Annotated in this window: 40 protein-coding genes and 1 pseudogene; 20 read left to right on the top strand and 21 right to left on the bottom strand. The window is 69.7% G+C overall.

The genetic code is table 11. The annotated features are described in order from the left end of the window. Nucleotides 1-602, bottom strand: a 602-nt coding sequence (locus D7Y11_RS12060) for a hypothetical protein (RefSeq protein WP_148139200.1), incomplete at its 3' end; no start/stop codon positions are given. After that, the gene (locus tag D7Y11_RS12065) at nucleotides 589-1,245 is read right to left on the bottom strand and encodes a response regulator transcription factor (RefSeq protein ID WP_121751874.1); all 657 of its coding nucleotides are present in this window, start codon (nucleotides 1,243-1,245) and stop codon (nucleotides 589-591) included. The genes D7Y11_RS12060 and D7Y11_RS12065, both read right to left, overlap by 14 nt. A 145-nt stretch (nucleotides 1,246-1,390) precedes the next feature. Between D7Y11_RS12065 and D7Y11_RS12070 the strand changes: the two genes are divergently transcribed. From D7Y11_RS12070 to D7Y11_RS12080, 3 genes are read left to right on the top strand one after another with little or no spacing between them, the layout of a single operon-like run. Further along, on the top strand, nucleotides 1,391-2,707 hold the full coding sequence (locus tag D7Y11_RS12070; RefSeq protein WP_158624294.1) for a TolC family protein: 1,317 nt from the start codon (nucleotides 1,391-1,393) through the stop codon (nucleotides 2,705-2,707). After that, the gene (locus tag D7Y11_RS12075; protein WP_158641929.1) at nucleotides 2,700-3,875 is read left to right on the top strand and encodes an efflux RND transporter periplasmic adaptor subunit; all 1,176 of its coding nucleotides are present in this window, start codon (nucleotides 2,700-2,702) and stop codon (nucleotides 3,873-3,875) included. Before D7Y11_RS12070 ends, D7Y11_RS12075 begins: the two co-directional genes overlap by 8 nt. Nucleotides 3,876-3,893: 18 nt before the next feature. Then, nucleotides 3,894-6,971 carry an efflux RND transporter permease subunit gene (locus D7Y11_RS12080; RefSeq protein WP_126933764.1) on the top strand — a complete coding sequence of 1,026 codons (3,078 nt, stop codon included), beginning with the start codon at nucleotides 3,894-3,896 and terminating at the stop codon, nucleotides 6,969-6,971. Here the strand turns inward: D7Y11_RS12080 and D7Y11_RS12085 are convergent. Both D7Y11_RS12085 and D7Y11_RS12090 read right to left on the bottom strand, forming a co-directional pair. Beyond that, entirely contained in the window at nucleotides 6,955-9,372 is a 2,418-nt protein-coding gene (locus D7Y11_RS12085; protein WP_126933765.1) for a TonB-dependent receptor, read from the bottom strand. The genes D7Y11_RS12080 and D7Y11_RS12085 overlap by 17 nt on opposite strands. A 118-nt stretch (nucleotides 9,373-9,490) precedes the next feature. Beyond that, the gene (locus D7Y11_RS12090) at nucleotides 9,491-11,002 is read right to left on the bottom strand and encodes a hypothetical protein (protein WP_169821149.1); all 1,512 of its coding nucleotides are present in this window, start codon (nucleotides 11,000-11,002) and stop codon (nucleotides 9,491-9,493) included. Between the two features lie 224 nt (nucleotides 11,003-11,226). On the opposite strand from D7Y11_RS12090, the gene D7Y11_RS12095 reads away from it, so the two are divergent. Beyond that, nucleotides 11,227-12,453, top strand: coding sequence for an imelysin family protein (locus D7Y11_RS12095; RefSeq protein ID WP_126933766.1), 1,227 nt, complete (start codon nucleotides 11,227-11,229; stop codon nucleotides 12,451-12,453). Then, on the top strand, nucleotides 12,446-13,885 hold the full coding sequence (locus D7Y11_RS12100) for an HTTM domain-containing protein (protein ID WP_126933767.1): 1,440 nt from the start codon (nucleotides 12,446-12,448) through the stop codon (nucleotides 13,883-13,885). Before D7Y11_RS12095 ends, D7Y11_RS12100 begins: the two co-directional genes overlap by 8 nt. 9 nt (nucleotides 13,886-13,894) lie before the next feature. On the opposite strand, the gene D7Y11_RS12105 is transcribed toward D7Y11_RS12100, so the two are convergent. Together D7Y11_RS12105 and D7Y11_RS12110 are read right to left on the bottom strand one after the other, a co-directional pair. Continuing rightward, nucleotides 13,895-14,311 (bottom strand): EamA family transporter, encoded by a 417-nt coding sequence (locus D7Y11_RS12105; RefSeq protein WP_120575235.1) that lies wholly within the window; start codon nucleotides 14,309-14,311, stop codon nucleotides 13,895-13,897. 128 nt (nucleotides 14,312-14,439) lie between these two features. Next, the gene (locus D7Y11_RS12110; RefSeq protein WP_120575236.1) at nucleotides 14,440-16,434 is read right to left on the bottom strand and encodes a S8 family serine peptidase; all 1,995 of its coding nucleotides are present in this window, start codon (nucleotides 16,432-16,434) and stop codon (nucleotides 14,440-14,442) included. A gap of 149 nt (nucleotides 16,435-16,583) precedes the next feature. On the opposite strand from D7Y11_RS12110, the gene D7Y11_RS12115 reads away from it, so the two are divergent. The 5 genes from D7Y11_RS12115 to D7Y11_RS12135 all read left to right on the top strand — a co-directional run bounded on the left by D7Y11_RS12115 (nucleotide 16,584) and on the right by D7Y11_RS12135 (nucleotide 20,682). Beyond that, nucleotides 16,584-17,003 carry a MarR family transcriptional regulator gene (locus D7Y11_RS12115; RefSeq protein ID WP_126933768.1) on the top strand — a complete coding sequence of 140 codons (420 nt, stop codon included), beginning with the start codon at nucleotides 16,584-16,586 and terminating at the stop codon, nucleotides 17,001-17,003. A 59-nt stretch (nucleotides 17,004-17,062) separates the two neighbouring features. Next, complete coding sequence (locus tag D7Y11_RS12120; RefSeq protein ID WP_126933769.1) at nucleotides 17,063-17,446, top strand: hypothetical protein; 384 nt, start codon at nucleotides 17,063-17,065, stop codon at nucleotides 17,444-17,446. 68 nt (nucleotides 17,447-17,514) lie between these two features. After that, on the top strand, nucleotides 17,515-18,123 hold the full coding sequence (locus D7Y11_RS12125) for a TetR/AcrR family transcriptional regulator (RefSeq protein ID WP_158641930.1): 609 nt from the start codon (nucleotides 17,515-17,517) through the stop codon (nucleotides 18,121-18,123). Next, nucleotides 18,120-18,965 carry an alpha/beta fold hydrolase gene (locus D7Y11_RS12130; RefSeq protein ID WP_120575240.1) on the top strand — a complete coding sequence of 282 codons (846 nt, stop codon included), beginning with the start codon at nucleotides 18,120-18,122 and terminating at the stop codon, nucleotides 18,963-18,965. The genes D7Y11_RS12125 and D7Y11_RS12130 overlap by 4 nt, the downstream gene beginning before the upstream one ends. Nucleotides 18,966-19,002: 37 nt before the next feature. Further along, nucleotides 19,003-20,682, top strand: a complete 1,680-nt coding sequence (locus D7Y11_RS12135; RefSeq protein WP_121752620.1) for a hypothetical protein — start codon at nucleotides 19,003-19,005, stop codon at nucleotides 20,680-20,682. Nucleotides 20,683-20,712: 30 nt separating this feature from the next. On the opposite strand, the gene D7Y11_RS12140 is transcribed toward D7Y11_RS12135, so the two are convergent. From D7Y11_RS12140 to D7Y11_RS45330, 4 genes and pseudogenes are all read right to left on the bottom strand, one after another. Continuing rightward, complete coding sequence (locus tag D7Y11_RS12140) at nucleotides 20,713-21,108, bottom strand: SRPBCC family protein (RefSeq protein WP_120575242.1); 396 nt, start codon at nucleotides 21,106-21,108, stop codon at nucleotides 20,713-20,715. Between the two features lie 63 nt (nucleotides 21,109-21,171). After that, nucleotides 21,172-21,531 carry a VOC family protein gene (locus D7Y11_RS12145; RefSeq protein ID WP_120575243.1) on the bottom strand — a complete coding sequence of 120 codons (360 nt, stop codon included), beginning with the start codon at nucleotides 21,529-21,531 and terminating at the stop codon, nucleotides 21,172-21,174. A 27-nt stretch (nucleotides 21,532-21,558) separates the two neighbouring features. Continuing rightward, entirely contained in the window at nucleotides 21,559-22,401 is an 843-nt protein-coding gene (locus D7Y11_RS12150; protein ID WP_121752618.1) for a helix-turn-helix domain-containing protein, read from the bottom strand. A gap of 248 nt (nucleotides 22,402-22,649) precedes the next feature. Then, a pseudogene (locus D7Y11_RS45330) lies at nucleotides 22,650-23,105 on the bottom strand (DUF2917 domain-containing protein); the annotation flags it as partial. Here D7Y11_RS45330 and D7Y11_RS12160 point away from each other — a divergent pair. Next, nucleotides 23,088-24,539 carry a PLP-dependent aminotransferase family protein gene (locus D7Y11_RS12160; RefSeq protein WP_120575245.1) on the top strand — a complete coding sequence of 484 codons (1,452 nt, stop codon included), beginning with the start codon at nucleotides 23,088-23,090 and terminating at the stop codon, nucleotides 24,537-24,539. The pseudogene D7Y11_RS45330 and the gene D7Y11_RS12160 overlap by 18 nt on opposite strands. Here the strand turns inward: D7Y11_RS12160 and tam are convergent. After that, nucleotides 24,520-25,290, bottom strand: a complete 771-nt coding sequence (gene tam, locus D7Y11_RS12165; protein WP_121752628.1) for a trans-aconitate 2-methyltransferase — start codon at nucleotides 25,288-25,290, stop codon at nucleotides 24,520-24,522. The genes D7Y11_RS12160 and tam overlap by 20 nt on opposite strands. 247 nt (nucleotides 25,291-25,537) lie before the next feature. Between tam and D7Y11_RS12170 the strand changes: the two genes are divergently transcribed. Next, nucleotides 25,538-29,068, top strand: coding sequence for a VIT domain-containing protein (locus tag D7Y11_RS12170; RefSeq protein ID WP_233604904.1), 3,531 nt, complete (start codon nucleotides 25,538-25,540; stop codon nucleotides 29,066-29,068). On the opposite strand, the gene D7Y11_RS12175 is transcribed toward D7Y11_RS12170, so the two are convergent. The 4 genes from D7Y11_RS12175 to D7Y11_RS12190 form a co-directional block, all read right to left on the bottom strand. Next, nucleotides 29,060-30,139, bottom strand: a complete 1,080-nt coding sequence (locus D7Y11_RS12175; protein ID WP_121752615.1) for an alpha/beta fold hydrolase — start codon at nucleotides 30,137-30,139, stop codon at nucleotides 29,060-29,062. The two genes, D7Y11_RS12170 and D7Y11_RS12175, sit on opposite strands and share 9 nt — an antisense overlap. Before the next feature lie 101 nt (nucleotides 30,140-30,240). Beyond that, nucleotides 30,241-30,462 carry a hypothetical protein gene (locus D7Y11_RS12180; protein ID WP_121752614.1) on the bottom strand — a complete coding sequence of 74 codons (222 nt, stop codon included), beginning with the start codon at nucleotides 30,460-30,462 and terminating at the stop codon, nucleotides 30,241-30,243. Between the two features lie 57 nt (nucleotides 30,463-30,519). Next, nucleotides 30,520-30,726: a hypothetical protein gene (locus D7Y11_RS12185; protein ID WP_126933772.1), complete on the bottom strand. Its 207-nt coding sequence runs from the start codon at nucleotides 30,724-30,726 to the stop codon at nucleotides 30,520-30,522. A 151-nt stretch (nucleotides 30,727-30,877) separates the two neighbouring features. Further along, a complete protein-coding gene (locus tag D7Y11_RS12190; protein WP_126933773.1) occupies nucleotides 30,878-32,023 on the bottom strand; it encodes a NosD domain-containing protein in 1,146 nt (381 codons plus the stop codon). A gap of 180 nt (nucleotides 32,024-32,203) precedes the next feature. Here D7Y11_RS12190 and aac(3) point away from each other — a divergent pair, with 180 nt between their 5' ends. Then, nucleotides 32,204-33,001 carry an aminoglycoside 3-N-acetyltransferase gene (gene aac(3), locus D7Y11_RS12195; RefSeq protein ID WP_120575251.1) on the top strand — a complete coding sequence of 266 codons (798 nt, stop codon included), beginning with the start codon at nucleotides 32,204-32,206 and terminating at the stop codon, nucleotides 32,999-33,001. Nucleotides 33,002-33,014: 13 nt separating this feature from the next. Here the strand turns inward: aac(3) and D7Y11_RS12200 are convergent, their stop codons facing one another. Both D7Y11_RS12200 and D7Y11_RS12205 read right to left on the bottom strand, forming a co-directional pair. Then, nucleotides 33,015-33,893: a hypothetical protein gene (locus D7Y11_RS12200; RefSeq protein ID WP_120575252.1), complete on the bottom strand. Its 879-nt coding sequence runs from the start codon at nucleotides 33,891-33,893 to the stop codon at nucleotides 33,015-33,017. Between the two features lie 103 nt (nucleotides 33,894-33,996). Next, nucleotides 33,997-34,440: a putative immunity protein gene (locus D7Y11_RS12205; RefSeq protein WP_121752613.1), complete on the bottom strand. Its 444-nt coding sequence runs from the start codon at nucleotides 34,438-34,440 to the stop codon at nucleotides 33,997-33,999. Between the two features lie 101 nt (nucleotides 34,441-34,541). On the opposite strand from D7Y11_RS12205, the gene D7Y11_RS12210 reads away from it, so the two are divergent. Then, nucleotides 34,542-35,552, top strand: coding sequence for a hypothetical protein (locus tag D7Y11_RS12210; protein ID WP_121752612.1), 1,011 nt, complete (start codon nucleotides 34,542-34,544; stop codon nucleotides 35,550-35,552). A 4-nt stretch (nucleotides 35,553-35,556) separates the two neighbouring features. Here D7Y11_RS12210 and D7Y11_RS12215 read toward each other — a convergent pair whose 3' ends face one another. The 3 genes from D7Y11_RS12215 to D7Y11_RS12225 form a co-directional block, all read right to left on the bottom strand. Continuing rightward, a complete protein-coding gene (locus D7Y11_RS12215; RefSeq protein ID WP_121752611.1) occupies nucleotides 35,557-36,921 on the bottom strand; it encodes a sigma-54 dependent transcriptional regulator in 1,365 nt (454 codons plus the stop codon). Continuing rightward, the gene (locus tag D7Y11_RS12220; protein WP_126933774.1) at nucleotides 36,918-38,267 is read right to left on the bottom strand and encodes a PAS domain-containing sensor histidine kinase; all 1,350 of its coding nucleotides are present in this window, start codon (nucleotides 38,265-38,267) and stop codon (nucleotides 36,918-36,920) included. The genes D7Y11_RS12215 and D7Y11_RS12220 overlap by 4 nt, the downstream gene beginning before the upstream one ends. 158 nt (nucleotides 38,268-38,425) lie before the next feature. Then, nucleotides 38,426-40,015, bottom strand: coding sequence for a hypothetical protein (locus tag D7Y11_RS12225; protein ID WP_233596711.1), 1,590 nt, complete (start codon nucleotides 40,013-40,015; stop codon nucleotides 38,426-38,428). Nucleotides 40,016-40,378: 363 nt separating this feature from the next. Between D7Y11_RS12225 and D7Y11_RS12230 the strand changes: the two genes are divergently transcribed. The 6 genes from D7Y11_RS12230 to D7Y11_RS12255 all read left to right on the top strand — a co-directional run bounded on the left by D7Y11_RS12230 (nucleotide 40,379) and on the right by D7Y11_RS12255 (nucleotide 47,346). After that, on the top strand, nucleotides 40,379-41,377 hold the full coding sequence (locus D7Y11_RS12230; RefSeq protein ID WP_126933775.1) for an HlyD family secretion protein: 999 nt from the start codon (nucleotides 40,379-40,381) through the stop codon (nucleotides 41,375-41,377). Beyond that, the gene (locus D7Y11_RS12235; RefSeq protein ID WP_120575259.1) at nucleotides 41,374-42,300 is read left to right on the top strand and encodes an ABC transporter ATP-binding protein; all 927 of its coding nucleotides are present in this window, start codon (nucleotides 41,374-41,376) and stop codon (nucleotides 42,298-42,300) included. The genes D7Y11_RS12230 and D7Y11_RS12235 overlap by 4 nt, the downstream gene beginning before the upstream one ends. Then, nucleotides 42,297-43,433, top strand: coding sequence for an ABC transporter permease (locus tag D7Y11_RS12240; RefSeq protein WP_120575260.1), 1,137 nt, complete (start codon nucleotides 42,297-42,299; stop codon nucleotides 43,431-43,433). The genes D7Y11_RS12235 and D7Y11_RS12240 overlap by 4 nt, the downstream gene beginning before the upstream one ends. A 248-nt stretch (nucleotides 43,434-43,681) precedes the next feature. Continuing rightward, nucleotides 43,682-45,721: a hypothetical protein gene (locus tag D7Y11_RS12245; RefSeq protein WP_126933776.1), complete on the top strand. Its 2,040-nt coding sequence runs from the start codon at nucleotides 43,682-43,684 to the stop codon at nucleotides 45,719-45,721. 138 nt (nucleotides 45,722-45,859) lie between these two features. Further along, a complete protein-coding gene (locus D7Y11_RS12250) occupies nucleotides 45,860-47,011 on the top strand; it encodes a M4 family metallopeptidase (RefSeq protein WP_120575262.1) in 1,152 nt (383 codons plus the stop codon). Between the two features lie 17 nt (nucleotides 47,012-47,028). Beyond that, on the top strand, nucleotides 47,029-47,346 hold the full coding sequence (locus tag D7Y11_RS12255) for a protealysin inhibitor emfourin (RefSeq protein WP_121752606.1): 318 nt from the start codon (nucleotides 47,029-47,031) through the stop codon (nucleotides 47,344-47,346). Here the strand turns inward: D7Y11_RS12255 and D7Y11_RS12260 are convergent. Beyond that, entirely contained in the window at nucleotides 47,343-48,872 is a 1,530-nt protein-coding gene (locus D7Y11_RS12260; protein ID WP_126933777.1) for a M91 family zinc metallopeptidase, read from the bottom strand. The genes D7Y11_RS12255 and D7Y11_RS12260 overlap by 4 nt on opposite strands. Nucleotides 48,873-49,092: the final 220 nt, after the last annotated feature.

Here is a 49,092-nt window from a genome sequence, read left to right on the forward strand (position 1 = left end):
GCATGGAGGGGGGCGGGGAGGGGACCGCCGGGCTCGATGCGTGAGAGCGCCTCGCTCAGCTCCGTGAGGGGCCGGGCCGCCCAGCGCGCCACGCGCCGGCTCACCCCCAGGCTCAGCAGGGCCGCGCAGCCCGCGGCGATCAACGCGGCCAGCGGGAGGGAGAGCCGCAAGAGGGGGATGCTTTCCAGCCGCTCCATGGCCACTGCCAGATGCCCGTGGCCCCTCACACCGCAAAGCCGCACACCCGAGTTGCCCGGGAGTGGGGACCAATCACAGCCGTCATGGATGGGAATGCCGGTTGCGCCGCCCAGCCATTCGTTTTCGGAGAACAGGGCGATGTGGATGCCAAAGGCAGCCAGTTCCTTCTGCTCGTCATGGGCCGCGGCCGCTGCTTCCGCGGCTCCCATCCCGGCGGACTCCTCCACCAGGTCCACCGCTGCGTCCCGCAGGCGCCGGTCCTCGCCCGCGAGCAGCAGACGATAGGCAATCAGCCCGGTGGCTCCAGCCGTGAGCGCGCTGCTGGCCAGGGTGACCACCAGCATGGCGCGCGTCAGCCTGCGCACCATCGAATCCCTGGGGTGACCGGTGTCAGCCGCTTCCAAGGCCATACCCCTCGCCGCGCAGCGTGCGCACCACGTCCTCGCCCAGCTTGCGGCGGATTCGCCCGACCAGGACCTCCAGGCTGCTCGCGGCCCCGCTGGTGACCTCGCCCCAGACGGACTCCAGCAGCGCGTCCCGGCCCACGACGCGGTCTCCGTGTGCGGCCAGCATCTCCAGGATGGCCCACTCCCGCGCGGTGACGGACACGGTGCTGCCAGCGCGGAGCGCCTCCCTCCGGCCGAAGTCGAGCACCACGTCACCCAACTGGACGCGGACGGTGCTGGCCCGCTCCCGTCGCCGTCCCAGTGCGCGCACCCGCGCCCGCAGCTCCGCGATGGCGAAGGGCTTGCCCAGGAAGTCGTCCGCGCCCGCGTCCAGCCCCTCCACCCGCTCGGCCACGCGGTTGTGGGCGGTGAGGATGAGGATGGGTGTCTGGACGCCGTCCTCGCGCAGCTCGCGGCAGAGCGAGAGCCCGGATCCGTCCGGCAGCCCGATGTCGAGCACGATGACGTCCACCGCGTCCATGAGCGCCTGCCGCGCCTGCTCCACGTCGCCGGCCTGCCGGACGACATGGCCGTCGCGCTCCAGCGCCTGGGAGACGAGGGCGCGCAGCTCCTGATGATCATCGACGACGAGGACTCGCATGGCGGGCTTTCGAGTCGGAGCTATACCACTGGCGGGAAGGCTCCGGCCGTGGGCTCCCGGCGCCGTTCAGCCGCCGTTCAACCGGTGCTGGCAGGGTCGCCGCATGCCTTCCCGGTGCAGGCCCCGAAGACCCGACGCTCGCCTGATGCTGCTCGCGTGGCTGCTGTTGGCCACGGCCTGTGCCACCTCGCCCTACGACCGGGCGTGGGTGTCCTCGGAGCTCGCGGCGCGTGCCGCCCCCCTGGGCCCCGGCGCGGACGGGAACCCCTCCCTCCCGCCAGGGCTCACGGACGCGGCGACCCTTGAGGAAGGCACGGCCGTCGCCGTCGCCCTCTGGAACAGCGCCGCGCTCCAGGCGGACATGGCCCAGCTCGGCATCTCGAGGGCCGACCTGGCCGAGGCGGGAGCGCTGCCCAATCCCACGTTCTCCCTGCTGCTGCCCGTGGGCCCCCGGACGATCGAGTCCTCGCTGCTCCTCCCGCTCTTCGCCCTCTGGCAGCGACCGGCCCGTGTCGCCGCCGCGAAGGCGCAGGTGGAGCAGGTCGCTCGCGGGCTCGTGCAGAACGGCCTGGATGTCGCCCGGGATGTCCGTGTCGCGCACGCGGACTGGGTGCTCGCGGAAGGGCGGCGCGGAGCATTGGAGGAGCTCGCGGGCCTGTGGTCGCGGACGCTGGAGCTGGCAGAGGCGCGCCTGGCCGCGGGGGACGCCAGCCGCGTGGAGGTGGATGCTCTGCGCGCGGAGAAGCTGCTGGCGGAGGACGCCTCCCGGCGCGCGCGCACGGAGGTGCTGCTGGTCCGGGAGCGGCTGCGGCTCCTGATGGGCGTGGTGCAGAGCCCGCTGTTCGCGCAGGCCCTTCCGAAGGAATCCCCCCGCGAGTCCCGCACCCTGCGTCCGCTGCCTGAACTCATGGAGCTGGCGCAGGCCGCCCGGCCGGACGTGCTCGCCACGGAGCTGGGCATCCAGATGGCGGGGAGCCGGCTGGGCTGGGAGAAGGCGCGCATCGTCAACCTGCTCGCGCGGCTGGACGTGAAGCCGTCGACGTCCGCGAACGGCTCGCCGCAGGCGCTGTGGGTGCCGGGCGCGCAGCTGGACGTTCCCATCTTCAACTGGAACCCCGGGGGCATTGGACGCGCGGAGGCGGAGCTGATGCGCGCTTCCGCCCGCTATGTGCTCTTGCGGCAGCAGGTCGCGAACGAGGTCCTCGTGGCCCGTGAGCGCGTGCTCCAGGCGTCCAGCTCACTCGCGGCATTCCAGGCGGACATCCTCCCGGCGCTGACGGCCGCGAGCGACGGCGCGCGGAAGTCCTTCGACGCCGGGGATGCGCCGTACGTGTTGGTGCTGGATGCCCTGCGCCGGTTGGCCGACGCGAGGCTCCGCACCCTTGAACTCGAAGCGGACCTGCGCCGCGCGCTCGCTCAGCTGGACCGGGGGCTGGGCAAACAGGGAGTGGCTCATGAATAGGCTTGTCCGGCTGATGGCCGTCGCCGGTTTCGTCGCCCCGTCGTTCGCCTGCCAGGAGAAGAAGCCCGCGGCGCCACCGCCCGCCGCGGTGGTGAACTCCCACGTGACGGAGGCTTCGCTCGCGACGGTGACGCTCCAGCCCCAGGCGGAGGCGCGGCTGGACCTGCACGTCCAGCCGGTGGAGAAGCGCAGCGCGGAGCGGCGGCGGATGCTGGGCGGCGAGGTCGTCGTCCCGTCTGGCAATGCGCTGGTGGTGACCGCGCCCGTGGCGGGCGGCGTCGTGGCGGAGGGCGGCACCGCGCTGCGTCCCGGGGCCACGGTGAAGCGGGGCGACGTGCTGTTGCGGCTGGTGCCGCTCGCCACCGTGGACCGGGACCTGCTTGCCCAGGCGCGCAGGGCGGCGGACGTGGCCCGTGCCCGCGACGAGGTCTCGGCGGAACGGCTCGCCCGCGCGGAGCGGGTGCTCGCGGATGGCGCGGGCACGGCGCGCGCCGTGGAGGAGGCCCGGGCCGAGCGCGCCGTCGCCGGGGCGGAGCTGGCGGCCGCGCGCACGCGGCTGGAGCTGGTGAGCCGCTCACCGCTGGAGTCGGACGTCAGCATGCGCATCCTCGCGCCGCGCGACGGCGTCCTGCGCCAGGTGTCGGTCGCGCCCGGGCAGACCGTTACGGCGGGAGCGCCTCTCTTCGAGGTCGTGGGCGTCACCGCGAACTGGGTGCGCGTGCCCCTCTTCGTCGACGAGGTCCACCGCGTGAAGCCGGACGCGCCCGTGCGCGTGCACGCGCTGCTGTCCGGCCAGGACGAGGGCGTGGAGGCGCTGCCGGTGATGGGGCCGCCCAGCGCGGATCCGGTCTCCGCCACGGTGGACCGCTTCTATGAACTGCCCGCGTCCGCGCGCTTCGCGCCGGGCCAGCGCGTCGGGGTGTCGCTGCGCTTCGACGCGGGAGAAGAGCTCCTCGCCGTGCCCACGTCCGCCGTCGTCTACGACGCGCTGGGCGGAGCCTGGGTCTACGTGAGGGAGGCGGAGCACGTCTACGCCCGCGGCCGCGTGGACGTCGTGCGCCAGGAGGGCACGGACCTGCTGCTCGGACGGGGTCCCCGCGAGGGCACCCCCGTGGTGACGGTGGGCGCGGCGGAACTGTTCGGCACGGAGTTCGGGGCGGGCCACTGAGGAAGACCTGATTCCAACATGCACAAGCTCATCTCCGCCTGCCTCCACTTCCGGATCATCCCCATCGCCGCGGCTGTCCTGCTGCTCATCCTCGGCTACGCGAGCCTTCGCGGCATGCCGCTGGATGTCTTCCCCGAGTTCGCTCCACCGCTGGTGGAAATCCAGACAGAGGTCCCCGGCCTCTCCAGCCTGGAGGTGGAGAAGCTGATCACCACGCCCCTGGAGAACGGCCTCGCGGGCGTCCCCGCGCTGAAGACGCTGCGCTCCAAGTCCGTGCTGGGCCTGTCCTCCGTGGTGCTCATCTTCGAGCGGGGCTCGGACCTGTTCCGGGCGCGGCAGTTGGTGCAGGAGCGGCTGGCTCGCATCGCAACCACGCTGCCCTCGGTGGCGCGCCCGCCGGTGATGCTCTCCCCTGTGTCGGCGACGAGCCGCGTCCTCAAGGTCGGCCTGCGCTCCGACACGTTGGACCGGATGGCGCTGTCGGACGTGGCGCGGTGGACCCTCCGCCCCCGCTTGATGGGCATCCCGGGCGTGGCGAACGTCGCCATCTGGGGACAGCGGGATCGCCAGTTCCAGGTGAAGGTGGATCCGGAACGGCTGCGCGCCGCGAACGTCACCCTGGATGACGTCCTGCGCGTCGCGCGCGATGCGAGCCTTCCGTCCTCGGGAGGTTTCATCGACACGCCCAATCAGCGACTGGCGGTCAGCCTGCCGGGCTCCACCACGCTGGCCGCGCTGGAGGACGTGCCCGTGGCCTTCCGCAACGGAGCCTCCATCCGGCTTGCGGACGTGGCCACGGTGCAGGAGGGACATCCACCGCCCATCGGCGAGGGCATCGTCGACGACACGGCCGGCATCCTCCTCATCATCGAGAAGCAGCCCTGGGGCAACACGCTGGAGGTCACCGAGCAGGTGGAGGCCGCGCTCGAACAGATGCGTCCGGCGCTCCAGGGCGTCACCGTGGTGCCGGGCATCTTCCGTCCGGCGACCTTCATCGAGACCGCGTTGGGCAACCTCCGGCACGCCGTGCTGGTGGGCTGCGTGATGGTCATCATCGTCCTCTTCGCCTTCCTCCAGGACGTGCGCACGGCGGCCATCAGCCTGGTGGCGATTCCGCTGTCCCTGGTGGGCGCCATCGTCGCGCTGCGGCTGGTGGGGGCCACCCTGGACACCATGGTGCTCGCCGGGCTGGTGCTGGCGCTGGGCGAGGTGGTGGACGACGCCATCATCGACGTGGAGAACGTGCAGCGGCGCCTGGCGGAGAACCGGGCGCTGGGCCATCCGCGCTCCGCCTTCCAGGTGGTGCTCGACGCGTCGCTGGAGGTCCGCAGCGCCGTCGTCTACGCGACCATCATCGTCGTCCTCGTCTTCCTGCCGGTGTTCCTGCTGGAGGGCGTGAGCGGCGCCTTCTTCCGTCCGCTCGCGGTGGCGTACGTGCTGGCGGTGGGCGCCTCCATGGCGGTCGCGCTCACGCTGACCCCGGTGCTGTGCCTGCTGTTCCTGACGGGGAAGGGCGAGGAGCACACGCCGCGGCTGGGCGGATGGCTGCGCGAGCGCATCCACCCGCTCGTCGCCTGGATGATGGACCGGCCCCGGGTGGCGGTACGAAGCGTCATCGCCGTGCTGCTGGGAGGCGGCATCCTCGCGGCGATGCTGGGCGAGGGCTTCCTGCCGCACTTCCAGGAGTCCGACTTCCTCATGCACTGGGTGGCCAAGCCGGGGACGTCCGGAGACGCGGTCCTCCGCACGGCGCTGCGGGCCAGCGAGGAGCTGCGGGCCATCCCGGGCGTCCGCCACTTCGGCGCGCACATCGGCCGAGCCGAAGTGGCCGACGAGGTGGTGGGCCCCAACTTCGCGGAGCTGTGGATCAGCCTGGACGCCGTCGACGACTACCCGGCCACCGTGCAGCGCATCCACGACGTGGTGGAGGGCTACCCCGGCCTCTACCGCGACGTGCAGACGTATCTCCAGGAGCGCATCAAGGAGGTGCTCAGCGGCGCCAGCGGCTCCATCGTGGTGCGCGCCTCGGGGCCCGACCTGGACGTGCTGCGCTCGAAGGCGCGCGACATCGAGGCGAAGCTGCGAGGCATCCCCGGCGTGGTGAACCTCAAGGTGGAGCCGCAGGTGCTGGTGCCCCAGGTCCAGCTGCGGTTGGATCCGGAGGCGGGGCGCCGGCTGGGACTCACTCCGGGAGACGTGCAGCGCGCGGTGTCCACGCTGCTGCAAGGCACCAAGGTGGGAGAGGTCTACCGCGACGAGCGCACCCTGGACGTCGTCGTGTGGGGCGAGGACTCCGTGCGCCAGGACGTGGCCGCGGTGCAGGCGCTGCGCCTGCGGGCTCCCTCGGGCATGCCCTACCGGCTGGGCGACGTGGCGCGGGTGGAGCTCGTGTCCGTTCCCAACATCATCCAGCACGAGGGCGCTTCACGCCGGCTGGACATCACCTGCGACGCCCAGGGGCGGGCGCTGGGCGCGGTGGTCACCGACATCCGGGCCGCGCTCTCCGGCCTGGACTGGCCCACTGGCCACCACGCGGAGGTCCTGGGCGAGTACGCGGAGCGCGAGGGTGCGCGCACGCGGCTGTTGGGCTTCTCCATGCTCGCGGTGCTGGGCATCGCCCTGGTGCTCTACCTGGACTTCCAGTCGGGCCGGCTCGTGGCCTTCACCCTGGGGACGCTGCCCTTCGCGCTGGTGGGCGGAGTGGTGGGCGTGCTGCTCACCGGCGGGGTCGTCTCGCTGGGCTCACTCGTGGGGTTCGTCACCGTGCTGGGCGTCGCCGCGCGCAACGGCATCCTCCTGGTGAGCCACTACCGCCACCTGGAGGCCAGCGAGGGCGTCCCGTTCGGCCGCGAGCTCGTCCTGCGCGGGACGCTGGAGCGGCTCCAGCCCATGGCGATGACGACGCTGACGACGGCCCTGGCGCTCGTCCCGCTGGTGGTGGGAGGCCTGAAGCCCGGGCAGGAGATTGAACACCCCATGGCCGTCGTCATCCTCGGAGGGCTGTTCTCCTCCGCCGTGCTCAACGTGCTGCTCGTCCCCTCCCTGTATCTGCGCTTCGGGAGGGGAGCCGCCACCCGCGTTAGAGCTGAACCTTGAAGCCGCCAATGAGCATGCGGGGCGCGTTGGGGCGCGCGCCGTACGGACGACGGCCGACGATGACCGCCTCGTCCAAGAGGTTGCGGCCGCTCACGTAGAGCTGCCCCCAGCGGGTGATGTTCCAGTTGGCGTTCACGTCGAACGTCAGCAGGGCTCCCGTCTTCAGGCCCTCGGGGATTTCGCCCTGGCCCGCCTGCTCGCGCATGCTGCTCAGGAAGGTGGAGCTGATGAAGGCCCCCCAGCGCGCGCCCTCCACGCCAATGGAGGCGAAGAGCTGGTGGTTGGGCACGTACGGCAGCTCGTCTCCCGCCACCACGTTGCCGAACTGCGGATCCGCCGAACGGAAGTCGTTGAGCAGCTTCGTGCGCGTGAACGTGTACGCCACCGTCAGCGGGAAGGTGATGCCGCCGCCCGGACGGAAGGTCTTCTCCGCGTAGGCCTCCAGGCCGTAGATGTTCGCCTCGCCCGCGTCCACCTGGCGGTCCAGGTTGTCGTTGAAGCAGCCGTTGGAGAAGGTGCAGACGTCGGTGAGGTTGGAGTAGTCGTTGAAGAAGCCCACCACCTCGAAGCGCTCACTGCGCCGCGACCAGCGCGCGCCGGCCTCGTAGTTGATGCTCTTCTCCGGGCCCACGGCCTGGGGCTGGCCCGGCGCGGGCGGGGAGAAGCCCCGGTAGGCGCCGGCGAACAGGCCCAGCGCGGGGTTGAGCGCGCCGTACACGCCCACGCCCGGCATCAGCGCCTCCAGTGACCCGTTCTGGGTGGTGACCGCCAGCCTGTCCACGGACTTGGAACGGATGACCTCCAGCCGCACGCCCGGCGTCACCACCAGGGGCCCCCAGGCGATGGCGTCCGTCGCGTGCAGCGCGAGCGCGTGCGTGGAGTCCTTGTTGTCGGCGGTGACCTCCGTGGCGCCGCCCTCGGCGACCAGCTCGCCGGACACCATGCGGAAGCCGTCCTGGGTGTGGCGCCGGTCGATGCTGTCGAAGTGGTAGCGCACGCCGAACTCGACGTTGTGCGACAGCGCGCCCGTCCGCGCCGACCAGCGGGCGACGCTCTGGAGGCCCTGGTTCACGAAGACGCGGTAGTTGGGCCCGATGAGGATGGTCTCTCCCGGCGTGGACGAGTCCTGCTCGCCGGTGAGCACGCTGTAGTAGATGGCGTTGCGCGCGCTGGTGGGGTCCGCGAGCACGTCGGAGATGCTGATGCCGCGGAAGCCGTTCACCTTGCGCCAGCTGCGGTCCAGGTCCTGGCGGTACAGCGACGTCGTCACCGTGATGTCGCGCCCCTCCAGCACGTGGCTGAGCACCGCCTGGGTGCGGTGCCACCGCATGTGGTCGAACTGGCTGGCCTTGTAGCGGCGCAGCGGGTTCGCCGCGAAGTCCGCGTCCGACAGGCCCAGGTACGTCTCGTTGGAGCCCTCGTCGGAGTAGCCCAGCTTGAGCTGGAGCGTCTGGCGCAGGTCGCCGTCCGGCACCAGCCGGTAGCGCGCCTTGGCCATCCACTCGTTGCGGTGGAAGCCGGTGGTGGCGTCGCTGTTGTCCAGGTCCTTGAATCCGCTGCTGCGCAGGTGGATGCCTTCGATGAGGAAGCCCGCGCGCTCGGTGCTGGCGCCGAAGAAGCCGTGCGCCTTGCCGTAGAGGTACTGCCCGCCCGCGACGTCCAGGCCGAACGACTCCTGCGCGGGGATGTCCCGGGTGATGAGGTCCACGGAGCCGCCCACCGTCTGCGGGCCCTGCTGCACGGAGGACGGGCCCTTGAGCACGCGCACCGACTGCATGCGGGTCATCAGGGGGAAGTAGTACGCGGCGGGCGCGGAGTACGGCGCCGGCCCGAAGAGGATGCCGTCCTCCAGCAGGGTGACCTTCTTGCTGCGGTCCGGGTTGACGCCGCGCAGGCCCAGGTTGGGCCGCAGGCCGAAGCCGTCCTCGCCACGGCCGTACACGCCCGGCACGGACTGGAGGATGGCCTGGGGGTCGTCCAGCTCGTAGCGCTGGAGCTTCTCCGGATTGAGGATGTGGATGGAGCCGCTCGTCTTCGCCTCGGACGTGCCCACCACGACGCTCTCGAAGCGGCGATTGTCCACGGGCGGCGTCCCGTCGAGGGGCGCATCGGCCGGAACAGTTCCCGCCACGGCGGGCTCCGGCGGCGCGGGCTCCGACTGCACGGGCTCTGACGGCGCGGGCTCGGTGACGGGGGCGGAGACGGACGGCTCACCGGCGGCGGCCGGAGCGGGCTCTTCGGTGGGCGGCGGGGCAGGGGGCTCGGACGCGGCCGGCGGAGGTGCCAGCGGAGCCTCGGCCGGAGCCCGCGGAGACTCTGGTGGGGGCGGCGGCGTCTGGGCCGGGGCCGACGAGGAGACAACGAAGGAAACGACGGCGACTGCCCAGGTCGGTGCACCCATGAGGACGAAGACTCCCGGAGGAACGTGCGAAGAGGTGCGGCGGTCGATCATGCCAGCGGGGGAGTGGAACCTCCCCGCCGGCCCGGAAGACCGCCGCCGACCGCGACTGCGTGAACGCCTACTCCTGCGCCTCGGCGGCGCCCGCGATGACGATCTTCCCGTCGGCCTGCACGGCGATGGCGCGAGCGGCCTCGTCCAGCTTGCCGGCGATGACGTTCACCGTGACGATGCCACCCGTGCCGAAGGTGGTGTCGCGCGTGCCGTCCAGGTTGAAGCGCGCGACGGCGAAGCGGTTGTCACCGCCCTCGGTGACGAAGCCCGCCGCGTACACCTTGTTGTCCGGGCCGAACGTCACGCCCCAGAAGCGGTCGTTCTCCGTCTCGGAGAAGGGCACCGCGCCCACGAACTCCGTGCCCGTCGTCATGTTGCGGATGAGCAGGATGGCGTCGTCGTCCTGGCTGCCACCGGCGCGGTAGCCCGCGGCGGCCACGTACTCCTCGTCCCCCACGTCCTTCTTCTCCACGTCGAAGAAGGCCTCGTCCGGACGGTCGAAGGAGTAGAGCTTGTAGCCCTCGGTGAAGCCGTCCACTGTCGCCGGCTGGCCGTTCGCCGTCAGCACCACCGCCAGGGCATCGATCTGGCTGGGGCCCCGGGTCGCGCTGCCCACCATGAACACGCGGTCGTCCTTCAGTGCCACCGCGTCACGGCCGCGGTCGTTGTCGCCGGCCAGGTCCAGGATAAACGCGCCGTTCACGCCGAACGTGGTGTCCAGCGCGCCCGTCGCGGTGTAGCGGAACGAGATGAGGTCCACCTTGTCGCCGGACACGCCCGCCGCGCGGCCGTAGCCGGTGGTGATGTAGTCGCCCGTGGACAGCTGCACCGCGGCGTAGGCCTCGGAGATGCCCCACTCCTTGGTCGGGTCGTTCGTGGCGAACGGCGCCGAGTTCAGCACGCCCTTGGAGCCGAAGGTGTTGTCCACCGTGCCCGTGTCGTTCAGGCGCAGCATCACAATGCGATTGGCGGACTGCGCGCCCACGCCCGAGGGCTGCGACAGGTAGCCGGCGGACATGATCTTCCCGTCCGCCTGCACCAGACCGTGGCGGGCGGAGTCACCCAGACCGCCGATGTCCAGCGCGTAGAAGCCCTTCTTCGCGTTCGCGGCCGGGGACGCGTTGAAGGTCTCGTCCAGCGCGCCGTTGGTGGTGATGCGGGCGACCACGCGGTCGGTGTCCGTGCGCGTGCCTTCCGCCTTCTTGGTGGCGAACACCACCAGCCGGTCCTGCGCGTCGCGGCTGACGCTCCACATGGCGTCGCGCACCGTGCCGGCGCCCGTGCCCAGGCTCACGCGCGAGATGCCGTTCGAGGCATAGCTGGTGTCCACCGAGCCATTGGTGTTCAGCCGCACGAACGCCAGGTCCGTGTCCGGCGTGACCGTGCCGGCGTCCGTGCCCGCGTCGGTGTTGGTGCCCGCGTCGGTGTTGGTGCCCGCGTCGGTGTTGGTGCCCGCGTCCGGCGTCGGAGTGGGCTCTTCGTCATCACCACACCCACCCATGTAGGTCGCGGTCAGGCCCAGAACCAGCATGCTGGGCAGCAGCTTCGTGATGCTCCGGTGCTTCCTCTGATTAGTCATTTTCGACCCTCGGGTAGGGGATGAGTGAAATATGAGAGGGATTCTCATTTTGGCTGGCCGTAAATGAGAGGCGTCTCATTTGTGGCGGCGAATCTGAGAACGATTCTCATTTTCATGCGCGTTTCGGGGCGGTGAGTAGACTGCGAGTCCTTCGAAGTCAAGACGACATCCCGGTTTCGATAATAATTGTCATTCGCAACTTTGATTTGATACTCGCGGATCCCATGACTGTCTTCAAAGCCCGTCCTGATGCGCCCTCCCGGCTGGGAGTGAGGGCCCTGGCATTCACCGCGGTGCTGTGTGTGGCGTGCAGCGACAACAAGCCCAAGCCGGTGGAGCCTGGCCCCGGGGACGGCGGCACGGACGTGCGCGCGCAGCTGCTGAGCGCCGCGGGCGAGTGCATCCTGGGGACGGCGCGGGAGTTCCTGCCCAAGGCCACGGCGCTCCAGACCGCGACGGCGGCGTTGCGGGACGCGCCGGACGCGGCGGCGCGGACGGCGGCGCGCACGGCGTTCCACGAGGCGATGGACGTCTGGCAGGTGATGGAGCCCATGCAGGTGGGGCCCGCGGCGCCGCGCAGCAGCCCGGGCGGCGCGGAGATCCGCGACAACATCCACTCGTTCCCGCTCTACAACCGGTGCTCCATCGAGGAGCAGCTCGTGTCCAAGGGCTACGAGTCGGCCAGCTTCTCCTCCAGCCTGGTGACGCGGCGCGGGTTCCTGGCGCTGGAGTACCTGCTCTTCTACGAGGGCGCGGAGACGGCTTGTGGGCCCAACTCCGTCATCGTGGCGCAGGGGACGTGGGCGGCGCTGTCCGCGGACGACCGGGCGGCGCGCAAGCGGGCCTACGCGGCGGTGGTGGCGGCGGACGTGCACAAGCACGCGCAGGCGCTGGTGACCGCGTGGGCGCCGGAGGGCGGCAACTTCCTGAAGACGCTGGCGACGGCGGGCTCCGGCAACGCGGTGTTCCCCTCGACGCAGGTGGCGCTCAACGCGATGAGCGACGCGCTCTTCTACGTGGAGCGCGAGGGCAAGGACCAGAAGCTGGCGCGGCCGCTGGCGCTGCGCGACTGCTCGTCGTCCATCTGCCCGGAGCTGCTGGAGTCGCAGTTCGCGGGCCGCTCGAAGCAGAACCTGCGTCAGAACCTGGTGGGCTTCCGCCGCCTCATGGACGGCTGCGGCCCGGACTTCACGGGCACGGGCTTCGACGACGTGCTGGCGGCGGTGGGCGCGGAAGGCGTGGCCACGCGGATGCGCCAGGAGGTGGTGGAGGCCGACGCGGCGCTGGTCGCGGTGGAAGAAGCAGACCTCGCTCAGGCGCTGGTGCAGGACAAGCCGTCGGTGATGACGGTCTACAACGATTTCAAGGGCATCACGGACACGCTCAAGACGGACTTCATCACCACGCTGGACCTGGAGCCGCCCGCGGGCCTCGAGGGAGACAATGACTGACGTGGCTGGCTGCGGGAGCAGGCCGCTGGCACGGGTGTGGGCGTGGGCGTGGCTGCTGGCGCCCCGGGACATCGCCGCGCTGGCGGCGTTCCGGGTGGCGCTGGGGCTGCTCATCACCGTATCGGCAGTGCGCTTCCTGGCCTACGGCTGGGTGGGCGTGTTGTTCGCGCAGCCCCGCTTCCGCTTCACCTACTGGGGGTTCGGCTGGGTGCCGGTCCTCCCGGGTGACTGGATGCCCGCGCTCTTCATGGTGATGGGCGTGCTGGGCGCGCTGTTGATGGTGGGGTTGTTCTACCGGGTGACGGTGGTGCTGCTGTTCGGGGTGTTCGCCTACGTGCAGTTGCTCGACGTGACGAACTACCTCAACCACTACTACCTGGTGAGCCTGCTGCTGGGGCTGATGTGCTTCGTGCCCGCGCACCGGGCCTTCTCCGTGGACGCGTGGCGCAAGCCGGCGCTGCGGCGGGACTGGCTGCCGGCGTGGTGCACGGTGCTGCTGCGCTTCCAGGTGTCCGTCGTCTACGTGTTCGCGGGGCTGGCGAAGGTCACCACGGACTGGCTGGTGCACGCGCAGCCTCTGAACATCTGGCTGGCCGCCCGCACGGGGCTGCCGTGGGTGGGGCCGCTCCTGGAACAGCGCTGGATGGCGTACGCGGCGGCCTGGGGCGGGATGCTGTTCGACACCACCATCGTGCTGTTCCTCATGTGGCGCCGCACGCGGCCGTTCGCGTACGTCGTGGTGCTGGGCTTCCACGCGGTGACGTTCGTGCTGTTCCCCATCGGGATGTTCCCCTTCATCATGGTGACGGCGGCGCTGGTGTTCTTCGACCCGTCGTGGCCGCGCGTGCTCGCGGCCCGGGTGCGGCGCCTTCCTTTGGCCGTGCGTCCTTCCGGGGTGGGCGAAGGCGCGACCCTGGTGGTGCCGGGTTGGAAGGGCCGCCTGGCGCTGGGAGCGGCGTTGACCTACGCGGTCCTCCAGGTGGCGCTGCCGCTGCGCACGCACGCGTATGGCGGCAACGTGCTCTGGCACGAGCAGGGGATGCGCTTCTCGTGGCGGGTGATGACGCGGGAGAAGAACGGCAGCGCGACGTTCCTGGTGCGTGACAGCGTCACCGGCCGGGAGTGGCACGTTCCGCCCAGCCAGTACCTCACGCGGTTGCAGGAGCGGGAGATGGCGGTGCAGCCGGACCTCATCCTGCAACTGGCCCACAGGATTGCCCGGGACTTCGAGGCGAACACGCACCACCCCATGGAGGTCCGGGCCGACGTGCGGGTGTCCCTGAACGGCCGGATGTCGGAGCCGCTGGTGGATCCGCACGTGGACCTGGCGAAGGAGGAGGACAGCCTGGGACCCAAGGCGTGGATCCTCCCCGCGCCGGAAGGCCCCCCGGTGCACCTGCGCCCCTCGCGGCGAAGCGCCCCCGGTGCCTGAGGCTGGCCGTCAGCCCAGCGTCAACAGCGCGCCGCAGACCATCAGCCCCACGCCCACGACGAGCTTCCACGACATGGGCTCGCCCAGCAGGCCCCACGCCAGGACGAGCGTGAGGGCCAGGCTGAGCTTGTCGATGGGAGCCACCCGCGAGGCGGGAGCGAGCTGGAGCGCCCGGAAGTAGGCCAGCCACGACAGGCCCGTGGCCACGCCGGAGAGCGCGAGGAAGAGGAGCGTGCGGCGGCTGAGGGTGGGAAGGGCGGCGCCTTCTCCCCGGGCCAGCGCGATGGTCCAGGCGAAGACGAGCACCACCACGGTGCGCAGGGCGGTGGCGAGCGTGGAAGGCACGCCCTCCACACCCACCTTCCCAAGAATGGCGGTCAGCGCGGCGAAACCCGCGGAAGCCAGAGCGTAGATCCACCACGTCATGTGCGTGACTCCCAGGGCGGTCGCATGGCCCTGACACCGAGCGTCCGCCGGCACCTGACACCGAAAAGAGAAGCCCAGCAACCCGGTGGGGTTGCTGGGCCTCTGGACATCGACTTCCCGCTGACGGACTACCGGACGACGGTCAGGGCCGTGTCATCGATGAAGAAGCTCGTCTGCAGCGACGAGTCCTCCGTGCCGTTGAAGTAGATGCGGACGGTCTGGCCCTTGTACGCGTCCAGGCTGAACGTCCGCTGAACGTAGGCCGTGCCCTTGTCCAGGTTGCTGTACGTGGCCAGCGTCGCCAGCACCGTGCCCGCGCTGTTGCGGACCTGGACGGCCAGCTTGTCGTAGGCCGTGGTGGTCGTCGTCTCCGCCGTGGTGATGCGCGCCCAGAAGGTGAACGTGGCGCTGCACGCCGTGGCGGGGATGGTGACGTCCTGGTAGGCGAACTCGGTACGCGTGCTGCCGTAGCCGTTCATGTAGGCCTTGTACGTGCCAGTGCGCGGCGCGCTGCCGGACGTGGTGCCGTCGATGACGCCGGACGAGGTGGTCCAGCCCGTGTTGCCGCTCTCGAAGCCCGCGTTGGCGAGGAGTTGCTCGGTGATGGAGCAGCTGCCCGTGCCGTTGTTCACCGTCACGGACACCGTGGCGGACGTGCCCACGTTGTTCGCCGCGTCATACGCCTTCGTGGTCAGCGCGTAGGTGCCGTTGGCCACCGTCGCCGTGTTCCACGAGAAGCTATACGGCGAGGCCGTCGCCGTGCCCAGCAGCGTGGTGCCCGCGAAGAACTCCACGCGAGACACGCCCACGTTGTCGGTGGCGCTGGCGCTCAGGCTCGCGGTGCCGCTCAGCGTGGCGCCGCCCGCGGGCGAGGTGATGGACGTGGTGGGCGGGGTGGTGTCGCTGCCGCCGCCGCCGGTGATGAAGAGCGTGTACAGCAGCTTGTTGGGCGAGCCGGTCCCCGGGCTGGTGACCTTGTTCGGCGTGGAGTTGTTCACCAGCGCGTCGCGCACCTGCGCGGGCGTCGCGGTGGGGTTCGCGCTCAGGTAGAGCGCCGCGGCGCCAGCCACGTGCGGCGACGCCATGGACGTGCCGCTCATGGACGTGCTGGACGAGTTGCCGGAGTTGGACGCCGAGGTGATGCTCGAGCCCGGCGCGAAGATGTCCACGCACGTCCCGTAGTTGGAGAACGACGAGCGGGCGTCCGTGCTGGTGGTGGAGCCCACGGTGATGGCGTTGGGCGTACGGGCCGGCGAGTAGTTGCAGGCGTTGGCGCTGTCGTTGCCGGCGGCGACCACCGTGGTGACGCCCGCGGCGATCAGCCGCTCCGTCGCGTCGTCGATGGCCTGGATGCCCACATCGCCCAGGCTCATGTTGGCGACCGCGGGCTTGACGTGGTTGGCCGCCACCCAGTCGATACCGCCGATGACCTGCGCGTCGTTGCCGTAGCCCGTGCAGTCCAGCACGCGCACGCCGTGGAGGGTGACCTTCTTCGCCACGCCCCAGGTCGTGCCGCCCACCGTGCCCGACACGTGCGTGCCGTGGCCATGGCAGTCGGAGGGGTCGCTGTCGTTGTCGATGAAGTCGTAGCCGTTGCCGATGCGGCCGGTGAACTCGGTGTGGGTCTGCCGGATGCCGGTGTCGATGACGTACGCGTGCACGCCGGTGCCGTCGACGTTGTACGTGTAGGAGCTGTTGCGCGGCAGGTCCCGCTGGTCGATGCGGTCGATGCCCCAGGTCGCGCCGGTCTGCGTCGCGGACACGTGGATGAGGCCGTTCTCCTGCACGTACGCCACGCGCGGGTCGGACAGGAGGCGGCGGGCCTCGGCCTCGCTCATGTTCGCCAGGAAGCCGTGGATGGAGTGCTCATAGGTCCGCAGCACCCGGCCGCTGGTGAGGGACACCATCTCCCGGGCGATGTTCGCCGCTCCCTGCTGCCGGACCTCCTGCGTCGAATCGCGCAGGACCACGATGTACTCGTTCGGGATGGCCCGCTCGCGGCGGATCATCTGCGCCGTCTGACCGATCTGCTCGCTGTCGGACTCCGGGCCCTCCGGCATCGGGCCGCACGCCGCGGCCAGAAGGGAGATGGCGCTCACCGCCTGGGTCAGTTTCAGTTTCATTCGGCCTCTCAGGGAACGTGCGGGCACCGGGACGGAAGCCCTCGCACAAGCAGTGAAATTATATTTTCGTGAATAAACGGTCAATCCCGTGGTGCCCCGCATGGGAGCACAAGCTGACACACTGTCAGCCGGACGGAGGTGGATGAACGGTGGCTGCATCGAAGTCGATGGTGGGATTGACCGCGGGGCTCCTGGTGGGTGGGCACAAGGCGGCCAGGCTGTTGGAGGCCGAGCTGGAAGCCACCGGTCTCAGCGCCGGTGAAGCGGTCCTGTTGTCCGTGCTGGCGTCTGGCGCCATGACGATGACCGGTGTCATGTCCGCGCTGCACATCGGCGCGTCCACGGCGACCAGCCTGGTGTCGCGGTTGGAGAAGCACGGCTACGTGCGGCGCTCCCGCAACCCCGAGGATGGACGCTCCCTGCTGGTCGCGATCACCGACGCAGGAGCTGTTCAGTGCGAGGCGGCGGAGGAGGCCTTCACGAAGGTCGACGCGAAGCTCGTGGAAGCGGGCCGTGACGCTGTCCGGGGACACACCGCGCTGATGAAGCGGCTCTCTGGCCTCCCCTGAATCTTTCGTCTACTACGAAATAGTAGTACGTTTTCGTAGTAGATGGAGGAGGCATGGCCATGGATGACGACGTGTTTCTTGAAGGATTCTCACGGGGGGAGCTGAGCGGGTTCGCCCATCTCGACCATGTGCGGGTGGTCTACCTCTACACGCTCAGGGCGGGGCGTGATGCGGCCGTCGAACTCACCCGCGCGGGTCTGCGGGCGCTGACGGGCCGACTCGGAGTTCCGGAGAAGTACCACGAGACCATGACGGTCGCGTGGGTCCAGCTCGTCAGTGCGCGGGCGGCGGCGGGGCCAGGGCGCGACTTCACGGCGTTCGTCAATGACAACCCACGATTCCAGCGCAAGGACCTCCTCGAGGACTACTACTCCCGAGAGGTCCTCTTCGGCGCCGAGGCGCGGACCCGGTTCGTCGAGCCGGACCTGATGCCCCTGGCGTAGGTGGGCGGGGCGGCGTGCCTGCCTGAAGTTCTTTACATTGAGCGAACGTTCACTCAATGATGCGGGGCATGCCTCGTACGGCTGACGCCAATGCAGTCCTCCGGGAGAAGACGCGGGAGCGCGTGCTCCAGGCCGCGGTGCGGCTCTTCTCCCGTCACGGCTTCGACGGGAGCAGTGTCCGCGCGCTCGCGCAGGAGGCGGACATCGCCGTGGGGCTGCTCTATTCGCACTTCGAGTCGAAGGAGGCGGTGCTCGCGGCGCTGATGCAGTCGTCGATGCTGGACGTCGCGCACACGTTGGAGGCTGCGGACCGCGAACCCTCCGCGCGGGGTTTCGTCACGGTCCTGCTCACGTCCGCAGTGGAGATGATGGACGCGCACCGGGACCTCTGGCGGCTGAGCCATGGCCTGCGCCACCAGCCGGAGGTGTTGGCGCGGCTGAAGCTGCCGCTGGAGCACTTCCTGGGTGCCACGCACCAGCGGCTGTCGCAGGCATTGGCGGCGCGCGGGGTGCCCGAGCCTGGCATTGAAGCGCGGGTGCTCTTCGCCATGGTGGAAGGCATTTCCCAACAGTACTTGCAGCATGAAGGCGGCTACCCCGCCGCCGAGGTGATTCGTGCCGCGGCCCGAAGGTGGCCCGCGACTCCCTCACGCAAGCGAAAGGCAGACAGCACATGAAGCGGCTGAAGGTCCCAGGCGGTGAGATGGCGTGGCATGAGGAAGGGCAGGGCACGCCGGTGGTGCTGGTGCACGGGACGCCGTCGTCCTCGCGTGAGTGGCGGGACGTGGCCCGGCGTCTCTCTCCGTCGTACCGCGTGCTCGCGCCTGAGCACCTGGGTTTCGGTGACAGCGAAAGGCCCGGGGACTGGCGCACGTATTCACTGCCCTGGCATGTGGAGAACCTGCGCGCGTGGTTCGACCAGATGTCCCTGGGGCCGTTCCACCTGGTGGTGCATGACTTCGGGGGGCCCATCGCGCTGCCGCTTGCCATCGCTGCGCCGGAGCGGGTGCTGAGCCTCACCGTGGTGCAGAGCTGGTTGTGGGACCTGAAGGGCCCCAACGTGGACAACGCGCTGATGCGGTGGCTCTACCTGTCCTGGAACTTCTCCGCGCGGACGCTGGTGAAGATGTCCTGGGGGCGCCGCACGAAGCTGACGCGGGAGTTGCACCAGTCCTTCCTGTCGCAGTTCCCGGACCGGGCGTCCCGGATGGGCACCTGGGGCTTCGCGCGCTCCATCTCCCATGAAGGCCCGTGGATGGACGAACAGGGGCCGGGCCTGGGCCGGCTCGCGGACATTCCGGCGCTGGTCGTCTGGGGCAAGGCGGACAAGCTCGTGAAGCCCGAGCACCTGTCGCGGTGGAAGCAGGCGCTGCCCCGGGCACGGGTGCTGGAGCTGGAGGACGTGGGCCACTTCCCGCAACTCGAAGCGCCTGACGCGGTGGGTGCCGCGCTCATGGAGCAACTGGCCCGTGTGGGTCAGCCCCGCTCCATTGACTCTATGTCGCCAGCGCCCGTTTGATTCTCGACGTTCGCTGCTGCTCCCCAGGAGTCACCCCGTGCCTCATCCCAATGCCCAGACGGCCCTGGACATGCTGGAGTACTGCCGCTTCGCCTACAAGGCGTACGCCCAGGGCTGTGTCTACCCGATGGATCCGTTCTACGAGTCCCACGGGGCCGGGATGTGGCAGGGCGCGAGAGACCGGGTCCTGGCGCAGGTGCACAGGCTGCTCGGCAGCGAAGCGGACAGCCACAAGTTCGACCCCATCGAATACGACCTGAGGACTCCGCCGAACCCCCATAACGGGGTCGTGTACCGGGGCGGCACGGGAGACGCTCCGTACATCCTGTTCCAACCCCGGGACCTGGACCGCTCCATCTCCTTCTCGAAGGGCGTGGACCTGGAAGGGGAGGACATCACCATCAAGGTCCCGGACCTCTTCGGGCAGAGGACGCTGCTGGGCCTGGAGCACTCCGGTGCGACCGGTACGAAGCGGTGCTGCTACTTCCAGGGCAAGACGGGGATGACGCAGACGCACCCGAAGGCCGGCTGGGCCAGCTGGATGGGCGCCGCCATCTACGACCCCGACCTCGAGCGGCTGACGGTGGTCTTTCGCGGCAGCCGGAGCGGGAGCGGCGGACGCGCGCTGGGGCAGGCGCTGGTCAGCAGCGCGGGGAGCCCGGACTGGGTCACCGACATGAATCACCTGAAGGAGGTGAAGGTCGGCCGGTTCAGCAACGCGAAGCTGTCCGCCGGCTTCTGGTACGCCTACGAGAGCTGTCAGGAGTCCCTGGCGGCGGCCTGCCTGGAGGCGATGCACGGCCGTGTTCCCCGGGAGATCATCTTCACCGGCCACAGCCTGGGCGGCGCGCTCGCGCAGTGCGCGTATCTGGACCTGGCGGGCGGCGAGCTCCTGGAGAAGGTCTACGCGAAGATAAAGAGCCGGGTGAGCGTCTGCTGCTACGCCATCTCCGCGCCGCCCGTCGTGCTGGGGGAGTCGTCGAAGGAGAAGCTGGAGCTGCACATCGGCGGGCCCGCGCAGGTGTTCCACCACTTCTCGCCGTACGACGCCGTGCACAACAGCAAGAAGGTGAAGACCTCCGGGGTGACGGCCCTGAACTCGGTCGTGGGCGTGTTCACGCATCCGCTCACGTCACCGGTCCACCTGGGCGAGGAGATTCCCCTGAAGGATTGCACACTGTCCTTCCCGGACGCGCATGAGCCCGAGGAGGTGCGCAAGGGGCTCGTCGGGCTCATCCGGAAGGAGAGCAGGATGGGGCTGCCCGCGGATCTGGGCTTCTGGCCCACGTTCTCCTTCAACCCCACCGGCACCTGGGGAGCGTCGGTGCGGCCGGGTGGAGATTGGGCCGCGGATGCGCTCGCGGAGCATCTGAAGGTCGCGCTCGTCACCAGTGTCTCGGAGTCGCGGGCGCGGGTGCGCGCGCAGCTCTGGGCGGACGTGGTGAAGGGCAGCGGGAAGAAGAAAGGCGACTACGAGGTCGTGGACGACACGGATGGGGCCTCGTTCGACGCCTTCGCCGATGCGTGTGGCCTGGTGGCGGAGTTGAGCAATCCCTTCACGGACAACCGCTCACAGAACAAGACGCAGCTGCGGGCCCTGCGCAACGAGATGATCAAGTACTACCAGGGGGCCTCGGGCCACAAGGCCTCCTCCAGTGTCTACTTCGTCATGCTTCAGTACCTGACCGCCGCGCAGTACGGGCTCGACATCGTCTGACTCGGGAGCCGGACCTGCCGGGCGGCTGTTCTACGCGCCTCCGTCCAGTGCCTTCTTCATCGCGACCAGGCCTTCGTCGATCATCGGTCCGACGATGGCGCTCGCCTCGTGAGGAAGGAAATCGGCGGTCCAGACGACCCGGCTCCCCGTGCCCTCCGCGTGGACCTGGACCGCTCCGTTGTAGTGGGTCATCGGTCCGCCTTCCGCGCCCCAGACGAGACGCCGTCCCTCGTCATCGACCGTCACGATGGGCTCCCTGACCACCATCCCGTTGCCGAAGGTGACCACGCGGCCTCCTGGCTCAAGACGTGTGTCGACAACGAAGCCAGGAACCAGTCGCGTGTGAAGCGCGCCAATGTCGCGGATTGCATCCCATACCCACTCGGGCGTGGCGCTCGTCGTGATGTCCTTGCGAATTGAAGCCATGGTGTGTGTGCTCGTGTTGTGTTGGCGCCAGGGTTGAATGCGTGTGCATGCGGCTGGAGGCTTCTACGTGAGGCAAACGGCCTCGACGTTGTTCCCATCCGGGTCGATGAGGAACGCGGCGTAGTAGTTGTCCGCGTAGTCCGCGCGAATGCCCGGCGCGCCATGGTCGCTCCCGCCCGCCGTGATGCCCGCTGCGTGGAACCGGTCCACGGCGGCGCGCTCGCTGGCCCGGAAGGCGACATGTCCGGTGCTCCGGGCGTCGCTCGCGGGATAGAGCCACAGCGCTGGCTGACCCTTGGGGCCGAAGCCCGCGCTCGTCGCGTCCTGGTGGCAGAGCACGTAGCCCAGGGGGGCGAGCACCGACTGGTAGAACTGGATGCCGCGGGGGAGATCCTTCACACGTAGACCGATGTGGTCGAACACGAATGCCTCCTGAAGTGAGACTCACTTCTAGGAGTTGGCCGCCATCTTCTCTTGGAGAATCTTGCGGTCCCCGCGCGATGCCTTCCGGAACGCGCGTGGTGAAACGCCCGCCGCGCGGCCGAACGTGCGCACGAAGTTCGACAGGTCCCCGAAGCCCACGTCGTACGCGATGCGAGCGATGGGGGCATCCGTCGCGAGCAGGCGCGCCGCCTGACGAAGGCGCATGCGCACCAGGTATTGGTGCGGCGTGACGCCCAGCACTCCGCGGAAGACGCGGAGGAAGTGGAACGGGCTCAAGCCGACCTTCGCCGCGAGCTCCTCGAGCGTCAGCGGCTCCTCCGCCTGTGCATCGAGGAGGAGCGCGGCCTCGACGGCCCTCCGACGATCCCGCGCATGCATCCTCAAGGGTGTCTCGCGTTTCCCGGAGACGGTGCCCACGAAGCGCGCCGCGAACGCGAGCGCCACCTCATCCAGGCCCAGGTTCGTCCTTCCCTCGGCCGTCTGCTGCGCGAGCTCACCGAGCATCACCAGGGAGGGGACCGGGGGCAGGGCGCCGACGCGCCACACGTCCAGGGAGGCTCCGAGCGAATCCACGAGCGCGTCGGAGAGCTGGAACGACAGGCACTCATCGCCCGCGAGATGGTGCTCGTGGGTGCAGTGGAAGGCGTCTCCCGCGTACCCGACGAGCGTTGCTCCGGCCACGAGCTCATGCTCCGCGCCGCGGGAGTGGTAGCCAAAGCTCCCCCACCGGACGTACGACACCGAGAAGGCCCCATGCCGCTCCTCGAACTGGCGTTCGCCCGGCTTCGCGTCGCACCGGCAGTCCACGACGGAGAGGGAGCGCGAACGGTGCAGGACGGTGGTGCGCATCCGCGCTGGCTAGCAGGAGGGGGACAAGAAGACTTGGAGAATCTTGCTCAGCGCACTCCGCATCTCAGAATGCGGGGATGACCGCGCCGCTGTAGGTGGCGTCGATGTAGCGGCGCACCTCGTCGGATTGGAGCGCCTTCGCGAGTGCTGTCAACCCAGGGCTTGGGCGACGGCGTTCCCGCTTCCCGCGCCGAACCTGCCCGGCAGTCGGACAAGTTGAAGCGTGACGCGCGCAGGGCCTGCACCACCACGTGCCCCGCGTGTACCTCCAACGTGTCGCCCGCGCCGAGCACATGGTCGTGCGGGTCGCCTTCGAACGTGAGCCACACCTGTCCCTCTTCGCAGACGAGCTTGCGGGACGGGCCGCGCAGGCGCCTGCTCCACAGGCTGCCTTCCGGCAGGCTCACCCGCTCCTGGCAGGAGTCGGATGCCGGGCCTCCTCGCAGACGCAGGGCCAGCGAGCGCAGCCAGGGGGGATTCAGCAACGTGAAAGGGTCCACCATCTCGGTCCTCCGTGATGGACCCACCATGCGTCCGGAGGCTCGACCAGAACAGATGCAGGAAATGTGAATTGTGACCGGTACAGTTCCAGGACGGAGAACTGTGCTGGTCACGGCGCCGCGAAGCTGTATCTGGGCAGTGGGAGCGCCGGGCGCTATCCGTTGAGGACCGAAGGAGGACCCTGCATGGGCGCACGTGCGCATTCACTGAAGCTCTACGAGCGCGTGGCGGAGCGGCTGAAGGACGCCATCGCCGCGGGCACGCTCCGCCCTGGTGAGCGGCTGCCCTCCGTGCGGCAACTGAGCGCCCGTGAGCGGGTGAGCGTCTCCACCGTGCTCCAGGCCTACCTGCATCTGGAGTCCCAGGGGCTCATCGAGACGCGGCCCCAGTCCGGCCACTACGTGCGCGAACGGGAGCGGCTGCGCCTCGCCGAGCCTCCGGTGTCCCGGCCGCCCGCTTCCGCGACGCCTGTCACCGTCAGCGACCTGGTGTCGCATCTGTACCGGTCGTCACGCGAACCGCGCGTCGTGCAACTGGGCACCGCGTGGCCGGCGCCGGAGCTGCTTCCGACCCGGCGCCTGTCCCGGGAGCTGGGATTGCTCGCGCGGGAGCGGCAGGCAGAGGGCGTGATGTACGACGTGCCTCCCGGTTCGAAGCTGCTGCGACAGCAGTTGGCGAAACGCTCGCTGGAGTGGGGCTGCGCGCTGGGCGCCGATGACTTCGTCACCACCAGCGGTGCCTCCGAAGCGGTGCACCTGTGTCTCGTCGCGGCCGCGCGCAAGGGCGACACCATCGCCATCGAGTCCCCCGCCTACTACGGCACGCTGCTCGCCATCGAGTCGCTGGGCCTCAAGGCCCTGGAGATTTCCTGCCACCCACGCCATGGCATGGAGCTGGACGCACTGGAGTCCGCGCTGGAGCGGCGGCGCGTGGCCGCGGTGCTGGTGGTCCCCAGCTTCAGCAACCCGGTGGGCAGCTGCATGCCGGAAGCACACCGGCGCCGGCTGGTGGACCTGGTGACCGCGCACGACGTGCCGCTCATCGAAGACGACATCTACGGCGACCTGCACTTCGGTCCGGAGCGTCCCCGTCCCTGCAAGGCCTTCGATACGCGCGGGCAGGTGCTGCTGTGCGGTTCGTTCTCCAAGACGATCGCCCCGGGCTTCCGCGTGGGCTACGTGGCCCCGGGCCGGTTCCGGGAGCGCGTGGAACTGCTCAAGTTCGCGCACACCGTGGCGTCGCCACTGCTGACCCAGGAGGCGGTCGCGCGCTTCCTGGAGAACGGCGGCTATGACAGACACCTGCGCGCCCTGCGCCGCAACCTGGCGTCGCAGGTGGAGCACGTGGCCCGCGCCGTCGCCGAGCATTTTCCCCCAGGCACGCGCGTGGCCCTGCCCTCGGGAGGGCTGCTGCTCTGGGTGCAGTTGCCTCCTTCGGTGGATGCCCACGTGCTCAACGCGCGAGCCCTGGAGACGGGCATCAGCATCGCGCCCGGCTCCATCTTCTCCGCGCGGCCGGACTCCTACCGGAACTTCATCCGGCTGAGCTGTGGCCAACCCTGGACGCCGCGCATCGAAGCCGCTGTCGCCACGCTGGGGAGCATCGCCTGCGGACTTGCTAGCGCGTCGCGACGATGAACAGCCGGGGGAAGGGCAGCAGGACCGTCCCGTCGGGCAGGGTCGGGTAGGCCCGTTCAATCCCTTCCTGATATCGGCCAAGGAAGTCGGTCTTCTCCTCCGCGTCGAGCGGGTCGAGGAAGGGCCGGAGTCCTGAGCCCTTGAACCACTCCACCACCGCGCCAGCGCCTCCGGTCAGCGGGTGGAAGTAGGTCGTGCGCCAGACGTCCACCGTGGCTCCGGCGTCGCGCAGCGTGCGGAAGTACCAGTCGGCATCGTGGCGCTCCGTCCGGGCGCTCGAGGCTCCCTTCAGCGTGTCCGCCCAGGGACCCGCGCTGGCGGTCTCCCGCATCAACCGGTGGGACGGCTCGTCCAGGTTGTCCGGCATCTGCACGGCGAGGCTTCCACCCGGCGCCAGCTTATGGAGGAGCGCCGGCATCAGGGTGGCGTGGTCCGGCACCCACTGCAGCACCGCATTCGCCAGGATGACGTCGTAGGGGCCCGGGTCGCTCCAGGTCGCGACGTCTCCCAGGTCGAACCGCACGTCCGGCAGGCGTTTGCGCGCCGCGGCGAGCATGTCCGGGGAGCTGTCCATTCCGGTGACGGCGGCCTTGGAGAAGCGGGTGCGCAGCAGCTCCGTGGAGTTGCCGGGGCCGCAGCCGATGTCCGCCGCGCGCTTCACGTCGGCCGTGGGAACCCGCGCGAGCAGGTCTTGGATGGGGCGGTTCCGTTCGTCCTCGAATCGCGTGTACTGCGCCGCTGACCAATCCATGGGCATCCCCTTTTTTGGGGAACCTACCGCGTCATGGCGGTGTCATGGGCTGGCCATGTCTTGGCGGGCATGAGCTCGCCACTCGCGGATGGGTTAGCGTTCAATCATGCGCATTTATCGTGTTTCCGCTGTCGTGTTGCTGATGGGGGTCCTCGCCTCGGGATGCAAACGGGACGCGGACGTTCCTTCTCCTCCCAAGGCCGCCGCCCCGGCTGAAACGCCAGCGCCCTTCCTCCAGGCGGGACTGGTGGCTCCCGCCACCGTCGCGGGACAACCGGACACGGGCGAGGTGGACCTCGCGGCGCTGCGCGACTCCGTGGCGGATCCGAAGGTGCTCTCCGAAGAGGAGGTCGCGGCGCTCTCGCCAACCGCCGCCCGTTCACCGAGGGACCTTGCTCGCGCGCGCGCCGCTGCTCCGCCGAGCTCGCACGCCCTCGAGGCCCCCGGGCTGGGGGAGGCGGAGGTGTTGGATGTCGCGACGAGCGGGGACGCGGAACGTCGCGAGATGAGGCCACGCGCGGAGCCTCCACGGCCCGCCGCCGCGCCCTCAGCGCGGGCTCCCGCCGAGCCGGAAGAGGATGGAGTCGAGGGCGGTGTGGCCGGGGGTGTCATCGGAGGTGTCGTGGGTGATCGGTTCGCGGCGCCAGCGCCCTCGGGCGCGCCCCCTCCTTCGGAGCAGCGCCGCCGTGAGATCATCCAGATCATCAAGGGCAGCGGTGGCGGTGGCGGTGGCAGATCCGCTAGCGGCTTCGGCTCCGGCTCTGGCGCGATGCCCGCGAAGAAGCTGGCCGCCAAGGAGGAGGCTCCGAAGCCCGTGCTGCCTCGTGTGGAGGCCGCGCCTCGCGCCGCCAAGGTGCTGGTGATGGGCGATGACGGCCGCTATCAGCCCCTCAAGACCCGCTCCGTTCGCGTCGTCACGTACATCCAGGGCTCCCGCGCGCGGACCGTGGTCGATCACCTCTTCGAAAACGACTCCGGCCGCAGCCTCGAAGGCACGTTCTATTACCCGCTGCCCGGCGGCGCGACGGTGGCGGGCTTCGCGCTGTACTCGGGGGCGGTGGCGGTGGACTCGCCCTCGCTGTTCCAGTCGTCGGACCTGCTGCCTCCCCTGGGCGATGACTCGACGGAGTCGGAGCGGCTCGTGGCCTCCGCGCCGCCCTCGGCCCGTGGCGCGAAGCGCTCCTGGGGCGACATCCAGGAGGCCCGCGTCGTGGAGCAGAAGCGCGCGCGGGAGGTGTATGAGGACGTCGTGCGCCGCAACGTGGACCCCGCGCTGCTCGAATGGTCGGGCGCGTCCACCTTCAGCGCCCGCGTCTTCCCCCTGCCTCCGAAGTCCCTCAAGCGCGTCGTCATCGCGTATGAGCAGACGCTCCTCTTCGACGGAACCCGCCTGCGCTACACGTGGCCGCTGCCTCCGGACGCGGGCAAGGAGTTGCGCGTCACCGCTCGCGTCCACGTGGATCCCCGTCAGGCGTCGGAGATCACCGTGCAGCCGGAGCCGGGCGCGAAGGGCCGCAAGGTAGAGGCCTGGCAGGTCTACGACTTCCCCAAGCTCGCCGGGGACGGCGCGCTGGGCGTGGCACTGACGCCTCGCGGAGAGGACGCGGACGTGCTGGTGGGCGCGGACGACGCGGGACTTCCGGGCCGTGCCTTCCACGCGCGGGTGCGGCTGCCGGAGCGGCTCACCTCCGGCGCGGAGGGGCCTCCCACGGGCCGCGCGGTGCTGGTGGTGGACACCTCGCTGTCCGCCGAGGACGGCAACGCCTGGGCCATCCAGGCGGCCACGCTGCGCGCCCTCCTGGAGAAGGACGCGACGTTGAAGGAGTACGCGGTGCTCCTCTTCGACGTGCGCCCGCGCTGGCTGCACGGGCCGGGCTTCCGCCCGAATGACGCGGCGAACCGCCAGGCCAGCTTCGCGGAGCTGGAGCGCGTCTTCCTGGAGGGCGCATCCCACGTGGACGGCGCGTTGGAGGAACTGGACCGGGCCGGGCGTGAGTGGCTCAAGCCCGTCGTCGCCGGAGAGCGCGTGACGGCCTTCCTGCTGTCCGACGGCAACATCACGTGGGGGCAGAGCCGCGTGGACGCGCTCCTCTCCCGGCACCCGTGCGTGGAGTCCCTGCGCTGGGTGACGTACCGCTTCGGCGAGGCTGCGGTGAACACGGAGCTCTTCGACGCGCTGGCTCGCTCCAGCGGCGGACGTGTCGTGACCGTCCTGTCCGCGGCGGAGGTGGATGCCGCCGCGAAGGCGCACCGCGCGGCGTCCGTGGTGCTGTCCCGCGTGTCGGTGGTGGGCGCGGACGTGAAGGACCTGGTGGTGGCGGGCCGGCCCCGGCTCGTCTTCCCCGGGCAGGAGTTGCAGGTGGCGGGGCGGCTGCCGGGCAAGGGCGAAGCGGCGCTGGAGGTGGTGACCCAGGCGGGCACCGGGTCCGAGCGCACGCTGCGCATTCCCCTGCCGGTGGACGAGGACAGCGCGTTCGCGCCCCGGGCGTGGGCGGAGCTCTTCGTGTCCCAGCTGGTGTCCCTGGATGATGAGCGATTGGACCGGATGATCGTGGCGCTCAGCCAGCACTACCGGCTGGCCAACGCCCGCGCGTCCATGCTCGTCCTGGAGTCCGAGGGCGACTACACGCGCTACGCCGTCCGCGACGAGCAGGTGGACCTGGCGAACCTGGAGTCGCTGCGGCGCAGGGAAGAGGACCAGCGCCGCGACAAGCTCCTGGGCATCGCGCTGGACGAAGTGCCCGCCGAAGGCCGCGCGGTGGTGGCCCGGCTCGCGGAGCAGAAGGGGATGCCCGCGCTCCTGCGGCGCCAGCCACTGAAGGACGCGCCCTACGCGGGCGGTGACGAGCGGCTCCAGGCCGAGGTGGCCTATCGCAAGGCGCGGCAGGAGAACCGGGACGACGTGATGATCTACGAGGCCGTGGCGCGCAGGCGTGCCTTCTCCGGGGACACCTGGGGCGCGGTGCGTGCGCTGTCGTCGCCCGTGGAGCTGCGGCCTCGCGACGCGGAGGCGCTGCGGTTGGTGGGGTACGGCCTGCTGGCGCTGGGGCAGTACCCGGCGGCGGCGGAGCTCTTCGAGCACGTGCGCCTCAGCCGTCCCTTCGAGGCGCAGGCCTTCCTGGAGGAGGCGCTCGCGCTGGACGCGGCCGGACGCTATTCGGAGGCCGCCCGGAACTACGAGATCGTCCTGGCGCGTCCCTGGAAGCGGCATGCCGAGGAGATGCGGACGGTGGCGAGCTTCCACTATGCCCGGATGCTGGCGGGACTGGAGCGGCAGCCCCGGCTCGCGGAGGTGGCCTCCGTGCTCAGGGCGCGCCGTGCCGGGCTGCGGGGGCCTGCCGGCGAGGGGATGTTCGCGGATGCCCGGCCCATCGACTACCAGCTCACCACGCACTGGAACTCGGACAGCACGGACATCGACCTGTGGGTCATCGAGCCGGACGGGGAGAAGTGCTTCTACCAGCACAAGGAGACGTCGCTGGGCGGGCAGCTGTACTGGGACATCACGGACGGCCTGGGGCCGGAGCTGTACCACGCACGGAAGGCGGCGCCGGGGCCCTACCACGTGCTGGTGCACTACTACGGCAACCGCTCGTCGCGGTACGTGGTGCCCACCGCGCTGCTGCTCGTGAGCGACCGGAACGTCTTCACGGCCGACGACATGGCCCAGCGGCGCTTCCAGGTGCGCATCCTGCCCAACACGAACGCGCGTCTGTTGTTGCGGCGCGAGGAGCTGGTGGCGTCGAAGGACCGCGTGACAGCGCAGCCCTCACCGTGAGGTCCGCTCGCGCGGGGACTCCTCCTGCATGAGGAGCCAGGTGGCGATGGCCTGCTCACAGGCCTCATGGTGGTCCAGGAAGGCGAAGTGCCCGCTGTCCACCTCGAACCAGGTCGCGCGCCTTCCCAGGCGCGTGGCCACGTTTCTGGCGATGCGCGCGGGCATCATCGTGTCGCGGGTGCCCTGCACGAGCAGGATGGGGACCCGTGGCGCTGATGCCCGCGCTTCGGCGCCGGAGATCAACACCAGCCCCCGCAACTCGATGCCAGCAGGCATGGCCCGTCCGCCGAGCACATGCGCTCCCACCGCGCCGATGGACAGCCCCGCCAGGTACACGCGGCGGATGCCCTGGCTCCGGAGCCAGACCAGGGTGCGTTCGAGCGTCCTCGCTCCGTCAGCGCTCCACCAGTCTCCCGCAGGACCGACGGAGGGACAGACGGTCCTCGCGGAGATGGCCCGTGCCGCCCGGGCCAGCTGCCAGCAATACACGGTGAAGTTGCCGGCGTAGCCATGGAGCATCACCACGGCCGTGTCGGGGCTCGGCTTCTCGGGCGTGATGACCACCGTGTCGAAGGCCTCCGGTGACTGGAGTCCCAGCCACGTGGAGATGGCGGGCGTCGCCACCAGCCCCTCCTCTTGGGCAAGCCGGTCGAACGCGGACTCCAGCGAGGGAATGAACTCCGCTGCGTCCGAGGCGGGAATCCTCCCCGTACGCCAGAGGACGTGGGCCGCGAGGAGCGTGCCGTCGCGCTCGTCCACCAGCCGGTTCAGGTAGCGCGTTCCCGGCGCAGGCAGCCGCTCGGTGCGCATTCTCGGACCATCCGCCCCCGCGAGCCGGACCGCCGCGACCGTGACGAGGAGCCCCAAGCCCGCGCGTGTCAGGCCACCCCGCGTCCGCCAGGGCTTCGTGAGGAGCCCCAGCGAAAGCACCACGCCCCCCAGCGCATAACCCCAGCCTGACGCCGACGCGCCGATGCAGGCCGCCAATACGAAGAGACCGACAGCGAGAGGGCCCACGAAGAGCCCGAGGACGAAGGCCGCCCTCGCGCGCGGATGCCTCGATGTGTTCATGCAGCGAGCATCGCCGCGGGCCCCGTCTGGAAGTCCTTCCCGTTGCCGAGCGGCTCCACGTCACGGGTGAGCGGTCGTTTTCCCACTCCGTCCAGGGGCCGCTATCGGCTCACGCCCGGGGACGGGCAGAACTCGTTACAGGTGAGGTACTCCCTCGCGCACTGCTGCTGCTCCTCCAGGTCTCCCTGCGCCGCGCGCATGCAGAGGCCGTAGAGCTGCCTGCAGGCGTCGTAACAGGACACCTCCTGCGCCTCGACGTCGGTTCCGCCACAGCCCGTCAGGAGGCCGGCGGCCAGGAGTCCGCCAAGGAGGGTCTTTCGCATGAGCTCCGCCGTCGTGCGGCGTGCCCCGACTCCGGCACGCCGCTTCGGCTCACGCCATCACGGGCACTGCGAGATGCAGAACGCGCGGTAGCTGTTGCAGTAGTAGGGGTCGCCGCCGCCAAAGTAACACTGGTAGTACTTCTGGTCGCACGCGTCGGTACAGGCGCTCGGGACCGCCATCTCGACAACGCGGTTGGCCTCCTCGGTGCTCATGGGCTCCATCTCCTCGGCGCCGCCGCAACCCGCAAGCAGTCCAACGGCCATCAGTCCGGCAATGATTGCCACGCGCATTCGCATCTCCTGGTCTTTGGGGGAATGGGTGCTGCTCCGCCAGGATAGCGCTGCCTTTCAAATCAGGACAATGGGCAGGCGTCTCCGGGAAAGCCTCGTGGTCCCCGGAGACCCCTTCAATGCCTTACGGGGTGCAGGCGACCCCTACGCAGCCGCCCGCTCCGTTGCCGCGCGCGACGTTGCCTCCTCCGTCAATGGCCGTGGGCGCGTGGATGCCCCAGCCCGTGTTGCCCTGGCAGACGTTGTTGGAGAGGGTGGGCGTGCTGCCCGGGAGCACGCGCAGGCCGTCCCCGCGGTTCGACAGGAAGCGGTTGTTGCGCACCGGGCCCTCCTGCGGGACGGGTTCGAAGTCCGGCAGGTTGGACAGCGTCAGCCCTCCTGCGTTGTCCCACCAGAGGTTGCCGCGCACGTCGAGCGTCTGGGCCGCCAGGCGCAGTCCCTCGCCATTGTTCATGACCCACGTGTTGCGCATCTGGAAGTCGAACGCCTGCCAGTCGGGACTCTCGGGCGTCCCGAACGCGGTGTTGTTCGCGAGGATGGAGTTTTCGAACACCAATTCGTAGCAGTTGTCGAAGCGGCCGTTGCTCCACGTCAGTTCCGCCACGGAAGCGTTCTCCGTGAACGTGCTCGACCGGATGAGGACATTGCCGGAGTAGCAGAACAGGGCGGTCTGGTTCGCCGTGAAGGTCGAACCGGAGATGCGGGTGTCGTGAAAGTCCACGAACAACACGAGCCCGTTTCCAGTGAACAGGGATCCTCGGATGTCGATGGAGCCGGACGTCGCGTCGAACTCACTGCTGAACCCCACCACGCTCCCACTCACCCTCGAATCCGTCAGCAGGAACCCTCCACCGCCGTTCGTGTGGAAGATGGCGATCCTGTTGTCGACGAGCGCGACCTGATGCAGGTGCACGGTGGCGTTGTACTCGTAGCCCCGGTTGAAGCCTCGGATGGTGCCGTTGCGCACGGTGCTGTCGCTTTCGGCCGAGATGCCCACCGTGTCGCCCGGCTCGCTCCCGGCCCGGCGCACGGTGTGGCCTCCCAGGTCGAGCACGACGCCCGGCGCGGCGATCCGCAGGGCGGGAATGGGCGTGCCCGCACAGATGAGGTCGCGCGTGAGCCGCGTGTTCCTCGTCAGGACTTCTCCGCAGCGGACGGCGCGGGCCTCGAAGGCCTCCGACTTCTCCTGGGTGCTGGCCTTCGCGGTGGTGGCCGCGAGGAGCAGCAGCGCCAGGGGCCACGTCACCATCCCATCCCGAATTCTTCCCATGCTGCTTCCCCCTCGCCGGAGGCCATCCGCCCCCGAGCGGGGAGGCTGCTCACACCACCTCATGCCCCCCAGTCCGTCTGTCGGTGTCAGGCGATTGCGCGGAGACGCACAGACCTACAGCGCCCCACGGGGCGGGGCGGTTGCTATCCTCCAGAGCCCTGCGACAGGAAGGATGGAGCCATGACGACCCCTGCCACCCGGACCGGCTTGAGGGATTCATTGCGGCGGTTGGGCGTGGAGGAGGGCGACGTCGTGATGGTCCATGCCGGTCTCCGGAGCCTCGGTCCCGTGTTGGGTGGGGTGAACACCGCGGTGCAGGCGCTGCAAGACGCAGTGGGCCGCCGGGGCACGCTCATGGCCTACCTGGACTGGGAGATGGGCGTGGAGCCGGAGGACTTCGAGGACGCGCGCCTGCGCGACGAAATCCCCACCTTCGACAAGCGCACCGCGAGAGCCAGCCGCGACCACGGCATCCTCGCGGAGACGCTCAGGACCTGGCCCGGCGCGGTCCGCAGTGACCATCCGGACGCGGGCATGGTCGCCATCGGCCCGCGGGCGGAGTGGCTCTGCGCGGACCACTCCTTCCTCTATGGCTATGGCCTCGAATCGCCGCTGGCCCGGCTGGTGGAGGCGGAGGGCAAGGTGCTGATGCTCGGGGCTCCGCTGGAGACGCTCACGATTCTGCACCACGCGGAGCACCTGGCGGACCTCCCGGGCAAGCGCGTGGTCCGCTACCAGCGGCCGCTCCAGGTCGACGGCGAGCGGCGCTGGGTGGACTTCGAGGAGTTCGATACCAGCGAGCCGGTGACCGACGCACTTCGCGCGTCCAGCGTGGACCCCTTCACGCGCATTGGAGAGCAATGCCTCGCGGAGGGAATCGGCCGCTCCGGAAGCATTGCCCAGGCCGTGTCACATCTCTTCGACGCCCGCGGGCTGCTGCGCCGGGGCGTCGCATGGTTGGAGGCGTACCCTCGCTGAACGGCGCCGTGACTCAAGGACAGCCGGAGCTGACCTCGAGCGCGTCATAGGCCATCCAGCCGTTGCGGCGGGTGCTGGTGGCGGCGATGACGTAGCCGTAGATGAACTTCATGGTGCCGGACTGCTGACGGTAGCGCCCCGCGCTGTCCAACACCCAGAGCGGGATGTCGATGGAGGGGGCGCCCGAGTTCGTCGGCACGTCCAGGCGCTGGAACTTCGTGCCGGCGGGGAAGTGGTCCACCGCGACGCCGCCCAGGCCGAAGCCCGGCACGTTGAAGGTGAGGTTCGCCGAGCGCAGACCATTGGCGCGCACGAGCGGCAGATAGTCTCCCGCGCGCTCGTTGGACGACGTCGTGTCGTAGACCACCTTCTTCACTTCGAGCGCCGGGTCGTGCGAGTTGCGCACGGCGTAGCACGCCATCTTGCTCAGCCCGGAGCTCAGGGCGGAGACGTGGCCGACCTTGTCCTCGAAGGAGGTGCGGCCGAGGATGGCGGACATGGGCAGCCAGCCGGAGCTGGAGTTGGACGTTGACGTCGCGAACGCGTGCAGCTCGCCGGCGAACGTGCGCGTCTGGCCGTAATTGAAGAGGGAGCTCGTCCGGGTGGACGTGCCCACCACGGTGCCGTTGCCGTCGCGGATGGGCACGCCCGTGGTGATGCCCCAGGCGTCATTGTCGTCCGGGTCATTGGTCTGCACGCGGTTGCCGCCGGAGGGCCGCAGCTTGCAGTTGTACGGGCTCTCCTCGCACACCGTCCCGTTCACGCCGGAGAAGGCCGCCTGCCGCGTGGTGGACAGGTCCTCCGCCGCGACTGATTCACCCTCGAAGGCCTCGCCGCCACAGGCGACGGAGGCCAGCACCACCGTGCACAACATTGGCTTTCTGAAGTTCATGGTAAAAATGGAAAACGGATTTTGCTGGTTTTGTCAAATAGCGCGGCCGAGCCAATGCCGGGTGGGCGGCATGGGCGGGATGCGTCGCGCACGCGCAGTGCGTTCAGCGATTGTTCCGGGCAGGAAGCGCCAGGGCGTGGAGGTGCTCCGGCAGTTGCTGGCGCTGCCAGGCGCGTTCCCGGGCGGTGGCTTCGGCGGCGTCCGAAACTTCGGCCGCGTCATGGGCGGCCGCGGTGGCCGCGAAGGTGGCGGCCTGTGCCGCGTGGCTGGCGACGTGGGCGGTGGCGGCGGCGTGTCCAGCGGCGCGGGCCGCGGCGCATGCAGCGGCGTGTGAGGTGGCATCCGAGGCAGCGGCGTGCGCGGCGAAGCCGGCGACGATTGCGTCGGTGATCATCAGGTGTCCCTGCTGCCACGCGCGTACTGCTTCGATGGCCTGGCGGGGACGGTGGTCCTCCGGGAACTCCTGTTCGAAGAAGGGGAGGACGCGCTCGGCGCAGTCGGCGGCCCAACGGGCCAGGCACTCGTGGTCGGACCTGTCGAGCTCCATGCTCCGCCCCTCCCTGCGTCACACTCCTTGCGTATTCACTGTCATTCCAGCCTCGCAGGTCAATGTGTGGCTAGAATCTCTTCCATGGTCAGGAACGCGTGGTGGATCGCGGTGCTGGTGGGCTGGCTGGCGGTGCCGGCAACCGGGTGGGCCTGTTCATGTACTTTTATCACGCAGGGACTTCCCGGTTCGCTAGAGGGGCTCGGGATCAGGCCGGGTTCATCTACCTGGGGCGGGTCCGTGACTCAGAGGGCCGGTCCGAACGCTTCGCCACCGTGGACGTCCTGGAGGCGTTCAAGGGCAGCGTCAAGGCGGGTGATGTGTTGCAGCTCCCTTACGGGTGGAGCGGTGACTGCGTCCTGAACCTGCCTGGGGGCCAGACATGGTTGCTCTATGCCGACAAGAGCAGCCCGGAGGCGGTCTGGATGTGCACGCGGAGCCGCAGGGTTCTTTCGTCGGATGACAGCGAACTGACCTGGCTCCGCACGGGCGTCCTTCCGCCGGTGCCCGTGTCGCTCCAGCGTGAGACCGTGAGCTGCGAGGCGTGTGACATCGAGGCGGTTGGAGGGCGTCTGTTGGCTCCTCCGCAGATGCCTCCCGCCACACCTGCTGCTCATGCGGAAGCGGAGGCGCTATGGAAGAAGGGCCAACCGTTCTTCACGGCCGAATACGCGGAGCATCTGATGATGTTCGGGGTGTCGCGGGAGGGCCGCGCGTTCGAGTTGACCGAAGTCTCTGGATCGTTCGGAGTGCAGAAGGCTTGCGAGCGGCGGGTCGAACTCCGCTGGTGCAAGCGATTGGAACTCCGTCAGAGGACGCCACGGTTTTCTGCCTTCCACTGTGTCGACCCTGGCGAGCCACAGGAGGCTTGCGACGAGCGTCGGAGCCGGAAGTCGGAGTGGTTTCCGATGGAGCGCCTGCCGGCCAGGGCGTGCATTTGGTTCAATCCCTCCGCTCCCTCGTGTGAGTTGGCCGAAGGCCGCTTCCCCTTTCCATCAGGCGCCCCGCCGTTGCCTGTCCTCGCCTGCCATCCCTGGACACCAGGAGCCCGCTCCGGCAGCTACTCCTGTGAGGTGAAGACGGCGCCGGAGCCCGTACCGCCAGAGCCGTGAGTCTTCATTGCTCGGGCTCCTCGCCTTCGTTGAGGAGGCCATGCTTGCGGAGCTTGTCGTGCAGCGTCGCACGGCCGATGCCCAGCGCCTTCGCGGCCTCCGTGCGCTGGCCCTTGGACGCCAAGAGCGCCGCGAGGATGAGCTCACGCTCGTGTGCATCCAGTTTCTCGCGCAGGGTGGTGCCGGTGTTGGCCTGGGACGTGGGCGTGCTGGCGCCTCCGGGCAACAACTCCAGGTCCAGGGTTCCGTCGGCGGACAGCACCACGGCGCTCTCCAGGGCGTTCTCCAACTCGCGCACGTTGCCGGGCCAGGGGTGGGCCGTGAGACGCTCCAGGAGGGCGGGCGTCAGGGGCACCGGTGGCATGTGGAAGCGCTCGGTGTGGCGGGCGAGGAAGTGTCTTGCGAGCGCGGCGATGTCCTCCGGGCGGCTTCGCAGCGGGGGCACCTGGAGCGTCACGACCTTGAGGCGATAGTAGAGGTCCTCGCGGAAGCGGCCCTCCGCCACGCGCTGGGGCAGGTCGCGGTGGGTGGCGGCCAGGACGCGGACATCCACCGGGAAGGAGCGGTCTTCTCCCACGGGCCGGACTTCGCCCTCCTGCAAGACGCGCAGGAGCTTCGCCTGGAGGGGCAGGGCGAGCTCTCCCACTTCGTCCAGGAGCAGGGTTCCTCCGGAGGCCTCGCGGAAGAGACCGGGCCGGGCTCGCACGGCGCCGGTGAACGCGCCCCTCGCATGTCCGAAGAGCTCCGCCTCCGCGAGCTCCGGCGTGAGGGCGGCGCAGTTGAAGCGCACGTAGGACTTGTCCGCGCGCGGAGAGGCTCGCACCAGTGCCTCGGCGACGCGCTCCTTGCCGGTGCCGCTCTCTCCCGTGATGAGCACGGTGACGTCTCGAGGGCCCACGCGCTGGATGAGCAGGGCCAGCCGCGCCATCGACGGTGAAACGAAGACCAGCGAGCGCAGCAGGTTCACTTCTCCGGACAGCCGCTCGTTCTCCGCCTCCAGCCGGACCATCCCGAGCGCCCGGCGCACGACGGCCAGCACGTCGTCCACGTCGAAGGGTTTGCGGAAGTAGTCCAGCGCGCCCAGCTTCATGGCCTCCACGGCGTGGCGTTCCGAGCCGTGCGCGGTGATGAGGATGACGCGGGGCGCACTCGGTCGCGCGGCGACGCGGCGGAGCAGCTCCATGCCATCCACGCGTGGCATGCGCAGGTCGCTGAGCACCAGGTCCACGGGCGGCTCCTGCTGCAGGCGCGCGAGCGCGGCCTCGCCGTCCACCGCTTCTTCCACGGTGAGCCCGTCATCCTCCAGCAAGCCGCGCAGCGTGTAGCGCACGCCCGCGTCGTCATCCGCCACCAGCACGCGGGCCTTCATGGCAGGGCCTCCTGTCGCTGTGTTTCGACCGGCTTGGGCGTGGCCGGGAGGCTCAGCTCCGCCACGCAGCCTCCGCCCTCACGGGCGCGCAGGCTCAACTCTCCGCCGTGCTGGCGCATCAGGGCTCGCGACAGGGCCAGGCCCAGGCCGGAGCCGTGGGGCTTCGTGGTGATACCCGGCTCGAAGACGCGCTCGCGCACCTCCGCCGCGAGCCCGGGACCCCGGTCCCTCACCTCCACGCGGCCGCCACCTTCCGGGGCCGTCCAGGCCTGGAGCTCCACCGTGGTGCCCCGAGGCGCGGCGTCCAGCGCGTTCTGCACCACGTCGATCAACACCTGGCGCACCTTGCGTGCGTCGCACCAAGCCTCCACCGGCGGCCCTTCCGCGACCCTCAATGCCACGCCTCGTTCTCCCGCCATGCCCTCGTGCAGCTCCGCCACCTGCCGGCACAGGCCATCCAGCTGCATGTGCGCTTCATTGAGCGGGAGCAGCGGCCGGGAGAAGTTGAGGAACCCTTCGAGGATCTCCTGCATCCGGTCCACCTCCCGGCGCAGCACCGCGAGCCGCTCCGCGGGCCGGCCCTCCACCTCGCGGGCAATCATCGCGGCCAGGCCCTTCACGCTCGCCAGCGGGTTCTTCAATTCGTGGGCAATCTCTCCCGACAGCGTGGTGAGCGAGCGCACCCGTTCCTCGTGCGCGCTCAGTGCCTCATCCCGCGCATCCAGCGCCGTGCGGACCATGCCGCGGTACGTGCGCCGCAGATGGATGCCGATGAAGTTCGTCCACATGACGAGGAACACCGTCACCGCGAGCATCGTCAGGAGCAGCGCATTGTTGTGTCCCGCGCGCGGGCCTCCACCGAAGAGCACGGGCACCAGGTCATCTACCGCGCCCGTCAACGTCACCGCCGCCTGCACGCCCACCAGCGCGAGCAGGTAGCCCGCCCACCTGCGAGCCCGCGCGGGCGTGAAGAGGATGGCCGTGGCCAGGGACGCCGGCAGCACCAGGGGAATGAGCGGGCTCTCCAGTCCTCCCAGCGACAGGTTCATCACCGTGAAGAGGGGGAACGCCACGGTCGGCAGCAGCCTGCCCGGCTCATGCGACACCACGGCTTGACGCCGCCACACCACGATGGCCCCCACCCCCGCCACCACGAGCGTCAACGCCAACGCCACACACCAACGGCGCCATGCGGCCGTGTCCCCGATGAGCCCCAGCGACACCATCACCACCGGCAGGGGACTCAGGAACGACAGCACCTTCGTCACCTGCCGGAACATCCGCGAGAACGCCTCGCGTTGGACCTGCTCGACTCCGGCGGACGTGGGCGGGGGTAGGGAATGCAAGGCGCGTCCTCCTGGACCGTGGGCGCTACCCTATGCCCAAGCAAGGCGGATGCCCCAGCCCGTGTGCCCTGGGGCCTCCTCCTCTCCGCCCCCTTCGTGTTCGGAGACCCGGCACCGGGCGTCGGAAATCCGAACACTCCCGGTGCCGAGGACGGCCTCTACTTCCGGATGCGCAGCGTGACGGAGGTGAACACCTCGACGCTCTTCCCGCCCTCCTGGACGAAGCTGCTCGTGTAGCCCACCGGCTTGAGGAAGAGGCCGCTCGCTTCGTGCTCATTGACGGATTTGGGACCGAACCGCGCCATCTGCATCGTGCCCATGGCCATGCCCGTGCAGCCCACGCACTTGGGGGCCCGGTACGCGAACACCGTGCCGCCCTCGATTTGATTCGTGCCATTGAGGCGCGGCTTCGGGACGGCGATGAACAGCCGCTGATCGGTGCCAGGAATCTCCCAGACCGCGCCCAGCGGGAGGCTGCTGGTGCTGTCCGCGTTGGTGCCCACCGGACGGAGGGTCACCTCGGTGGAGCCACTGCTGTCGATGGCCGGGTTGATGCCGACGAGCTCCTCCTTCTTCGTCCACCCCAGCCAGTGAAGCTGCGGGAGGTTGTAGTTGTCCGACGCGAAGGTGCTCATGAAGCTGCTCGAGTCCGCGGACGAGCGGACCTGGCCGGTGGAGGGGTCTCGCACGTTGCTGTGCGCGAGGCCGAGGACGTGCCCGATCTCGTGGGCATAGTCCCGCGCCAGGGTGCCCTTGAGGAAGACGCTGCGCGAGCCGGCGTTCGAGGTGGAGCACATCCCGCCGGGCAGCACGAAGACCGTGAGGAACGCGCTCGAGTTGGCCTTCTGGCGGGCCTGGTTCTTCGCGGTGGTGCAGTTGCTGCTCGTCACCTGCACGGTCTGGGAGCCAGTGAACTCCAGGCTCACCTGGCCGCGAGACGCGACGGCGAAGTCGCGGTACACACCCCGGATGGTGTTCTGGATGGTGCTGAGGGCGGGCGTCGTCCTGCCATCCAGGGTGATGCGGACGACCTTGACGGTGTGCTTCGTGTTGATGGCGCCCAGTCTGCTGACGCCGTTGTAGTTCCTGACGCAGGTCGACTCATTGCCAGCGCAGTCATAGCGGTGCGCCGAAGGGAGCACCTCGACGTCCTGGACGCGGAACGAACGCACCTGGTCGTTCGCGCTCGCGCCGCTCCCGAACGAGGTCTCACAGAGGTTCGTGTCGGTGTCGACCGTGACCGAGTCGCCGGTGCAGTCCCCAGCGGCATGGAGCGTCACGGCCTTGCCGATGGGCACGTCGACGAAGGAGGCGCCCGCGGCCTGCGGGAGGGTGTGGCAGCCGTTGGATGCGGCTTCCTGAATCACCTGGGAGACACCGTTACAGCTTTCACGCACGCGGACGAGCGGCGCGCGCGGGGCGATGAGCTGCTCGCGCAGCACGGTCCAGTTGGCCGCCGTGCAGTTCTCGGCCTGCACCTCATCCAGGAAGAGGCCGTCCTCGAGCTCCGCGTGCTCGTAGGTCTGGCACGTCTCCCACAGCTCGCTCCAGTGTGCCCAGTCGCAGGTCCCCGCGCCGACATACGTCTCGACGCACGCGAGCGACGCCGCGAGCTCCGGGGAGACGACCGCCTGCCGGGTGGTCGCCCCGCCGGGCTGTTCGTGCGCGGGCGGCTCCCAGTCCTCACCCTGACACCCTGACACCAGTGCGCCGAACAGCATCACGCCCATCATGGACAGCTTCCGCATACCTCTCCCTCGCAGCCAATGGCCGCATGACACCGCGAAACATGTGCAGTGGATGAAAAGGCTCTTTACACGACTCTCCTGTAAATCATGGACAATCCGCATGGTATGTTTTGACGCGCTGTGCGTCTGGCATTCCGGCGACCCGGCGTCCGGCGCCGGAACTCCGAACAGGTGAAGGCCCTGCCCCCGGGGGCTCCCCTGTCGTTCAGTGTTGGCACGCCGGGTGCTCAAGGTGACGCCAGGACACGGGTTCAGGACCTGCCCGTGAGCTGGACGCGGACCCCCGGGCGAGGCAGGCGTAGCGTGGACCCGCCGCGCTCGGGGGGCGCTCCAATCGCGGCGAGGCCGCGCCAGGAGGCACGGGTGTCGGGACCGGGCAGGAAGAGGAAACATTCGAAGCGGGGCATCGTCGCGGGGGCGGTGCTGGTCGCCGTCATCGTCAGCGGCATCCTGTGGCTGCGGCGGCCGGCCCAGGAGCCGCCGCCACGCTTCACCGGCTTCGTCGTCAGCGACAACGTCTACCTGTCCTCGCCGGTGGCCGGCATGGTGGCGTCCGTGGCGGTGGTGCGCGGACAGCGCGTGGAGGTGGGCACGCCGCTGTTCCGCATGGAGCCCACGTCGCTGACTGCGCGGGCCGACCAGGCGCGGGCGCAGGTGGGGCAGATCGAAGCTCAGTTGCTCGCACGCCAGTCGGACGTGGCCCGGGCGCGTGCCTCGCTCGCCGCCGCGCAGGCGGAAGCGGACCGCGCGGACGCGGACCTGGCCCGGCTCGTCGCTGTCGAGAAGTCCGTGGAGGGCGCCGTGACGCCCCAGCAATTGGACCTGCTGCGCGCGACGGCGACGCGCGCTCATGCCCAGCGAGACGCGGCCCGCACGGACGTGGCGGCGGCGGGCGCGCAGCTGGAGGTCGTCCGCGCACAACTCGCCAGCGGGCGCGCGGGCGTCACCGCAGCGGAGCAGCAGGTCGTGGAGCTGGCGCCTGTGTCTCCCGTCGTGGGCCGGGTGGAGGACGTCCTCTTCCAGCAGGGCGAGTGGGCCATGCCCAACGCCCCCGTCGTCAGCATCATCCCGGACGCGCAGCTGAAGGTGCGCTTCTACGTGCCGCAGGGGAGGGTGGCGTCCTTTCCGCCAGGCACCACGGTGGCCATCGCCTGCGACGGCTGCGACACCGGGATGACGGCGCGCGTGGACTACGTCGCGCCGCGCCCTGAGTACACGCCGCCCATCATCTACAGCCTGGAGACGCGGCAGAAGCTGGTGTTCCTGCTGGAGGCGGTGCCCTCCGCGCCCACGCGCCTGCTGCCCGGGCAGCCCATCGACGTGACACCGCTGAAGCAGGCACCCGTGGAGGCGGACCGATGAACGAGCGGGCCATCGACGTGCGCGGGCTCAACAAGTCCTTTGGCGACCGGCACGTCGTGCGGGACGTCTCCATCGCCGTGGACGCCGGACGCATCACCGGCTTCCTGGGCCCCAACGGCTCCGGCAAGACGACGACGCTGCGGCTGCTGTGCGGACTGCTCACGCCCGACAGCGGCGAGGGCACCGTGCTGGGCCTGGACTTCCGTGCCCGGGGCGACGCCATCAAGCGCCAGACGGGCTACATGACGCAGAAGTTCTCCCTCTACGAAGACATGACGCTGGAGGAGAACCTTGCCTTCGTCGCGCGCGTCCACGGTCTGGACCAACGGCGCGAGCGGGTGGAGGACACGCTCCACCGGCTGGGCCTCTTCGACCGGAGAGACCAGCTGGCGGGCGCGCTCTCCGGCGGCTGGAAGCAGCGCCTGGCCCTGGCCGCCGCGACGCTGCACGAGCCCCGCCTGCTGCTCCTGGACGAGCCCACCGCGGGCGTGGACCCCAAGGCCCGCCGTGAGTTCTGGGACGAAATCCACACGCTCGCCGCGGGCGGGCTCACGGTGCTGGTGTCCACGCACTACATGGACGAGGCGGAGCGCTGCCACGACATCGGCTACATCCTGTATGGGCGCCTCATCGCGCGGGGCACGGCGGACGCGCTCATCCGCGACTCCGGGCTGGTGACGTTCCTGGGGGAAGGGCCGGGCATCGACCGCGCGGCGCACCTGCTGGCCCAGGCGGACGGCGTGCTCAGCGCCTCCGCGTTCGGCGCCGCCGTGCACGTCAGCGGGCTGAAGCGAGAAGCCCTGGAGGCCGCGCTCGTCCCCTGGCGCAAGGAACCCTTCCGGTGGAGCGAGGTGACGCCCTCCCTGGAGGACGTCTTCATCCAACTCATGGGTCGCGAGCGCGACGAACGGTACACGTCATGACGGGTTCGCTTCCGCGCATCCTGGCCGTGCTGCTCAAGGAGTTCACGCAGCTGCGGCGCGACCGCATCACCTACGCGATGATCCTCGTCATGCCGGTGATGCAACTGCTCATCTTCGGCTACGCCATCAACATGGACCCCCGGCACCTGCCCGCCGCGGTGCTGTCCCACGACACCAGCACCCTGGCGAACTCCGTCGTCGCCGCGCTGGAGCGCACCGGCTACGTGGACGTGCGCTACCTGCCGCGCTCCGACGAGGAGTTGGATCAACTCATCCGCCGGGGACAGGTGATGCTCGGCATCACCATCCCACCGGACTTCAGCCGGCGGGTGCTCAAGGGCGAGCGCGCTCAAATCCTCGCGGAGGCGGACGCGTCCGATCCGCAGGCAGCGGCGGGGGCGCTCGCCGCGGTGAGCGTGCTGCCCACGGAGGCGCTGCGGAACGAACGGGTGGGGCTGGGGGCTCCCCGGTCCCCCGCGCCCGCCTTCGAGGTGGTGGTGCACCGGCGCTACAACCCGGAGAGCCGCTCCCCGTTCCACATCGTGCCGGGTCTGCTGGGCATCATCCTGTCCATGACGCTGGTGATGATGACCGCCATGGCCGTCACCCGCGAGCGAGAGCGCGGCACCATGGAGACGCTGCTGTCCACGCCCGCCACCCCGGCGGAGATCATGGTGGGCAAGCTCACGCCGTACGTCGTCGTGGGGTTGGTGCAGACCGTCGTCGTGCTGGGCATGGCGCGAGGGTTGTTCTCGGTGCCCATGGCGCGCACGCCCGCGGGATGGCTGGCATTGGCGTGCGGCATCGTGCTGTTCATCGTGGGCAACCTGTCGCTGGGCTACCTCATCTCCACCGTGGCGCGCAGCCAGCTGCAGGCGATGCAGATGTCCATGTTCTACATGCTGCCGTCCATCTTCCTCTCCGGCTTCGCCTTCCCCTTCCTGGGCCTGCCGCCGTGGGCCCGGGTGCTGGGCGAAATCATCCCCGTCACGCACTTCCTGCGCATCGTCCGGGGCGCGCTGCTCAAGGACCAGGTGCTCGCGGACATGGGGAACGACCTGCTGGCGCTGGGCCTGTTCGTGCTCGCGGTGGCCGGCGCGGCACTCGCGAGGTCACGCACGACCTTGGATTGATTGACGCCACACGTCGAGCATGACGCAGCCGCGAAAGGAGGGTGCTTGGACGTCCGGACGATCCAACCGGACCGCCGTTTGCAACCTTACTTCCGCACCGGAGCCACGTTTCACGTGGTTTCGCGGGGTTCAGTCCCGCCTCCGGTCTGGAGATGCCCATGTCCCGTGACGACTCCTTCGCGGTAGGTGCGGTGCGGACTTCGCGCCTGCAGGATGCGCCGCGTTCAAGCTCCCATCGGTGGGGGAGGGTGACCCTCCCCTTCGTGCTCCTCTGCGTGGCGACCTTCGCCGCCGGCTGTGGGGACGATGATGACAACTGCGTTCCCAGGACGTGCGAGTCGCGGGGCTTCAACTGTGGCGACACGACGGATGGCTGTGGCCACGATCTCGACTGCGGCACCTGCGCGACGCCCGCTACCTGTGGCGGCGGTGGCGAGGCCAATGTCTGTGGTTGCCCCGACATCAAGACGGCGTGCAGCCCCGGGGTCGAGTGCGGCACCGAGCCGGATGGCTGCGGTGGCACCGTCTCCTGCGGGACGTGCGCGGCGCCGGAGGTGTGCGGCGGACGCGGCGTGGAGCAGACGTGTGGCATCCCCGCCGCGAACCGCGAGTGCAGTGATGGCTGGTGCTGGGAGTATCCACTGCCCCATGGCTACAGCTTCAAGGGCGCGCACTTCAGCGCGGCCAATGACGGCTGGGCCGTGGGCGAGGACGGCTTCATCCAGCACTGGGACGGAACGCGCTGGACGCGCGTGGCCAGTGGGACGCTGACGTCGCTGAGCGACGTGCACGCCCTCTCCGCGACGAACGTGTGGATGGTGGGCGCGGGCGGCACCGTGCTCCACTCCACGACGGGCAGTGCTTTCTCTGCCGTGAGCTCCGGGACGACGCGCGACCTGAACTCCGTGTGGGCCTCCGGTCCGGGCGACATCTGGGCCGTGGGCGCCAACGGCACCGTGCGGCGCGACCAGGGCAGCGGCTTCCAGGGCGTGGACGTGTCCTCGACGAAGAACCTCAATGGCGTGTGGGGCAGCGGGCCTTCGGATGTCTGGATGGTGGGGCAGTCCGGGACGCTGCGCCGGTACGACGGCAATGCGGTCTCCGGCATCGACGCGGGCACCACGGACATCGACTTCCATCAGGTGACGGGCACCGGTCCGAACGACGTCTGGACCGTCGCCTCGGATGACCCCTGCATCTTCTGTGACGACTACGGCCAGGTGTTCCGCACCACGCCCGCGGGCATCGAGCAGTCCCTGCGCTCGTCGGATCAGCTGTTCTACGTGTACGCCGCGTCGCCCTCGCTGGTGCTGTCGGGTGGAGAGGACTTCGGCTACATCTACAACGGCACGAAGTGGACGGACACGGACGAGGACGCCGTGGGGCCCATCACCGGCAGCGGGCCTGACAACGTGTGGTCCTTCGGTTCGGGTGGGCAGATGCAGAAGTGGAGCGGGCAGGCGTGGATCTCCCAGACTCCGCTGCGCACGCTGAGGGTGGCGCGGGCCGTCCATGGCACGGGGCCGTCGGACGTGTGGGCGGTGGGAGACCCGGGCCGCGTGCTGCACTGGAACGGCGGCGGCTGGATCGAGCCGCAGCTGGACTTCTCCCCCGTCGACGACGTGACGGGCGTCTACGCGGCCTCCTCGACAGACGTCTGGGTGACGTCCTCCTTCCATGACCGCATCTACCGGTTCGACGGAGCCCGCTTCATCACGCAGTACACCGCGGAGTCGTCGCTGGCGCTGAACTCCATTCACGGCGTATCCGCGGCGGACATCTGGGCGGTGGGCGCGTCCGGCCAGGCCGTCCATTTCGACGGCACCACCTGGACGCGGAAGCCCACGGAGGTTCAGGCGACGCTCAACGCCGTCTGGGTGCAGGGGCCCTCGCTGGCCCTCGCGGTGGGCGACGCCGGCACCATCCTGCGCTGGGACGGCACCGCCTGGAGCACGATGACCTCCGGAACCAACAAGGCCCTGAAAGCCGTGTGGGGCAGCGGGCCGGCGGACGTCTGGGCGGCGGGCGCGGAAGGCACGCTGCTGCGCTACAACGGCGCCCTCTGGCTCCCCGTGGCCAGCGGCACCTCGTCCCAGCTCAACGGGCTGATGGGGCGCTCCGCCAACGAGGTCTGGGCGGTGGGCGACAACGGCACGCTGCTTCGCTTCGATGGCGGCAAGTGGAACGCGGAGACCACCGGCACCCGCCGCGTCCTCCGGGGCGTGTGGGCGCCGTCTTCGTCGGAGCTGTGGCTGGTGGGGGACACGGCCGTCCTTCACAAGCCTTGACGCCACGCGAGCAGGCTTGAGCGCGAGGCGCCGCATGGGTTCCCTGTCGACCGGGGAGCCCATGCCGCGCCGTGTCCCGAGCACGGCCTGCCGTCATCACCATCGTCTTCTGGTACCCACTTCAGAAGGAGATTGGTGATGTGCTGCAACACCCGAATCTGGCATTCCCACCACTGCATCCTGCCGCCGTACGTCAGCCGGCAGATTGCGCAGAACGGCTCACCGCAGCAGCGCGCGAGGGCCCTGCGGACGCTCTCCATCGACAACACCCTGCGCGCCATCCGCCTGTCGAGCAGCGGTGCGCCCCAGGCGGCGAAGCGCCTCATCCCCGCCCCCATGGTCGTGGAGAGCCAGAAGCTCCGCACCATCTACGACGTGAAGAACACCGAAGCCCTTCCGGGAACGGTGGCCCGCAAGGAGGGCGATGCCGACGTCAGCGACCAGGCGGTCGACGAAGCCTATGTCGGCCTGGGCGCGACCTACGACCTCTACTGGGACGTCTACGGGCGCAACTCCATTGATGGCAACGGCATGCCGCTGAACGGTCACGTCCACTATGGCAGTGGCTACGACAACGCCTTCTGGGACGGCGAGCGCATGGTGTTCGGCGACGGCGACGGGGAGCTGTTCAACCGCTTCACCATCTCGGTGGACGTCATCGGGCACGAACTGGCCCACGGCGTGACGGAACACGAGGGCCCTCTTGCCTACTTCTCCCAGGCGGGCGCGCTCAACGAGCACATGTCGGACTGCTTCGGCTCGCTCGTGAAGCAGCGCCTGTTGAACCAGACGGCGGAGCAGGCCGACTGGCTCATCGGCGCGGGGCTCCTCACGGACAAGGTCCAGGGCAAGTCGCTGCGCTCCATGAAGGACCCCGGCACCGCGTTCGATGATCCGGTGCTCGGCAAGGATCCGCAGCCGGCCCTCATGAAGGACTTCGTGAACACGTGGGAGGACAACGGCGGCGTGCACATCAACTCTGGCATCCCCAACAAGGCCTTCTGCGTCGCGGCCACCAACCTGAAGGGCTACGCGTGGGAGAAGGCCGGCCTCATCTGGCTGGAGACGCTGCGCGACCCCCGGCTGAAGCCCAACGCCTCGTTCCTCTCCTTCGCCCGGCTCACCGTGACGGCGGCCGTCCGCCTCTACGGCAGCGGTGACGAGGAGCAGATCGTGCGCGACGCCTGGAACCAGGTGGGCATCAAGGTCTCCAAGGAGCGGGCGGGCGCGCCGGCCTGGACGCCGCAGGTGCCGAAGCAGGCCGCGCAGCCGGTGCAGCGCAAGCACTAGGCCCTGGGGTCGACGGAATGCGAATCGAGCTCAAACGGGAGGGAGGCGTCGCCTTCTTCCCGGGCCTCGCCAGGCCCCGCACCGTGGACCTGGCGGCCCTGCCTCCCGCCACGGCGGAGGCGCTCCAGCGGGAGGTGCGGGAGGCCCGCTTCTTCGAACAGCCGGCCACCGTGGGGGCTTCGCCCCAGCGGGGCGCGGACCGGACGCGCTACACCGTCACCATCGAGGACGATGGCGGGAGGAGGCATTCGGTCCAGCTGATGGAGCCCGTGACGGAGCCGCACCTGCGCTCCCTGCTGGAGCTCATCCAGAAGGCGGCTCGGGACACGCGCTAGTAGCGCGGACGGGTGGGCAGGTTCAGGTCGTCGCGGAGGACGTTCTCTCCGGGGCGGCCGCCCTGCACCACGTCCGGCGTGGACGGGTCCTGGTCCAGGTCGATGGGCAGGCCCACCGCGGACGTCTCGCGGTTGTTCACGCCGTCCTTCTCACCGACCGCCAGCGTGCCATTGGCGTAGTCCGAGGCGTGCACCATTTCGTGGAACAGCGCGACGACGGGCGGGCGGTTCATCCAGTCCTCGCTGCCCAGCGAGATGCGCGTGGTGTTGTAGTTCACCGTGCCGTTGGAGCCCTTGCCCGGGGTGCCGTCCGCGTTGAACCAGGCATCGTCCTTGTTCTGCGCGGACGCGGAGTTGCCGCTGGACGTCTCCTTGATGGTCGTGGTGTGGCCGCTGTCATCCAGCGTGCGCAGCAGGTCCTGGCCCGAAGGCAGCGAGCGCATCGCGTCCAGGTCCGACTGCACGCGCGCCTGGAAGTCCGCGCTGCCCGACACCGTCACCGAGCGACCGCGCTGGTCGGCGTTCGTCATGTCGACGATTTCGCGCTCGCCCTCGGCCGCGTCGGCGGTCTTCTCGTTCTCTTCGACGTAGAGCTTGTCAGTGCCCGTGCCGCCACGGACCGTGTCCTTGCCCTCGCCACCCGCCACCGCGTCGTTGCCGGCACCGCCGCTCAGCGTGTCGTCGCCGCGCCCGCCGATGACCTGGTCGTCGCCCTCGCCGCCGTAGGCCCGGTCGTTGCCCGCGCCCGCGTCGATGTAGTCCCGGCCCTTGCCGCCGGACAGGTAGTCGTTGCCGTCCAGGCCGTACATCACGTCGCGGCCCTCGCCACCCATGATGCGGTCATCGCCCGCGCCGCCCTCCAGGTAGTCGTCGCCGTCCTGGCCCTTCAGCGTGTCCTTGCCGTCGCCACCGATGAGGGTGTCGTTGCCGGCGCCGCCGATGAGGGTGTCGTTGCCCTTGCCGCCGGTGAGCTTGTCGTCGCCCGCGCCGCCGTCCAGGGTGATGTCCTGCGTGACGCTCGCGTCCACGGTGATGGAGTCGTTGCCGTCACCGCCGTTGATGATGGCGCCCTTGGCCTGCTCCGCCGTCAGCGTGACCGTGTCGCTGCCGGACTTGATGGTCAGCCCGCCGTCCTTGTTCTGCGACACCGTCGCGGTGTTGTTGCCCGCGCCCAGGTCCACCACGGTGCGGCCATCCGCGTTCGTGCTCACCTGGGGCCCGGCAAGGGCGCTGCCCACTCGGCCCGCGATCTTGCCCAGCGCTTCGCCGATGCCGCCGGCCGCCTTGCCCGCGGCCTTGCCCAGGGCGCCCCCGATGCCCCCAGCGCCCTCACCGGAGCGGATCTCCGCGGACAGCACCGGCCGGGAAGCGGCGCCCGAGCGCGGGGCCGAGTCGAAGCCGTCCTTCATCCGCTGCGCGACAGCGGCCTTCACCGCGTTGGGCTTCGCCGTGACGGGAGCCTTCACCGGCTGCGTGCTCACGGGGGACGAGGTGGGGCGCGAACCAGGCTTGCCAATCGAGGTCATGTCGCTTCTCGCGGGTGACGGAGACACCCGGTGCGGGTCCGGCGAACGGCTGCCGGGGAGCGGATGAATGCCGCCCGAAGGGGATTGTCGCGAAAGCGTGACGCCGGTTGCCTCGGTCCGCTGATTCCAGGCCAACCCCTGGGAATGACTCGTTCAGGGGTGGGGGGGCCGGGCCATGTCACGGGCGTGTGACACGGGCCGCTCGTTCGTGTGACAGGAC

The organism is Corallococcus sp. AB018, from assembly GCF_003986945.1.
In the GTDB taxonomy this organism is placed as follows: Bacteria; Myxococcota; Myxococcia; order Myxococcales; family Myxococcaceae; genus Corallococcus; species Corallococcus exiguus.

Coding starts and splice junctions, on each gene's coding strand:
- D7Y11_RS12070 (WP_158624294.1), top strand. CDS start 1,391: ATGCTGCTCGCGTGGCTGCTGTTGGCCACGGCCTGTGCCACCTCGCCC.
- tam (WP_121752628.1), bottom strand. CDS start 25,290: ATGGATTGGTCAGCGGCGCAGTACACGCGATTCGAGGACGAACGGAAC.
- D7Y11_RS12260 (WP_126933777.1), bottom strand. CDS start 48,872: ATGACCTCGATTGGCAAGCCTGGTTCGCGCCCCACCTCGTCCCCCGTG.
- D7Y11_RS12090 (WP_169821149.1), bottom strand. CDS start 11,002: ATGACTAATCAGAGGAAGCACCGGAGCATCACGAAGCTGCTGCCCAGC.
- D7Y11_RS12110 (WP_120575236.1), bottom strand. CDS start 16,434: ATGAAACTGAAACTGACCCAGGCGGTGAGCGCCATCTCCCTTCTGGCC.
- D7Y11_RS12215 (WP_121752611.1), bottom strand. CDS start 36,921: ATGAAGGCCCGCGTGCTGGTGGCGGATGACGACGCGGGCGTGCGCTAC.
- D7Y11_RS12080 (WP_126933764.1), top strand. CDS start 3,894: ATGCACAAGCTCATCTCCGCCTGCCTCCACTTCCGGATCATCCCCATC.
- D7Y11_RS12175 (WP_121752615.1), bottom strand. CDS start 30,139: ATGAACACATCGAGGCATCCGCGCGCGAGGGCGGCCTTCGTCCTCGGG.
- D7Y11_RS12085 (WP_126933765.1), bottom strand. CDS start 9,372: ATGGGTGCACCGACCTGGGCAGTCGCCGTCGTTTCCTTCGTTGTCTCC.
- D7Y11_RS12200 (WP_120575252.1), bottom strand. CDS start 33,893: ATGAACTTCAGAAAGCCAATGTTGTGCACGGTGGTGCTGGCCTCCGTC.
- D7Y11_RS12255 (WP_121752606.1), top strand. CDS start 47,029: ATGCGAATCGAGCTCAAACGGGAGGGAGGCGTCGCCTTCTTCCCGGGC.
- D7Y11_RS12185 (WP_126933772.1), bottom strand. CDS start 30,726: ATGGCCGTTGGACTGCTTGCGGGTTGCGGCGGCGCCGAGGAGATGGAG.
- D7Y11_RS12075 (WP_158641929.1), top strand. CDS start 2,700: ATGAATAGGCTTGTCCGGCTGATGGCCGTCGCCGGTTTCGTCGCCCCG.
- D7Y11_RS12130 (WP_120575240.1), top strand. CDS start 18,120: ATGAAGCGGCTGAAGGTCCCAGGCGGTGAGATGGCGTGGCATGAGGAA.
- D7Y11_RS12240 (WP_120575260.1), top strand. CDS start 42,297: ATGACGGGTTCGCTTCCGCGCATCCTGGCCGTGCTGCTCAAGGAGTTC.
- D7Y11_RS12225 (WP_233596711.1), bottom strand. CDS start 40,015: ATGCGGAAGCTGTCCATGATGGGCGTGATGCTGTTCGGCGCACTGGTG.
- D7Y11_RS12160 (WP_120575245.1), top strand. CDS start 23,088: ATGGGCGCACGTGCGCATTCACTGAAGCTCTACGAGCGCGTGGCGGAG.
- D7Y11_RS12180 (WP_121752614.1), bottom strand. CDS start 30,462: ATGCGAAAGACCCTCCTTGGCGGACTCCTGGCCGCCGGCCTCCTGACG.
- D7Y11_RS12250 (WP_120575262.1), top strand. CDS start 45,860: ATGTGCTGCAACACCCGAATCTGGCATTCCCACCACTGCATCCTGCCG.
- D7Y11_RS12120 (WP_126933769.1), top strand. CDS start 17,063: ATGGATGACGACGTGTTTCTTGAAGGATTCTCACGGGGGGAGCTGAGC.
- D7Y11_RS12095 (WP_126933766.1), top strand. CDS start 11,227: ATGACTGTCTTCAAAGCCCGTCCTGATGCGCCCTCCCGGCTGGGAGTG.
- D7Y11_RS12065 (WP_121751874.1), bottom strand. CDS start 1,245: ATGCGAGTCCTCGTCGTCGATGATCATCAGGAGCTGCGCGCCCTCGTC.
- D7Y11_RS12125 (WP_158641930.1), top strand. CDS start 17,515: ATGCCTCGTACGGCTGACGCCAATGCAGTCCTCCGGGAGAAGACGCGG.
- D7Y11_RS12190 (WP_126933773.1), bottom strand. CDS start 32,023: ATGGGAAGAATTCGGGATGGGATGGTGACGTGGCCCCTGGCGCTGCTG.
- D7Y11_RS12235 (WP_120575259.1), top strand. CDS start 41,374: ATGAACGAGCGGGCCATCGACGTGCGCGGGCTCAACAAGTCCTTTGGC.
- D7Y11_RS12100 (WP_126933767.1), top strand. CDS start 12,446: ATGACTGACGTGGCTGGCTGCGGGAGCAGGCCGCTGGCACGGGTGTGG.
- D7Y11_RS12105 (WP_120575235.1), bottom strand. CDS start 14,311: ATGACGTGGTGGATCTACGCTCTGGCTTCCGCGGGTTTCGCCGCGCTG.
- D7Y11_RS12140 (WP_120575242.1), bottom strand. CDS start 21,108: ATGGCTTCAATTCGCAAGGACATCACGACGAGCGCCACGCCCGAGTGG.
- D7Y11_RS12205 (WP_121752613.1), bottom strand. CDS start 34,440: ATGGAGCTCGACAGGTCCGACCACGAGTGCCTGGCCCGTTGGGCCGCC.
- D7Y11_RS12150 (WP_121752618.1), bottom strand. CDS start 22,401: ATGCGCACCACCGTCCTGCACCGTTCGCGCTCCCTCTCCGTCGTGGAC.